This window comes from Streptomyces cavernae, assembly GCF_004023625.1.
GTDB lineage: Bacteria > Actinomycetota > Actinomycetes > Streptomycetales > Streptomycetaceae > Streptomyces > Streptomyces cavernae.
In genome coordinates, this window is sequence record NZ_RPDJ01000033.1 from 57672 (window position 1) to 115342 (window position 57671).

The following is a 57671-nucleotide window of genomic DNA, read 5'->3' on the forward strand; positions in this document are numbered from 1 at the left end:
CTGGACAGACGTAGTTCGGCCGGTGGCAGGGCGTGGTTGATTGCGTTGGTGGCCAGTTCCGAGATGACCAGGAGGGCATCGTCGACCGCGTCCGGGCACAGGCCCCATTGGATGAGCAGGGCGCGTGAGCGGTGGCGCAGTGTGCGGACGGCCTCGGGTATGTGAGAGATCGCAATAACGTGCTCCGAGCCGGGTGGGACGACGCCGGGATGGGGTCTTTCCTGGGCCGGGGTGGTCACGGCGGCTTCGTGGCTTGAGAACATCGCGGGCTCCTGGGCGGTGTCGGAAAGAAAGGTCCTCGCTTCCCCTTCCTTTCGGGCTGCCAGGACTGGTCCGCGCCAGGGCAGTCGGGATGGGATGAGGGGTTTTCAAGGGCTGACCGGGACGGCTGACCGGTCCTAGGGAGTGGCGGCCTGTGCCACTATCCGGCATGAAGTGCCGGATAGTGGCACGAGTATGGTTCGCCGTAGCATGCAGGCTTGTCAATAGGCGGGTCGTACGCACTCCGGGGAGGCCAGTCCGACCAGGAGTGGGAGTTCAGTCGACAGGGACGATGTGTGGCGCCCCGGGCGGCGCCGCGGCAGGCGCGCCTTGGACCCCGGTCCGCAACGGCTGGTGCGCGGACGTCCAGGCCCGCCCCCGCATCCGCGGGCAGCTGACGGCGCCAGGTTTCGGCCCGGTTGTGGCCGGCGGTTTCAGATCGGGTATGTGCCGTCCTTCGCAGTGGATGGCCGAGCCTGCGGCCCTCGGCTCAGGCGGCCTCGACCGGCCGGCGGCAGCCTGCAGTGGCGAACTTCACGAAAGGCGGGCGAACTCCGATGCGTAGGCTGGACGCCGTCGTCGTGGGCGCAGGTCTGGGGATGTGGAGCCGTATCCGGCCTGACGGTACGTCAGGAAAGTTGGCTCGGTCAGTATCAGTCCTGCAAGAGCCTGCGAACGCTGCCCGAACATGCGAGTCGTTGTAAGGTGTGGAAACAGCACTTGACCTGCAAAAACGCAGGCAGGGAGCCTAGTCCCGGGAGTATCTCGATGTTCCGTACCATGTTCAAGTCCAAGATCCACCGCGCCACCGTCACCCAGGCCGACCTCCACTACGTGGGGTCGGTCACGATCGACACGGAGCTGCTGGAGGCGGCCGATCTGCTGCCCGGTGAGCTGGTCCACATCGTCGACATCACCAACGGGGCCCGGCTGGAGACCTACGTCATCGAGGGCGAACGTGGCTCCGGGGTGATCGGGATCAACGGCGCCGCCGCCCACCTCGTCCATCCCGGGGACTTGGTGATCATCATCAGCTACGCTCAGGTCTCCGACGCCGAGGCCCGGACGCTGCGGCCGCGGGTCGTCCACGTCGACGCGGGCAACAGGATCGTGGCCCTCGGCTCGGACGCGGCCGAGCCCGTGCCCGGCTCGGACCAGGAACGCAGTCCGCTGGCCGTCTGATCCGCCCCACCCTCAGCCGAGGAGCCCCATGACCCACATCGTGATCCGTGACGACCGCACCTCCGGCCGTCTGGAGGCGCACGCCGAGGGCGTAGTCGCCGGCCGCATCGAGTACTTCGTCCTGGAGTCACCGGGGCGCGCGCTGGTACCCGTGCACACGATCGTGGAGCCGGAGTACGAGGGGCAGGGCATCGCCGGTTCCCTGGCGCGGGAGCTGTACGCGATGGCGGCGCGCGAGAGCATCGAGGTCGCGCCGCTGTGCCCGTACGTCGTGCAGTGGGCGGCCCGCCATCCGGAGGAGGCGCCGCCCGCCTCGCCCGAGCTGCTGAGCGCCGCGAAGGAGTGGGTGACGGCACACCCGGAGCGCTGGTGACGGTGCGTCCGTCGCCGCTGCCCACCTGACCCGCGCACTAGGGCCTGTGTCGGAAGTGGCGTCGTTCGCTCGAAGGGCGGGCCGGGCGGCGTCATGAGGGTCCCCCTGCTCATGGGGGTCCCCCCCCGCTCGAGCGCAGCCGAGAGTGGGGAAGAAGTCGAGAGCTTGGGGGAGCGAGCTCTGGGGGTGGGCCGAGTGGGGGTGCCCCCTGTTCGGAGAGCTTGGGGGAGCGTGCCGGGCGGAGGTCCTCGTACTGGATGTACTTGGGCTTTCGCCCGGTGGCCGAGTGGGGGTGCCCCCTGTTCGGCGAGCTTGGGGGAGCGTGCCGGGCGTCGGCCGGCAGACGCCACTTCCGACACAGGCCGTAGGCCTGTCCCCGGCCGGTCCCGGCCGGGTGAGTGGACGACACCGCCCCGGGTACGCGTGGCACAAGTCCAGAGCCGACCGACGTATCGACTGGCTGGAGGACGCCATGACGGACCCTTACCCAGATCCCGTGTCTCCGGCGCCGGCGCCCGGGCCCAACCCGGATCCCGTGTCGCCCGCGCCCACTCCGGGGCCCAGCCCCGACCCGGTGCCGCCCGCGCCGACACCCGTCCCGGAACCCGTCCCCCCGGCACCGACACCCGGTCCGCCGCCCGGGCCCGGCCCCGACCGGCCGACGCCCACGCCGGATCCGGTGCCCAACCCGGACCCCCGGCCGGTGCCCGAGCCGCCCCCGTCACCGATCCCGAAGCCGCCCGGCCCCGAACCGGTACCGGACCCAGAGCCCGGACCGCCGCGGACGTCCCGTCCCTAGCGGAGCACGGAGGACGGCCCCGGAGACCTTCCCCAGCGGGGGAGAACGGAGGCCCATCCCTGGCGGGAGCACGGACGCCCGTCCCCGGCGGAGCACGGGGGCCTATCCCTGGCGGGAGCACGGACGCCCATTCCCGACGGAGCACGGACACCCGTCCCCGGCGGCGGCGCCAAGTCCTCAGCGGAGGAGTGGAACACGACGAGAGCGGCCGGTCACGGAGAGCCTCCGTGACCGGCCGCCGCACGCGCCCTCGGGGGTTCGCCCCGGGTCAGGCGGAGACCTCCGACCGGTCCCCGCCCCACAGCGTGTGGAACGAGCCCTCCCGGTCGGTCCGCCGGTAGGTGTGCGCTCCGAAGTAGTCGCGCTGGCCCTGGGTGAGCGCGGCCGGCAGGCGCTCCGCGCGCAGGGCGTCGTAGTACGCCAGCGCCGCCGCGAAGCCCGGGGTCGGCACACCCTGGCGGACCGCGGCGATCAGCACCTCGCGCCAGTCGTCCTGCGCCGCCGCGATCTCCTGCGCGAAGGTGTCGTCGGACAGCAGGCTCGGCAGATCGCGTCGCGCGTCGTACGCGGCGCGGATCCGGTCCAGGAACGCCGCACGGATGATGCAGCCGCCGCGCCACAGCGAGGAGACCGCACCCAGGTCGATGTCCCAGCCGTACTCCGCGCTGCCCGCCGCGATCTCGTGGAAGCCCTGGGTGTACGACACGATCTTCGACGCGTACAGCGCCTGCTCCACCCGGTCCGCGAAGGCCGCCGCCTCCGCCTCGCCCAGCGGCGCCGCCTTGGGCCCGGCCAGCCCCCGCGAGGCGTCCCGGAGATCGATGTGGCCCGACAGCGAGCGCGCGAACACCGCCTCCGCGATCCCGGACACCGGCACGCCCAGGTCCAGCGCGATCTGCACCGTCCAGCGACCGGTGCCCTTCTGCTCGGCCCGGTCCTGCACGATGTCCACGAAGGGGCGACCGGTCGCCGCGTCCACGTGGGAGAGGACCTCGGCCGTGATCTCGATGAGGTAGGAGTCGAGCCGGCCCGTGTTCCAGGTACGGAAGATCTCCGCGATCTGGGCGGGGGAGTAGCCGGCGACATCGCGCAGCAACTGGTACGCCTCACCGATCAGCTGCATGTCCGCGTACTCGATGCCGTTGTGCACCATCTTCACGAAGTGCCCGGCGCCATCCGGCCCCACATGGGACACGCAGGGCGTGCCGTCCGCGGCCTTCGCGGCGATCTTCTCCAGCATCGGACCCAGCGATTCGTACGACTCCGGCGACCCGCCCGGCATGATGCTCGGCCCGTGCAGCGCGCCCTCCTCGCCACCGGAGATGCCCGCGCCGACGAAGTGGATGCCCTGCTCACGCAGCTCGCGCTCGCGGCGCCGGGTGTCGGCGAAATGTGCGTTGCCCCCGTCGATGATCATGTCGCCGCGTTCGAGGAGGGGGGCGAACTCCTGGATCACCGCGTCGGTGGGGTCGCCCGCCTTCACCATGATGACCAGCCGCCGCGGCCGCTCCAGGGCTTCGACGAACTCCTTCGCCGTCTCGGCCGGGACGAAGTCGCCCTCGTGTCCGAACTCCTCGACCAGCGTCCGGGTCCGTTCCACCGTCCGGTTGTGCAGAGCCACCGGGTAGCCGTTGCGCGCGAAGTTGCGGGCGAGGTTGCGCCCCATGACCGCGAGACCCGTGACACCGATCTGCGCTGAACTGCTCATGCGTATCGCTCCTGTAGCTCCGGTCGTGCCCGTTTCGTCGGTCGTGCCCGTCAGTATCGTGCGGGCGCGCCCCGGACCCCGTGAATCGGCGCCCGCTTAACCTGACTTGCCGATGTTGTGTACGGAGGAGGAGTCGCTGTGCCTCATTTCGACCTGCCCCTGCCCGAACTGCGCGCCTACCGCTCCGCGTCCACCGAACCGGACGACTTCGACGCCTTCTGGGAGAAGACGCTCGCCGAGGTCCGTGAGCACGACCTCGACCCACACTACGTCGCCCACGACCTGCCGCTCGTGGGCGTGGACGTGTTCGACGTGTCCTACGCCGGCTTCGGCGGTCACCCGGTCAAGGGCTGGCTCGTCCTGCCCGCGGGCGCGAGCGGACCGCTGCCCGCGGTGGTCGAGTACATCGGCTACGGCGGCGGCCGGGGCCTGCCCCACATGCACCTGCTGTGGGCCAACGCCGGGTTCGCGCACTTCGTGATGGACACCCGGGGCCAGGGCAGCGGCGGCTGGGCCCAGGGCGACACCCCCGACCCGTTGGGCAGCGGTCCCGCGTACCCCGGCTACATGACCCGTGGCATAGAGGACCCGCACGCCTACTACTACCGGCGCGTGTACACCGACGCCGTACGCGCTGTCGAGGCGGTCCGTGCCCACCCGTCGGTCGACGGCACCCGGGTCGCCGCGCTCGGCGGCAGCCAGGGCGGCGGCATCACGATCGCGGTCGGCGGACTCGTACCGGATCTGGCGGCGATCGCGCCCGATGTGCCGTTCCTGTGCGACTTCCCGCGCGCCGCCACGATCACCGACCGCCACCCGTACCGGGAGATCGCCCTCTATCTGAAGGCCCGGCGCACCGGCGAGGACGAGGTGTTCCGGACGCTGTCGTACTTCGACGGGGTGCACTTCGCTGCGCGCGGCCGGGCGCCCGCACTGTTTTCGGCCGCTCTCGAGGACATGACCTGTCCGCCGTCCACCGTCTTCGCCGCCTTCAATTCCTATGCGGGTCGGGACAAAACCATCGAGGTCTACTCGTTCAACGACCACGAGGGCGGCGGCCCGTACCAACAGGCGGCGCAACTCAAGTGGTTTACCGGTCACTTGGGGTGACGGGCGGCTGAATCGCCCCCTTGTCATGGCCGGTTCGCCGCGCATACTTTTGGCGCTCCGTACCATGTCAAGGGGGCTTCCTCATGGCCGAACGGGGTCGGCATCGCCGGTATCAGCCCAGCAGGATCAACCGAGCTTCGCTGACCGTGACCGCGGGGAGCGCCGGCATGGCGATCCCTCTCATCGGCACCGGTGTGGCCGAGGCCGCCGACGTCGACACGTGGGACAAGGTCGCGGCTTGCGAGTCCAGCAACGACTGGAACATCAACACCGGCAACGGTTACTACGGCGGGCTGCAGTTCTCCCAGTCCACCTGGGAGGCGTACGGCGGCACGCGTTACGCCCCGCGCGCCGACCTGGCCACCAAGGACCAGCAGATCGAGATCGCGGAGAAGGTCCTCGACGGGCAGGGGCCGGGCGCCTGGCCGGTGTGCTCGGTCCGCGCGGGCCTCACCCGGGGCGGCGACACCCCTGACATCAACCCGAAGGGCGACGGCCCCGAGCGGGACACCTCCACCAAGGCCCCCAAGCGCACGGTCCGCGACGTCAAACCACAGACGACACCGCAGTCGCAGGCGGGCACCGCCCGGATGTACACCGTCGTGCAGGGCGACACGCTCTCCACGATCGCCGACTCCCGTGCTGTCGAAGGCGGTTGGCAGCGGCTCTACCAGGCCAACCGCAAGACGGTCGGCGGCGACCCGGACCTGATCGTGCCCGGTCAGCGGCTGAGCCTCGCGTCCACCGGGGCGCCGTCGGGCGGCGGCAAGGCCACGGCCACCCCGGTCTCCACCGCCGGGAAGACGGACACCGGGAAGAAGACCGGGGCGCGGACCGACACCGCGGAGAAGAAGACCGAGCGGAAGACAGAGAAGACCGAGCGGAAGACAGAGAAGACCGAGCGGAAGACCGAGAAGAGGACCGAGGACAAGGCCAGGACCGGGGCCCGGTCGCTGACTGCCCCGGTGAGCGCCGCCATCGGCACCCAGTACCGCGCGGCCGGTTCCTCCTGGTCGAAGGGCTACCACACGGGCGTCGACTTCCCCGTACCCACCGGCACATCGGTGAAGTCGGTCGGGGCGGGTGAGGTGGTGAGCGCCGGCTGGGGCGGCTCGTTCGGCTACGAGGTCGTGATCCGGCATGCCGACGGGCGGTACACCCAGTACGCGCACCTCTCGGCGATCTCCGTGAAGTCCGGTCAGCGCGTCATGGGCGGCCAGCGCATCGGCCGGTCCGGCTCCACGGGCAACAGTTCGGGCCCGCATCTGCACTTCGAGGTACGGACGGGGCCCGGGTTCGGTTCCGACGTGGATCCGGTGGCATATCTGCGGTCTGGCGGCGCCGGGATCTGACGGAACTCGGGGCGACGCTCGTCAGGTGCCTGAGTGCCTGAGTGCCTGAGTGCCTGAGTGGCTGAGGTGCCAGGGGAGGCAGAGGTGCCGACGAGCGTCAGGACCTGATACGGGTCCGTCCGGCGCGTTTCGCCGCCCGGGCCGGCGGCACGTACGGCCCCGCGTAGAACGGGCCGAAGGGCGGCACGTACACCTCCTCCCGGAGGAGGTAGGCCTCCTCCCGGGCCCGAGCCGCGGCCGGGGCCGGTGCGAAGACGGTGGCGGTCAGCTCCTCGGGGACGCGGTCCGGTACCGGTACGTCCACGACCTCGGCGAGGATGTCCTCGCCCCCCGCGCGCTGCACCGGAACGGAAGCCGGGACCCGAACCGGGGCCGGGGCCGGAGCCGGACCGGAGACCTGGCCGGCCACGCGCTCCTCCCCGCTGATCCGCTCCGTGGTCAGCAGGATCAGGCCGCCCGCGGCGACGATCCCGCAGCCCAGTGCGAGCAGGGTGCCCGTGGTGCCGTAGCGGAAGGTCTCGCCGAACATCGTTATGCCGACGGCCGCCGCCACCACCGGGTTCACCACCGTCAGCGTGGCGAGCGGGGCGGCGAGGCCCGCGCCGCGGTAGGACGCCTGGGACAGCAGCATCCCCGCGGTCGCCAGCACGCCTATGACCGCCAGGCTCGGCAGGTCGGCGAGCGAGACCCCGCCCGCCCAGTCCACGGCGACCGTCTTGGTGAACACCGAGGACATGCCGAACGCTATGCCGGAGGCCACCGCGAGCAGCACACTGCGCACCGCCGGGTGCCGGTGGGCCGCCCGGGCCGCCACCATCAGCGCGACCACCGCGCCACCCGTGACCACGGCCAGGGCGACCCGCTGGGCGGAGTCCAGCGACTGCGAGTCCGCCATGCCGACCAGGGACAGCAGTCCGGCCAGGCCCACCGTCGCCATGATCGCCCCGCGCCATGCGGTGGCTCCGGCCCGGCGGCCCACGAACAGCGCCGCCATGGGCAGCGCGACCACGATGGTCAGCGCGCCCAGGGGTTGCACGAGGCTCAGCGGACCGTAGGCGAGCGCCACCACGTGCAGCAGCCCGCCCAGTCCGTTGAGCCCCACTGCGGCCCACCAGCCGGCCCGGCGCATGGGCGCGTACTGCTGGTCCGGGGAGTTCTCGGCGACGCGTTCCTGCACGATCGCCCCGCCCGCGTAAGCGACGGCGGAGACGAGGGACAGCAGCACCGACAGAGCGAGTGCGCTCATCGGTCCCTCCTCTCTGTGCGGTGGGCGTGCCCCGGAGCGAACTCCGTCCGGCGGGGCGAACGATCGGCATCCATGGTCTCCACGATGCCTCGTGAGCGGGCTCACGTCGTCGTACCTGAGCACGCATTGAGTCGTACTGCCGATGGAGTACGTACCTACTCCGGTCCTCCCCAGGTCTGGTGCCGCCCGGCAGGGCCCCCATGAGGGAAACCCCTAGGGGCCTTGGTACTACTGCTCTTCGTGGACATCGACCGCGACCTCACGGGTCTCCGCGCGCTCGGCGGCTTCTTCGTACTACGCACGGGTGGCCCGCCGCATTCCCGACTGCCGACGCTCGCCCAGGCGTACTCAGGGACCCATACGGCACAGAGTGTCGGGTTTTATGGCGATTCGATAACTTTTCGGATTCGCAAGGTCGCGGAGAACCTGCGGACCCCGGAACCGCGCGTCGCGGCCTCCGTGACCCAGCAGGCGCTGGCGGCGCGGCTCTGGTCGGTCGCGCTGGGCGCCGCCGCGCTGTACGGCGAGCTGCCCGATCTGGATCCCCGGCTGCTGCACTGGGATCCGGACGCCTCCGCTCCCGACGATCTGTGGTTGTCGGAGCTGCGGATGCTTCCGGTGACCGCCGTCGACGACGTCATGGCAGTCGTGGTGACCGGCCATCTCGTTCCGCTGATCGACACCCTGTCTGCCCGTCACCGGGTCTCCGACCGGCTGCTGTGGGGCAACGCCGGCTCGGCTCTCGCCGGAACGGTGCGGCAGATCGACCGCTGGGCCCGGGCCCACCACCGCCCGCAGGCCGCGGCACGGGTCCGCGCGCTCGCCGACGGCCTGCTCGGCCGCCCCGGCCTCGCCGGCAGCCTCGATCCGGCCACCCTGCGCCGCCGGAGCTGCTGCCTGTACTACCGGGTGCCCGGCGGCGGTCTGTGCGGGGACTGCTGCTTCGACCGGAGACCGGGACTCGCCCCCCGCAGTTGACCAATCCGTAAAGCGGTGGTCTTCCGCCAGAGCCTCATCTGGGTGACCATGAAGGGGCCGGCGAAAACCACGGGGAGGTTCTGCGTGAGAGTGGGCCTGTTGACCCGGGAGTACCCGCCGGACGTGTACGGCGGGGCCGGGGTCCATGTCGAGTTTCTGGCAAGGGAATTGAGGTCCCTCGCGGACCTCGACGTGCACTGCTGGGGCGAGGGCCGGGCCGACGGAGTGGTCCGCCACCGCCCATGGTCCTCCCTGGACGGCGCCAACGACGCGCTGCGCACCTTCTCCGTGGACCTCGCGATGGCCGCCGGCCTCGAGGACCGCGAGCTGGTCCATTCGCACACCTGGTACGCCAACCTCGCCGGCCACCTCGGCAAGCTGCTGCACGGCATCCCGCATGTGATGACCGCCCACTCGCTGGAACCGCTGCGCCCCTGGAAGGCCGAGCAGCTCGGCGGCGGCTACGCGCTCTCCAGCTGGGCCGAGCGCACCGCGATCGAAGCCGCCGACGCCGTGATCGCGGTCTCCGGGGCCATGCGCGAGGACATCCTCGGCTGCTACCCGGCGCTGGACCCGGCGAAGGTCCGGGTGGTCCACAACGGCATCGACACCACCCTCTACCAGCCGGACCACGGCACGGAGGTGCTCGGCCGCCTCGGTATCGACACCGGCCGCCCGTACCTGCTGTTCGTTGGCCGTATCACGCGTCAGAAGGGCGTACCCCATCTGCTGCGCGCGGTCCGCGACATCGACCCGGCCGTCCAGGTGGTGCTGGCCGCCGGTGCCCCGGACACTCCGGAGATCGACCGCGAGTTCCGCGACCTCGTCGACGAGCTCGGCCGCAGGCGCGACGGAGTCCACTGGATCCCGAAGATGCTCCCGCGTCCCGACGTCATCCAGCTGCTCACGCACGCCGCCGTGTTCGTCTGCCCCTCGGTGTACGAGCCGCTGGGCATCGTGAACCTGGAGGCGATGGCCTGCGGCACGCCCGTCGTGGCCTCACGGGTCGGCGGCATCCCCGAGGTCGTCGAGGACGGCGTCACGGGTGTCCTGGTCCCGCTGGACGGGGCGGACGGAGCGAACGGCGACGGTGCGGCGTTCGAGGCGGGACTCGCCCGCGCCCTGGACTCCGTGATCGGGGACCCCGAGGCCGGCCGCCGCATGGGCGAGGCGGGGCGGGAGCGGGCGGTGCGGGAGTTCGGCTGGGACGCGGTGGCCCGGCGCACGGTTCACCTGTATGAGGAAGTCCTCAAACAGGCGCAGGGTGGGTAGCAAGGGCGTTAGAAGCACGAGGCGTAGCCCGACCGGGCGTAGAGGGGCGGCGGCATGCGACGCGGTGGACCTTCGGTATTGGGGATCGTACTGGCCGGCGGAGAGGGCAAGCGGCTGATGCCGCTGACCGCCGACCGTGCGAAACCAGCCGTGACGTTTGGCGGAACGTATCGCCTAGTCGACTTCGTACTCTCCAACCTGGTCAACGGCGACATCCTGCGCATCTGCGTCCTGACCCAGTACAAGTCGCACTCGCTGGACCGGCACATCACCACGACCTGGCGGATGTCCAGCCTCCTCGGCAACTACATCACCCCCGTCCCGGCCCAGCAGCGCCTGGGCCCACGCTGGTACCTGGGCAGCGCCGACGCGATCCTGCAGTCGCTCAACCTGATCTACGACGAGCGGCCGGAATACGTGGCCGTCTTCGGCGCCGACCACGTCTACCGCATGGACCCGCGGCAGATGCTCGCCCAGCACATCGAGAGCGGTGCGGGGGTGACCGTCGCCGGTATCCGGGTGCCGCGGGCGGAGTCCTCGTCCTTCGGCGTGATCAGCCCCGGCTCGGACGGGCAGACGGTGCAGAGCTTCCTGGAGAAGCCCGCCGATCCACCGGGGCTGCCGGACGACCCCGAGACCGTCTACGCCTCGATGGGCAACTACATCTTCACCACCAAAGCGCTGGTGGAAGCGCTCCAGAGGGACGCCGAGGACGTGCACTCCGTGCACGACATGGGCGGCTCCATCCTGCCGCAGCTCACCGAGCGCGGCGAGGCGCACCTGTACGACTTCAGCGCCAACCACGTGCCCGGGGAGACCGTCCGCGACCAGGGCTACTGGCGTGACGTGGGGACCCTGGACGCCTATTACGAGGCCCATATGGACCTCATCGCCGAACGGCCCGCCTTCAACCTCTACAACCGCAGCTGGCCCATCTACACCCACTCGGGCCAGCTGTCGCCCGCCCGCTTCAACGCCGGCGGCATGGCCAGCGAGTCCATCATCAGCGCGGGCTGCCTCATCCGCGGGCAGGTCACCCGCTCGGTCCTCTCACCCGGCGTGGTCGTCGACCCCGGCGCGGTGGTCCAGGGCTCGGTGCTGCACGACAACGTGCACATCGGGCGGGGCGCGGTGGTGCGCGGAGCGGTGATCGACAAGAACGTCGAGGTTCCGCCGGGTGCGACGATCGGCGTCAACCCGGAACGCGACGCGGACCTGTACACGGTCTCCAAGGGCGGGGTGATCGCCCTGGGCAAGGGACAGATCGTGTCCTGACCGGACGTGGGACCCGCGATGACCGACGAGCGCGACCGCGGCTCGTCGGTCATTCTGTGCATGACCTTGAAAGGGGTCTGCACGTCATGAGATGCACGTTGCGTGTGAGCTCGGTGAGCCGGCCCCTGCGCGCGGTGAGGGCGACGACGGCCGTTGTCCTGCTCTCGGCCGGTCTGGCGGGGCCGTCCGCCGGGGCCGCCGAGCCGGCCGTCCGTGGACTCACCGACCTGGTCAACCCGTTCATCGGCAGCCAGAACGAGGGCAACACCTTTCCCGGAGCCGCCCTGCCCTTCGGCATGGTGCAGCTGTCCCCGGACACCGGCCACAACACCGGCTACGACCACGCCGACACCCACATCCGCGGCTTCTCCCTGGTCCACCTCTCCGGCGTCGGCTGCCGCCTAGGCGGTGATCTGCCCGTCCTGCCCACCACCGGCGAGATCACCCGGACGGACTATGCGAAGTACGCGGCCGCATTCAGCCACGACACCGAGAAGGCGAGTCCCGGCTATTACAAGGTCGGCCTGAAGACCGGTATCGACGCCGAGCTGACCGCCACCGCGCGCACCGGCGTGCAGCGCTACACCTTCCCGGCCACCGACCGGGCCAACGTCATGATCAACGCGGGGCAGGCGCTGCACAGGACGGTCTCCACCTCGGTCGAGATCCTCGACGACCGGACCGTGCGCACCAGGATCACCGGCAGCGGCTTCTGCAAGGCCACGAAGCCGTATACGGTTCACACGCTGACCCGGTTCGACCGCCCGTTCACCGCGTACGGCACCTGGAAGGGCGACAGGGTCACCGAGGGCTCCAGGACCTCGACGGCGGGCAAGGCGCGCAACGGCGCCTACGTCCGCTTCGACACCACCGAGGACCGCACGGTCGAGGCCACCACGGCGCTGTCGTACGTGGACGCGCAGGGCGCACGGGTCAACCTTCGCGCGGAGGGAGGCCGCTCCTTCGACCATGTACGCACCAAGGCCCGCAAAGCCTGGACGGACCGCCTCGAGGACGTCCGGGTGCGGGGCGGCGACACCACCCTCCGGCGCACCTTCTACTCCTCGCTCTACCGGTCGTTCCTCGCCCCGAACATCGGCAGCGACGCCGACGGCCGGTACACCGGCTGGGACCAGCGGATCCACCGGACCGCCGAGGACGGGGGGTTCACGTACTACCAGAACTGGTCGCTGTGGGACAGCTACCGCACCCAGGCCCAGCTCCTCGCCCTGCTCGCCCCGCGGGAGTCCCGGGACATGGCGATCTCCGTCATCAAGATCGACGAGCAGGGCGGCTGGCTGCCCAAATGGGCCTACGCCACGGTCGAGACCAACATCATGACCGGCGACCCGGTGACCCCGTTCCTCACCAACGCCTACCAGCAGGGCCTGCTCGGGGGATGGGAGGAGCGGGCCTACCGGGCGCTGCGGAAGAACGCCGACGGCGTACCCCCCGCCGACTGGCCGGGGGTGGGGCGCGAGGCCAACAAGGAGTACATCGCGGGCGGTTTCGCGCCCTACCTCAAGGGCCGGCCGAAGGCGAAGCCCGGCGACTCGGACTACGCGTTCGGCGCTTCGGCGACCCTGGAGTACGCGCTGGCCGACGCCATGCTCGCCCGGATGGCCCACGACCTGGGGCATACCGCGGACGCCGAGCGCTACGCCGGACGGGCGCAGAACTACCGTGCGGTGTTCGACCCCTCGACGGGCTTCTTCCGCGCCCGGGACGGCGCCGGAGCCTTCACCGGACCCGTCGACCCGGCGCACGGCTGGGGCTTCCACGAGGGCACGTCCTGGCAGTACCAGTGGCTGGTGCCGCAGGACCTGGCCGGCCTGATCGATCTGCTCGGCGGCAGGCAGGCCGCCAACGACCGGCTCGACACCTTCTTCGCCTACGACCGGCTGGTCCTGGACCCGGCCCGGACCGCGCGCGAGGTGTGGGTCAACGGCCCGTACGCCTACTACGGCAAGGACAAGTACAACCCGCAGAACGAGCCCGACCTCATCGCCCCCTACACCTACCTGTCGACCGGGCAGCCGTGGAAGACCACCGACGTCGTGCACGCCGCGCTGACCCTCTTCACCGACACGCCGACCGGGATGACCGGCAACGACGACCTGGGCACGATGTCCGCCTGGCACGTGCTGTCCTCGATCGGGATCTTCCCGGTGCAGCCGGGCACCGACACCTGGGGCCTGTCGACACCGGTCTTCGAACGCGTCGACATCCGGCTCGACGGGCGCCACTACCCGAAGGGCCGGCTCACCATCACGGCTCCCGGCACCTCCGCGACCAGCCGCTACATCCAGGCGGCGCGGCTGGACGGCGTCGAGTACGCGAGTACGTACGTCACGACCGACCAACTGCGGGGCGTCCGTTCGGTCGACTTCGTCACCGGGACCGAGCCGTCCGAATGGGGCACCGGCCCGTCCGCCGCCCCACCCGGACTGGTGAGCCCGCTCGGGGACCGTTGACCCGGCTCCACGGGTCCCGCCCTTGGCCTGAAGGGCGGGACTTAATGTGCTGTTAACTGCGTGTAGCTTGATCGCGCTTGACCGTAATCACGTGGACGGGATTGACTGCATTTCTCCCCATCGTCGACGCGAGGACAGACTTTTGACTGACGATCTGCTCGCGCCACTGGACCTGGCGTTCTGGAACATCGAGTCCGCCGCACATCCCATGCACCTCGGTGCCCTCGGGGTGTTCACGGCCAACTCGCCCGCCGCGGGCCTGCACGCGGCCGATCTGCTCGCCGCCCGCGCGGCCGGCGTGCCCGGGCTGCGGATGCGGATCCGTGACGTTTGGCAGCCGCTGGCCTTCGGCGGTGCGGCGCGCGAACCCGTCCCCGATTTCGAGCCGTTCGACCACGTACGGCTGCACGCGCCCGTCACCGACTTCCACGCCGCTGCCGGAACGTTGATGCAGCGCCCCCTGGAGCGCGGCCGACCGCCCTGGGAGGCGCATGTCCTGCCCGGTGACGACGGAGTGTCGTTCGCCGTGCTCTTCAAGTTCCACCACGCCCTCGCCGACGGGCTGAGGGCGCTGACGCTCGCGGCGGCCGTCATGGACCCGATGGACCTCCCGCAGCGCCGCCCGCGCCCCGCCGAGGAGCTTGCCCGCCCACTCCTGCCCGATGTGCGCAAGCTGCCCGACCTGCTCCGCGACACGCTGTCCGACGTGGGCCGGGCCCTGGACATCGGCGCCTCCGTCGCGCGTGCCACCCTCGGTGTGCGCTCCTCGGCCGCGCTGACCTCCGAGCCCAGCGGCACCCGGCGCATCGCGGGCGTGATCCTCGACCTCGACGATGTCCACCGGATCCGCAAGAAGGTCGGCGGTACCGTCAACGACGTGCTGATCGCCGTCGTCGCGGGTGCGCTGCGCAGCTGGCTCGACGAGCGCGGAGACGGCAGCGAGGGCGTCGCACCCCGGGCGCTGATCCCGGTCTCCAAGCGCCGCCCACGCACCGCGCATCCGCAGGGCAACCGGCTCTCCGGCTATCTGATGCGGCTTCCCGTGGACGACCCCGACCCGCTCGGCCGACTGGACACGGTCCGTACCGCCATGGACCGCAACAAGGACGCCGGACCCAACCGGGGCGCGGGTGCGGTGGCCCTGCTCGCCGACCACGTACCCGCCCTCGGGCACCGGATCGGCGGGCCGCTGGTCAGCCAGGCGGCCCGGCTCTGGTTCGACATCCTGGTCACCAGCGTGCCGCTGCCCAGCCTCGGTCTGAAGCTCGGCGGCTGCCCGCTCGCGGAGGTGTACCCGCTCGCTCCGCTGGCGCGCGGGCAGTCCCTGGCGGTCGCGGTCTCCACGTACCGCGGCTCGGTCCACTACGGCCTGATCGCCGACGCCGAGGCCGTACCGGACCTGGACCGCTTCGCGCACGCCGTGTCGGCGGAGGTGGAGATACTGCTGGAGGCGCGCGGGGTGTGATCCCGGGGCGCAGGGTTCTGGGCAGCGCCGGGTTCAGGCTCCGCCGGGCTCGGGGCTCCGGGGTTCGGACCGCGCCGGGCCGGGCTGCCCCGGTTCAGGGTCCGCCGGGCTCGGGGGCGGCGCCGGGATCGGGCTGCTGCGGACTCGGGCGGGATGCGCTCCTGTGGCGTGGGCCAGGCGGCCCGGGCGCCCGGTTTCCGTCCGGGACCGGTGCTTCGGCTCCCTGCCCCGGGGCCTGCCCCGGCCCCGTTGCGGCCCGCGGCCACCACGCCCGTCGCGGGCCCACGGCCACCCCCGTGGGTTCCGTCGGTTTGGTGCCGTCCGCGGCACTCCGTAAGATTCCGCCTTCGAAAGCGAGCGCGGATCGAGCGCGGCGCGGGATCTGAGGAACGGCACACGGCGATGACGATGACAAAGGACGGTCGGGCGGCTCTTGCCGGGGACACGGTGGGGGAGGACCGGGCGCCCATCGCCGAGGGCGCGCCGCAGGTCTCGTACGGACCCGGTATCGACCCGGAGCGGCTCGCGGTCTGTCTCAGCGTGCTCGAGGAACTCGACAAGCTTGAGGTCGACCACCCAGACGCCGTCGCCGTGCGACGCGCCACCGCGGGCATCTACCGCACGGTCAAGCAGCGCCGCCGCCAGGAGCGCCGCGCCGCCAAGACCGCGCACGACAAGGCGGTCACCGAGTCCACCGCCACGGGTTCCGCCCAGCGCATCGACGACGAGACCGAGGGGATCCTGCCCTCGTCCGTCACCGAGTCCGGGCAGCTCGCGGGGATACTCCAGCGGCCGCGCTCCTGCTACGTCTGCAAGACGCGGTACGTCGAGGTCGACTACTTCTACCACCAGCTCTGCCCCGAGTGCGCGGCCGAGAACCGGGCCCGACGCGACGCCCGGGCCGACCTCACCGGCAAGCGGGCACTGCTCACCGGCGGACGCGCCAAGATCGGCATGTACATCGCGCTGAGGCTGCTGCGGGACGGCGCGCACACCACGATCACCACGCGCTTCCCGAATGACGCGATCCGCCGCTTCAAGGCCCAGCCCGACAGCGATGAGTGGATCGGCCGGCTGAAGATCGTCGGCATCGACCTGCGTGATCCCGCGCAGGTGGTGGCGCTCGCCGACTCGGTCGCCGCCGAGGGCCCGCTGGACATCCTGATCAACAACGCGGCCCAGACGGTGCGGCGCTCCCCGGGGGCCTACGGCGAGCTGGTCGCCGCGGAGTCCGCCCCGCTTCCCGCGGGGGAGCTGCCCGCCGCGGAGGTCATCGGCACCTTCGGATCCGGCGCGGTGGCGGCCCTCCCGGTCGCCGGCGGCGGGGCGCTGACCGCGCAGGACGTCACCGACCTGGCGCTGGTCTCCGGCTCGGCGTCGCTGGAGCGGATCGCCGCCGGCACGGCGATCGACGCGGGCGGGCTGGTACCCGACCTGCACGACACCAACAGCTGGATCCAGTCGGTGGACGAGGTCACGCCGGTCGAGCTGCTGGAGGTGCAGCTGTGCAACTCCACGGCGCCGTTCATCCTCATCAGCCGGCTGCGCGCGGCCATGGCGGCCGCACAGGCCCGGCGGACGTACATCGTGAACGTCTCCGCGATGGAGGGCGTCTTCAGCCGCGGCTACAAGGGTGCCGGGCATCCGCACACCAACATGGCGAAGGCCGCGCTGAACATGCTGACGCGGACCAGCGCGCAGGAGATGTTCGAGAAGGACGGCATCCTGATGACCGCCGTCGACACCGGGTGGATCACCGATGAGCGGCCGCACCCCGACAAGGTCCGCCTCGCCGAGGCCGGGTTCCACGCGCCGCTCGACCTGGTCGACGGGGCGGCCCGGGTGTACGACCCGATCGTCCGCGGCGAGCAGGGCGAGGACCTGTACGGGGTGTTCCTGAAGGACTATGCGCCCGGTAAGTGGTAGCCGCCGCACGCTCGGCCGGGGCTTCGCGGCCGGTACCGGGCAGATGGAGGGGGAAGAGCGGGACCATGCCCTCGCAGGCGTGAGCCGGGCGGCAGGTCCCGCGTCCCTACCCGGGCGCTTCCGGGGTGTGTGACCGCAGGACGTCATGCACCGCGTACGCCGGAGCAGTCCGCGCCGTGCGCACCCGCGTGCCGCCGTCCACCAGCAGGTCGGCCCCGGTGATCCAGTCCGCCGCGTCCGACGTCAGCCACAGCACCGCTCGCGCGACGTCCTCGGGGTCGCCCAGACGGCCCAGCGGGAGGCTCGCGGCGAGTTCCTCCTCCGCGTGCTCCCAGACGAAGCGGGCCATGTCGGTGCGGACCAGTCCTGGGGAGACGGAGTTGACGCGGACCGTCGGGGCCAGTTCGCCGGCCAGTTGCCGGGTGAGGTGCAGGAGGGCGGCCTTGGTCGTGCCGTACGCTCCCACGTTCGGGCCCACATGAGCCGCGCCCTCCGTGCACACGTTGACCACCGACCCGCCGTGTTCCCCCATCCACGCCCGCCAGGCGTACTGCACCAGCCGCAGGGGAGCCTCCACGTTCACCGTGAACGCCGCACGCCAGGCGTCCGGATCGGCCTCCATCAGCGGTCCGTACGGCTGGTTCGTCGCGGCGTTGTTGACGACGATGTCGACTCGGCCGAAGCTGCGCATCGTGAGGTCGGTGAGGTTTTTGAGGTGGGTGGGGTCGGCGACCGTGCCCGCGAGCCCCACTCCGCCCAGTTCTTCGGCCGCGCGCCGCACCGCGTCCGCGTCGCGGGCGGTCACACAGACCCGTGCGCCCGCCCGCGTGAGCGCCCGCGCGACGGCGAGACCGATCCCGCGCGAGGCACCCGTCACGATCGCTGCCCTGCCCCGAAGCCCGTACGCCGGCGTCATCCGCGTACCGTCTCATGACGGTCCGTCAGTCAACAGCCCCCAGGCGGGAGTTCTGGGCGGCCACCAGTTCCAGCAGGGTGCGCCAGTCCTCCATCACCCCGGCGTCCAGGGCGGCGGCGCGGCCCGCCTCGGACGCCTGGCGCAGGGTGAGGACGTCGTCGGCGAGAGGGTCGCCCTGCCAGCCGCCCGCGTGCAGACGCACCAGACGGGAGACCCTTTCGCCCAGCAGCGGCCGCACTGCGGACGCGGCACGGTCGGCGTGTCCGGTGCGGTCGCCGGGGGCCAGGAGCAGGCCGATGTCGTGAACCAGGCCCGCGACCTGGAGCTCCTTGTCACTCGGATGGCCGCGTCGCAGCAGGGCTGCCGTCTGCAGGGCGTGGTCGTGAAGGTCGATCGTGTCGCCGGGGCGGTTCGGGCGGCCGGGGCGGACGGGGCTGTTCGGGCTGCCGGGGCTGCCCGGGTCTATGGGACTGTCGGAGCCGGCGGGGCCGCGGGGGCTGCCGGGGCGATCGGGGTCGCTCCGCGCCCCGCGGGCCGCGTGCAGCAGATCCATCAGCTCTTCGACACTGCGCAGTTCCATGCGTCAGTCCTCCCCGCGGGCGAGAAAAGCCGTTGCGCGCGCCAGCAGATCATGGCCGAATGAACACGAGGCGACCTGGAACAGTCTCTCTTGTTTCCAGCCCTATCGAGCGGACTCCCGCTCATTTGGTTAATCTGTAGCGACGGGCAAAGCTGATCGGGTTCCACCAGACCCACCGTCCGTCCCGGGACAAGCCGGTCACCACGGCCTGCTCTCAACGGAGTTACCGGCGCCACCGCGTCCGAACCGCCTTGACTCACACCCGCAGGGGCATGAGGCGTCCGGCAGTGGGCCGGCCCCGTCCCACGGGTTACCCGACACATAAGGAGTGCGCGGTGCCAGAGAAGACGAGTCGCGAGCAGCGCCCCAAGGAACATACGGAGCGCTCGGGCCGCCGGAGCGAGCAGGAACTCGGCAGTCTCGACGTGTGGGCCCGGTCCGCCCCGATCCGACTGGCGGGCTACGAGGACGACCTCGCCGAGCCGCACATCCTGCCCAGCGTCGACTAGCCCTCCGGTCCACGCCGGCGGTCATGATCGCCACGGCATGGGCGTGCCAGACTCGCGGCCATGCCGAACATCGTGATCAGAGAAGCCGAGGGGGAGGACTGGCCGGCGATCTGGCCCTTCTGGCGCCGGATCGTCGCCGCGCGGGAGACCTACACCTGGGACCCGGACACGCCCGAGAAGGCGGCCCGGGTCCTGTGGATGGGGCCCGGGAAACGCGTGTACGTCGCCGAGGACGGTGAGGCCGTGGTCGGCTCGGCCTGTCTGAGGCCCAACTACGGCGGCCCCGCGGCCGGTATCGCCAACGCCGGGTTCATGGTCGACCCGGACCAGGGCGGACGCGGCATCGGACGCGCCCTCGCCGAGCACGTCCTCACCGCGGCACGGGAGCAGGGCTACCGGGGCATGGTGTTCAACGCCGTCGTGGAGACCAACCCGGCCGTGGGACTGTGGACTTCGCTCGGCTTCACGATCCTCGGCACGGTGCCGGAGGCGTTCGAGCACCCACGGCACGGGCGGGTGGGCCTGCACATCATGTACCGGGCGCTGTGAACCCACACGGAGACCGCTCGGTCGCCGCACCCTTCGGTGGCCGCGCTCGGGCGCCGCGGTGCTCGGTGCGCGCCGCGTCTCGGTCGAGCACCGAACACCCAGCCGAGCGGCGACGCTCAGTCGAGCGGCGACACTCAGTCGAGCAGCGACTCAGTCGAGCGGTGCCGTTCGGCGCCACGGCCGCCCGGCCTCCAACTGGGCCGCCACCTCCAGGAGATCGAGCTCCGACCCGGGGCGGCCGACCAACTGGACGGCACACGGCGCGCCGCCCGGCAGCGTCCCGAACGGCACCGACATCGCCGGCCAGCCCGTCAGGTTCCACGGCGGCGTCATCGGCGAGTAGTTGGTGTTCACCAGCACGTTCCGCAGCCAGCCGCGTTCGTGCCAGGGCGCGGCGGCGGGGGAGCGCCGGGCCAGCGCCGGAGTGAGCAGGACGTCGTGCTCGGCGAAGAACGGCTCCATCCTGCGCCGCAGTTGCTCCCTGCGGACGCCCTTGCGGACCGAGCCCACCGTCCGCCGCCCGATCGTCGCGTGCACCCGAGTCCGCCGGCTCAGCCGCCGCAGGTCCAGGTCCTCGGCGTCCACCGCCGTGCCGGCCGTCCAGTGCGCGAGCGACGTGGTGCCGAGCCAGAAGGGGTACGGGGGGTCGGCGCGGCGAAGCCGGTTGCCCGCCTCGGTCAGCACCGCCGCCGCGTCCCGGGCCGCCACCGCGTAGGGGCGGCTGATGGTGACACCCGGAAACGGACTGCGCACGGAGACGGCGATCTTGCGCGCGGCCTTTCCGGTGGGCCGCACGGGCTCGATGCCCGCCAGGACCGAGAACATCAGCCGGGCGTCCTCGACCGTGGTGGCCAGTGGGCCATTTTCGGACATTCCGAACCAGTCGCCGTGGCCGATGCCCGCCGGTATCACGCCGTGGCCCGGCTTGAGGCCGATGAGGCCGCAGTTGGCGGCGGGGATGCGCAGCGAGCCCATTCCGTCGTTGCCCAGCGCGATCGGCACCAGCCCCGCCGCGACCGCCGCGGCACTGCCGCCGGAGGAGCCGCCCGCCGTGCGGGTGGTGTCCCACGGGTTGCGGGCGGTGCCGTGCACCCCCTCCGTGGTGCCGAAGACGCACAGTTCCGGCACGTTGGTCACCCCGACCACGACGGCACCCGCGGCCCGCAGCCGGGCCACCGTGACATGGTCGTCGTCGGCCGGGACGTCGGCGGTGGCCGCCGTGCCGTTTCGGGTGGCCTCGCCCCGTACGGCGAGGTTGTCCTTGACGGCGACCGGTACGCCCGCGAGCGGCAGTTCGGCCAGATCGTCCCGGGCGGCCAGCTCCTCGGCCTCGGCGAGCGCCTCCTTCGCGCGCACCCGGCGGAAGGCGCCCACCCGGGCGTCGAGCCGTTCGATGCGCGCCAGATGCTCGGCAACCACCTCGCGGGGCGTGGCGCGCTTCTCGCGCACGGCGGAGGTGATCTCGGTGGCGCTGCGGCCGACCCAGCTGGTCACGAAGGCTCCTCGTCCGAGTGATGTGTGGGAGCACTGTGCCTCGTTGTACGGGGTCACGTCGAGAGGCCGCGGTCTTGGACATTCGCGGTCCTCTTGTTGGACTTTCGGGCACATGGCTCCGGTGTTTCCGCAGCGCGCCGAGTGATCCGACCACCTGCGCAACTTTCATGTCTCATGGCCCCGTTGACAGTCATTGGCGCCGGCTCAATGATCAGCCATCCGATGACTTGGAGGTGCAGGGCCATGACCCTCACGACCCGGCTGGCCGTCGCGGTGGCGGGGCTCGCACTCATCGCGGGGGTGACACCGGCGCAGGCCGTCGTGGCGCAGCAGGACGCACCGACGGCGGCGGCCGCGCCGGTCACCGTGCCTGCCCTGGCGAACTGGACGGCCGAAACCGGAAGTTACTCCTTCGGCCGGGGCACCCGCATCGTGGCCGCCGACCGGGCCGCTCGGACCACCGCCGACACCCTCGCCGACGATCTGCGCTCGGCGGGCCACGGCACCGTCCCCGTGGTGAGCGGCGGCGCACGGACCGGCGACATCGTCATCGACGTCCGGCCGTCCCGGAAACCACTCGGCGCGGAGGGCTACGAACTGCGTGCGGGCAAGCGGCTGTCGGTGACCGGCGCCACCGCGACCGGAGCCTTCTACGGCACCCGCACCGTCCTCCAGCTCCTCGCGCGGGACGACCGTGTCCCGGCCGGACGGACCGTGGACGTCCCCGAGTACGAGGAACGCGGCGTCGGCGTCTGCGCCTGCTACATCAACATCTCCACGGACTGGCTGGAGAACCTGGTCCGTGAGATGGCGTACAACAAGCTCAACCGGCTGCTGCTGGAGCTGAAGGTCAAGAGCGAGTCCCACCCGGAAGCCAACACCTGGGGCTACTACACCAAGGACGAGATCCGCCGGCTCGTCGCCCTCGGCGCCAAGTACCACGTGGAGATCGTCCCGGAGATCAACTCGCCGGGCCATATGGATCCCTGGATCGAGAACCGGCCGGACCTCCAGCTGACGGACTCCGACGGCAACAAACAGCCGTCCCGGCTCGACATCACCCGCCCCGAGGCCTTCGCCTACTACACCAGCCTGATCGACGAATACGCGCAGGTCTTCACCTCCACCTCCTGGCACATGGGCGCCGACGAGTACATGCTCGGCTCCGACTTCGCGAAGTACCCGCAGGTTCTCGCCTACGCACGCCAGAAGTACGGTGCGAACGCCACCCCGCAGGACGCGTTCATCGACTTCGTCAACCGCGTCCACACCTACGCCGCGGCCAAGGGCAAGAAGCTGCGGATATGGAACGACGGCCTCACCGGAGCCAACACCGTCCCGGTCGCGGCGGGCACGACGGTCGAGCACTGGCTGAACGTCGCCGTGAAACCGAGCCGGCTCATCGCGCAGGGCTACCCGGTGATGAACGCGGCGTACGCCCTCTACCTCGTCCGCGGCGGCTTCCACAGCAACACCGAGTCGCTGTACGACCAGAGTTGGGACCCCCGCAGCTTCGAGGGCGAGAAGCTCACCTCCCGCGAGGGCATCACCGGGGCGAAGATCAGCCTCTGGCCGGACAACGGGCGAGGGGAGACGGAGAACGAGGTCGCCGTCGACACCGAGCCCGCGCTACGGCACATCGCCCAGGCCACCTGGGGAGCACCCCACCCGGACGCAACCTACGAGGACTTCCTCGCCCGCGGCCGGGCCGTCGGCAAGGCGCCCGGGGTGGTCGACCTCACGCGCGTACCGGTCGCCGACGGCACGTACACCCTGCGTTCGGGCGCCACCACGGCGGGCGACTTCACGGTGGCACGTACCCCGGACGGCTACGCGACCCTGAAGTCCCGGACGAGCGGCCGCTGTCTGGAGGTACGGGGCGGGAAGCTCACGCTGAACGTTCCGCTGCAGCCCGGCACCGCGGTGACCGAGGAGAGCTGCGACCCCGTGAACACTCTCCAACGCTGGGTACTCGACCCGGCTCCGGGCGGCTACCGGCTCGTGAACGCGATCACGCGGATGGCGGTCCACATCTCCGACGACGGTCGCCTCGTGCAGTACCCACCGGACCAGCGGACCCCCGCCGTATGGACACTGGCCGCCGTCTGAACAACGGGCCGCTCCGCGGCGCGCCCTGTTCAGCGGCAGCTGTACGCCGATTTCCCCGGGCCTGAAGAACCGCACGCCACGGCGGGCGAGGAACCGAAGTCAGCCGATCGGAACCGAAGCGGGCCGGTGGCCGCCGTAAGGAGGGTGCCTGCGCCGTCCGGGCCGCTCGTGTGCCTGCGCCGTCCGGGCCGCCCGTGTGGCTGCGGCGGCCCGGACGGCGCAGGCATGTCGGGCGGGCCGGCTCAGCCGTTGTACGGGGCCGTGACGTCCAGGACCCAGGTGACGCCGAAGCGGTCGGTGAGCATGCCGTACAGCGGCGCCCACTGCGCGGGCTCCAGCGGACGCACGATGGCCGAGCCCTCGGCGAGCCTGCCCCACAGGGCACTGATCTCCTCGGCGTCGTCACCGCGTACGGAGACGAAGAACGGGTTCTCGCCCTGGTTCCAGGGCAACTGCGAGGGCACGTCGTAGGCCATGACGTGGAAGCCGTTGTCGCCGGCCACCTCGCCCCACATCACCCAGTCCGCCTCGCTCTCGTTCTGCACGGCGCCCGCGTCCTTGTAGGTGACCGCGACAGTACGTCCGCCGAAGACGGACCGGTAGAAGTCCAGCGCCTCTCGTGCGGTGCCCCGGAAGTTCAGATGAGTGGTGGTCGTGACGGACATGACGGGCTCCTTGCCTCGATGTGACGAATACGCCGCCGACCGTCAAAGCCCGAGCGGCGGCTGCCGTGACCGGGGGCGATGCCTCCCGAACGGCTCGTAGGCAACCATGGCGGAGGTAGCGGACAGGGTGTGTCCTGTACTGCGGGGAAGATGGATCTCATGCACAAGACATCCGCCCGGTTGCTCGCGCTGCTCTCGCTGCTCCAAACGCACCGGGACTGGTCGGGCGACGATCTCGCCCAGCGTCTCGACATCACCTCGCGCACCGTGCGCCGTGACATCGACCGCCTGCGCGAACTCGGCTACCTGATCATGACCGTCAAAGGGCCGGCCGGCGGCTACCGCCTGGAGGCCGGCACTCACATGCCACCGATGCTGTTCGACGACGGCCAGGCCGTCGCCCTGGCCGTAGCGCTGCAGACCGCGGCCACCGGCACCACCACCGTCGCCGAGGACGCCACCCGCGCCCTGGCCACCCTCCGCCAGGTCATGCCACCCCGCCTGCGCCACCGCATCGACCTGCTGCGCATCACCGCCGTCCGACCACCCGCGGCCCGCGACACCCCTCAGGCCGACACCCAGGTCCTGGTGGACCTCAGCCGCGCCATCCACGCCCGCGAGGAACTGCGCTTCGACTACACCTCGGGCCGGGGCACCTCGGCCGACAACCCCCGCCGGGTACAACCCCACCACCTGGTCACCTGGCGTGATCGCTGGTACCTCGTGGCCTGGGACCTGGACCGGGAGGACTGGCGCACGTTCCGCGTCGACCGCATCCGGCCCCGCACACCCACCGGCCCGCGCTTCGCCCCGCGCGAACTCCCCGGCGGCAGCGTCTCCGCCTTCGTCACCAGCCGGTTCCGCGGCAACGAAGGCGCCACGACCGACTGGCCCTGCCAGGGCGAGGTGATCCTCCACCTCCCGGCCGCCCACGTCGCGCCCTTCGCCCAGGACGGAATCGTCGAGGAACTCGGCCCCCACCGCTGCCGGCTCACCCTCGGCTCCTGGTCATGGACCGGGCTCGCCGCCACCATCGGCCGCTTCGGCACCGACATCGAAGTCATCGGTCCGCCCCCACTGGCCACGGCGTTCGCAGAACTCGCCGCCCGCTACGCCCGCGCCGCGCGCGCCACAGGAGCGGAGACCGGCGCGACGCCGTGAGAACGGAAACCGCCGCGCCGCTCATGCCCAGCCCAAGCCCAGGCCCAAGCCCTCCGAACGTCGACACCCGCGACCGGCAAGGTCAAGCACGGCGACCCGCCGTGCCGGAGGCCTCAGCCACGTAGTTGGGTCCGCAGCCACTCCTCCACCTCTCCCACATGCGCCGCCGCGGCCGCCCGGGCCGCCTCCGGGTCGTGGGCCACCAGCGCGCGGTGGATCGCGGCGTGTTCGCGGCGGGTGCGGGCGAAGGCCCCCTCCTCCTGGTAGCCCCGCCACACCCGGGCCCGGAACGTACGGGACGACAGACCCTCCAGGATCGCCGCCATGGTCTCGTTCCCGGCCGCGGCGACGATCGCGCGGTGGAAGGCGAGGTCGTGGGAGAGGATCTCCTCCGGGTCGTCGGTCGCGTTCATGGCCGCCAGGTGTTTCTCCACCTCCGCGAGTTCGCCCTCGGTGATCCGGGCCGCGGCCAGCGCGGTCGCCGTGGACTCCAGGATGCGGCGCACCTCCAGCAGCTCCACGAGTTGCGGACCGCGCGAGAGATCCGCGACCACGCCGAAGGTCTCCAGCAGGTCCCCGGCCTCCAGCTGGGTCACATAGATGCCGGAGCCGTGTCTCGCCTCAAGCACCCCGAGCACCGTCAGCGCCCGGATCGCCTCCCGCATCGAGCTGCGCGAGATGCCCAGCCGGGCCGCGAGATCACGCTCCGTCGGCAGCCGTTCACCCGGCTCCAGCCGCCCCTCCGCGATCATCGCCTTGATCTGCTCGATGGCGCGCTCGGTCACCGTGCCCTTCGGCCCGGCGGCTTCCACGCCCCTGGGTCCGGCGCCCCTGACCGGGGCCCTGGCCTGTCCGGCCACCGTCTCGTCCACGCCGGTCCTCCGTTCGCAGCCTGAGTGCGCCCGCAGTCTAACCATGGAGTTGGTCCGACCACTACGACCGGAAACCGTGAAAATCTGACCCCGGGGGGTGTTGTGAACCCGAAGTGGTCTGATAAATATTCCAGCGATTCCACTGGCACCCCGGGCCGGAAGCGGGACCTCAGGCCGGGGGCGACTCGTCCCACTGGACGCAGGACGGGTACGTCCGCCAGTGCCACGCTCACCCCGCTGGATCTCGCTCGATGAGGAGCCGTCACATGGCCGGCAGAACACCGCGGAACAGGCGAACGACGTCGCGGGCGGTGCGTGCGGTGGCTGCCGCCGCATGCGCCACCCTCGTGCTCGCGGCATGCGGCAGTACCAAGGACTCCGTCGCCTCGGGAGGGGACGGCGGTGAGGGCAAGGTCGGGGTGATCCTGCCCCTGCTGACCTCACCGTTCTGGCAGTCGTACAACGACTACGTGCCCAAGATGGCGAAGGAGGAGAAGGTCGACGCCTTAAAGACCGTCAACTCCAACAGCGACCCGTCGCAGCAGATCACCGACATCAACAACGCGCTCAACCAGGGCGTCAAGGGCCTCGTCGTCGCTCCCCTGGACAGCGCGGCCATCGTCGCCGGGCTCGACCAGGCCGAGCGCAAGGGCGTACCGGTCGTGGCGGTGGACGTGGCGCCCGACAAGGGCAAGGTCGCGATGGTGGTCCGCGCCAACAACGTCGCCTACGGCGAGAAGGCCTGCGAGTACCTCGGCAAGCAGATCCCGTCCGGCAAGGTCGTGCAGATCATGGGCGACCTCGCCTCGGTCAACGGCCGCGACCGCTCCGAGGCGTTCCGCGCCTGCGTCAAGAAGAACTACCCCAAGCTGAAGGTGCTGGAGATCCCCGCCAAGTGGGAGTCCGACGCCGCCGCCTCCAAGCTGGACACGCTCCTCAACGCCAACCCCGACATCAAGGGCATCTACATGCAGGCCGGCGGCGTCTACCTCGCCCCGACCCTGCAGACCCTGAAGTCGAAGGGGATGCTGAAGAAGGCGGGCCAGGCCGGCCACATCTTCATCGTCTCCAACGACGGCATCCCGCAGGAGTACGACGCCATCCGCAAGGGCGAGATCGACGCCACCGTCTCCCAGCCCGCCGACGCCTACGCCAAGTACGGCATGTACTACATCAAGCAGGCCATGGCAGGAAAGACGTTCAAGCCCGGCCCGACCGATCACGACTCCACCATCGTCAAGCTGCCGAGCGGCATACTCGAGGACCAGCTGCCCGCGCCGCTGGTCACCAAGGACAACGTCGACGACCCCGAACTCTGGGGCAACACGGTCAAATGACAGCTGTCGTCACCCCCCTGGTAGAGGCCACGGGCATCGTCAAGCGCTACGGGCCCACCGTCGCCCTGCAGGACGGCCGGCTTTCCGTCCTGCCCGGCGAGTCCCACGCCCTCGTCGGCCGCAACGGCGCGGGCAAGTCCACCCTCGTCACCGTCCTCACCGGGCTCCAGGCGCCGGACGCGGGCACCGTCCGCTTCGACGGCGAGCCCGCGCCGCCGCTCACCGACCGCGCCGCCTGGCGCGCCAAGGTGGCCTGCGTCTATCAACGGCCCACCGTCGTACCGGAGTTGACGGTCGCGGAGAACCTGTTCCTGAACCGCCAGCCGGATGCCCGACGCGGCTTCTTCAGCTGGCGCCGGCTCCAGGCGGAGGCTACCGAGGTCCTGGAGACCTGGGACGTCCGCGTCGACCCCGGGGCCAGGACCGCCGACCTCAAGGTCGAGGACCGGCAGATGGTGGAGATTGCCCGGGCGCTCAGCCAGGGCGCCCGCTTCATCGTCCTCGACGAACCCACCGCACAGCTCGACAACCGCGAGATCGAACGCCTCTTCACCAAGATGCGCTCGCTGCAGGAGTCCGGGGTCACCTTCCTGTTCATCTCGCACCACCTCCAGGAGGTCTACGAGGTCTGCCAGACGGTGACCGTCCTGCGCGACGCCCGCTGGATCACCACCGCCCCGGTCGCCGAACTCCCGCGCGCCGCACTGGTGGAGGCGATGGCGGGGGAGGCGGTGGCCGAGCGGCAGGCCGCCGCCGCGGACGCCGTGGTCGAGCAGACCGACCCCGACGAGGCCGGCGCGCCGGTCGTCCTGGAGGCCAGGGGCCTGACCTCGGACACCTTCGAGGACGTCGACCTGACCGTGCGCCGCGGCGAGGTCGTCGGGCTCGCCGGGTCCAGCGGCAGCGGGAAGGTCGCGCTCGCCGAGTCCTTCGCCGGGCTGCACACCCCGGCCTCGGGCAGCGCCCGACTGGACGGCAGACCGCTGACGTTCGGTGATGTCCAGGCCGCCCTGAAGGCCGGTGTGGGCTGCGTCCCGCGCGACCGGCACGACCAGGGACTCGTCTTCGGCATGACCATCGGCGACAACGCCACCATGAGCGTCCTGGACCGGCTCGGCAAGAACGGGTTCATCGGCACCGCCCGCAAACGCGGCTTCGCCACCGAACTCATCGAGCGGCTGGACATCCACGCCGAAGGGCCCGACCAGCCGGTCTCCGACCTCTCCGGCGGCAACGCCCAGAAGGTGGTGATGGCTCGCGCCCTCGCTTCCGACCCACGCCTGCTCGTGCTCATCAACCCCACGGCCGGGGTCGATGTGAAGTCCAAGGAATCCCTGCTCTCACGCGTGGACAACGCCCGCGAGGACGGCACCGCCGTCCTGGTCGTCTCCGACGAACTCGACGACCTGCGCCGCTGCGACCGCGTCCTCGTCCTCTTCCACGGCCGTGTCGTCGCCGAACACCGGGCGGGCTGGCACGACCACGAGCTGATCGCCTCCATCGAAGGAGTGGACCATGGCTGACACGAAGGCCCCGTCGGCCTCTACCCCCACCCCCGCGAAGGAGTCCGACGGCGCGGCGGCCAAGACCGTGATCCTGCGCCGCGCCCGTGAACTCGCCCTGGTCCCCGCGCTGTTGGTGCTGCTGGTGCTGGGCGCGATCGTCAACGACTCGTTCCTCACCGAACGCAACATCATCTCCATCCTGGGCGCCTCCGCCGCACTCGCGATGGTGGTGCTGGCCGAGGCGCTGGTGCTGATCCTCGGCAAGATCGACCTGTCCCTGGAGTCGGTGGTCGGCATCGCCCCCGCCGTCGGTGCCCTGCTGGTGCTGCCCGCCGCACAGTCCGGCTGGGGCACCGAATGGTCCGCCGGACTCGCCATCCTCGCGATCCTCGTCGTGGGCGGGGTGATCGGCGCCTTCAACGGCGTCCTCGTGGTGAAGTTCAAGCTCAACGCCTTCATCGTCACCCTCGCCATGCTGATCGTGCTGCGCGGACTGCTGGTCGGCGCCACCAAGGGCAAGACCCTGTTCGGCATGCCGGAATCGTTCTTCTCCCTGGCCACCTCCACCTTCCTGCGTGTCCCGCTGTCGGTGTGGCTGGCCGCGGTCTGCTTCGGCGTCGCCGGGATCTTCCTCAAATACCACCGCATCGGCCGAGCGCTGTACGCCATCGGCGGCAACGCGGAAGCCGCGCGCGCGGCCGGCATCCGGGTGGAGAGGGTGGTGTTCGGGGTGTTCGTCATCGCGGGCGTCCTCGCCGCGGTCGGCGGGATCATGCAGACCGGTTACGTCGGGGCGATCAGCGCCAACCAGGGCAACAACATGATCTTCACGGTGATGGCGGCGGCGGTCATCGGCGGCATCGCCCTCGACGGCGGCCGGGGCACCATGTTCGGTGCGCTCACCGGTGTACTCCTTCTCGGTGTCGTGCAGAACCTGCTGACACTCGCCCAGGTGCCCTCCTTCTGGATCCAGGCCATCTACGGGGGAATCATCCTGGTCGCCCTGATGATCGCCCGGGTGACCACGGGCCGAGCCCAGGACTAGGCCCTGTCGTCCGGGGGCTTGATCCGTCGGAAGCCCCCGGACCCCGCCAGACGCTCACTCACGATGCAGAGCCCCGGATCGAAAGGCCTCCCGTGTCCCCAACCTCCGCCCGCATCACCGCGGTCGACACTTACGACATCCGCTTCCCCACCTCACGCGAGCTCGACGGGTCCGACGCGATGAACCCGGACCCCGACTACTCGGCGGCGTATGTCGTACTGCGCACGGACGACGCCGACGGCCCGGAGGGGCACGGATTCACCTTCACCATCGGGCGGGGCAACGATGTCCAGGTCGCCGCGATCGATGCACTGCGGGGGCATGTCACGGGCCGGGACGTCGAGGAACTGTGCGCCGACCCCGGCTCGCTGTTCCGGGACCTGATCGGGGACAGCCAGCTGCGCTGGCTCGGCCCCGAGAAGGGCGTGATGCACATGGCGATCGGCGCCGTAGTCAACGCCGTATGGGACCTGGCCGCCAAACGCGCGAACAAGCCCCTGTGGCAGCTGCTCGCCGACGCCACCCCCGAATGGCTGGTCTCGCAGGTCGACTTCCGCTACATCTCGGACGTCCTCAGCCCCGCGGACGCCCTCGACCTGCTGAGCCGGGGCCGGGAGGGCGCGGCCGACCGGGAGAGACTCCTGCGGGAGCGCGGGTTCCCCGGCTACACCACCTCACCCGGCTGGCTGGGCTACTCCGACGAGAAGCTCACCCGGCTGGCCCGGCAGGCCGTCGCCGACGGCTTCACCCAGATCAAGCTGAAGGTCGGCGCGGACATCGAGGACGACGTACGCCGCTGCCGGGTGGCCCGCTCCGTGGTCGGACTGGACATCCGGATCGCCATCGACGCCAACCAGCGCTGGAACGTCGACGAGGCGATCACCTGGGTGCGGGCACTCGCCGAGTTCGACCCGTACTGGATCGAGGAACCCACCAGCCCCGACGACATCCTCGGCCACGCCGCCATCCGCAAGGCCGTCGCCCCCGTCAAGGTCGCCACCGGCGAACATGTGCAGAACCGGATCGTCTTCAAACAGCTCCTCCAGGCGGGCGCCATCGACGTCCTGCAGATCGACGCGGCCCGCGTCGGCGGCGTCAACGAGAACCTGGCCATTCTGCTGCTCGCCGCCAGGTTCGGCGTACCGGTCTGCCCGCACGCGGGCGGCGTCGGACTGTGCGAACTCGTCCAGCACCTGTCGATGTTCGACTACGTGGCCCTCTCCGGCACCACCGAGAACCGGGTCATCGAATACGTCGACCATCTGCACGAGCACTTCCGCGACCCGGTGGTGATCCGCGAGGGTCACTACGCGGCGCCCACCGCGCCCGGTTTCTCCGCCACCATGAAACCGGAGTCCATCACCGAGTTCACCTTCCCCGGCGGCACGTTCTGGGCCGCCGACCTCGACCCTCAGAAGGGGGCAGCGGCATGACCGACGCGCAGGACTTCGAGGGGCTGAAGGCCCTGGTGACAGGGGGTGCCTCCGGTATCGGCCGGGCCACCGCCGAACTACTGGCCGCCCGCGGCGCGCACGTCGCCGTCCTCGACCTGGACCCGTCGTCGGTGGAGAAACCACTGCTCGGTTTCCAGGCCGACGTCACCGACGACGACTCCGTACGCGGGGCGGTGGCCGCCGCCGTCACGGAACTCGGCGGACTCGACGTCCTCGTCAACAACGCCGGCATCGGCGCCCAGGGCACGGTCGAGACCAACGACGACGCGGAGTGGCACCGGGTCCTGGACGTCAACGTCCTCGGTATGGTCCGCGCGGCACGCGCGGCGCTGCCCCATCTGCGGGAGTCCTCGCACGCGGCGATCGTGAACACCTGCTCCATCGCCGCCACCGCCGGACTGCCGCAGCGGGCCCTCTACTCCGCGTCGAAGGGCGCCGTCTACTCGCTCACCCTCGCCATGGCCGCCGATCACGTCCGCGAGGGCATCCGTGTCAACTGCGTCAACCCGGGAACGGTGGACACCCCGTGGGTGGGCCGCCTGCTGGACGCCGCCGCCGACCCGGCCGCCGAACGCGCTGCCCTCGAAGCCCGCCAGCCCACCGGCCGGCTGGTCTCAGCCGCCGAAGTGGCGGGCGCCATCGCCTACTTGGCGAGCCCTCTCTCCGGCGCCACCACCGGCACCGCACTCGCCGTCGACGGCGGGATGCAGGGGCTGCGGCTGCGCCCGGTGGGCCAGTGAAGTCGCTGGGGAACAGCGGAGTCGAGGTCAGTGAGCTGTCCCTCGGCGCCGCCGGGATCGGCAACCTCTACACCGAGGTGAGCGACGAGCAGGCGTCGGAGACGGTGGCCACCGCCCGCTCCTTGGGAATCCGCTACTTCGACACCGCGCCGCACTACGGCATCGGCCTCTCCGAACGCCGCCTCGGCGCCGTCCTGCGGGAGCAACCGCGTGTCACGTACACGGTCTCCACCAAGGTGGGCCGCCGCCTCGAACCCAGCGACGCGGGCGGCGACGACCTCGGACACGGTTTCGCCGTGCCCGCCACGCACCGCCGCGTCTGGGACTTCAGTGCCGACGGAGTACGCCGCAGCCTGGAGGCGAGCCTCGAGCGGCTCGGCCTCGACCGGGTGGACGTCGTCTACCTCCACGACCCCGACGACCACGCCGAAGAGGCCTTCCACGAGGCCTACCCGGCGCTGGAGAAGCTGCGCTCCGAAGGCGTGGTGGGCGCGATCGGCGCGGGCATGAACCAGACCGGGATGCTCACCCGTTTCGTCCGCGAGACCGATGTGGACGTGGTGCTGTGCGCGGGCCGCTACACACTCCTCGAACAGGGCGCCCTGGAGGACCTGTTGCCCGCCGCACAGGAACGCGGGAAGTCCGTCGTGATCGGCGGCGCCTTCAACTCCGGGCTACTCGCGGACCCGAAGCCCGGAGCCACGTACAACTACGCTGCCGCGCCACCCGAGTTGCTGAACCGGGCACTGGCCCTCAAGGCGGTGGCCGACCGCCACGGCACCACCCTGCGCGCCGCCGCCCTGGCCTTCTGCGCCGCCCATCCGGCCGTCGCGAGCGTCCTGGTCGGCGCCCGCTCGGCCGACGAAGTCCGCGACTGCGCCGAACAGTTCGCGGCACCCGTACCAGTGGCCCTGTGGCAGGAGCTGCGTGCCGAGGGCCTGCTGCCCGACAACGCGCCGGTGCCGGGAGAGGAACCGTCATGAGAGTCGCCCTGCACACCAAGGTCCGCGCCGACCGCATCGAGGAGTACGAGGCCGCCCACCGCGAGGTGCCCGAGGAGCTCACGGACGCCATCCGCGCCGCCGGCGCCACCTCCTGGACGATCTGGCGCAGCGGTACCGACCTCTTCCACGTGCTGGAGTGCGAGGACTACGCAAAGCTGCTCGCCGAACTGGAGAAGCTCCCGGTCAACGTCACCTGGCAGGCCAGGATGGCCGAACTCCTCGACGTGGTCCACGACTACTCCGACGAGGGCGCGGCCGCCGGCCTGCCCGTCGTCTGGGAGCTGCCGTGATCGTCGACTCCCACCACCACCTCTGGGACCTCACCGTACGCGACCAGGAGTGGATCAGCGGACCCGAACTGGCCCCCCTGCGCCGCAACTTCGAGCTTCCCGAGTTCACCGCCGAGGCCCGCGGCGCCGGAGTCTCGGCCAGCGTCCTGGTCCAGACGATCACGGTCGCCGAGGAGACGCCCGAGTTCCTCGCGATCGCGGAGGCCGGCGAAGTCGTCGCCGCGGTGGTGGGCTGGACGGACCTCACCCACCCGGCCGTCGGCGACGAACTGGCCCGGCTGCGGGAGCTGCCCGGCGGAAGCCGGCTCAAGGGCATCCGTCATCAGGTACAGGGCGAACCCGACCCGGAGTGGCTGCTGCGGCCGGACGTGCGCCGCGGCCTGAACGCGGTCGAGGCGGCGGGACTGGTCTACGACCTGGTGGTCGTGCCCCACCAACTCCCCGCCTGTGTCAAGGCGGCCGCCGAGCATCCCGGACTCACCTTCGTCCTGGACCACCTGGGCAAACCGCCGATCGCCTCGGGCGCACTCGAACCGTGGGCCTGCGCCGTGCGGGAGCTGGCCGAACTCCCCAACACCGTCTGCAAGATCTCCGGCATGGTCACCGAGGCCGAGCTCACCACCTGGACCGTCGAGGACCTCCGTCCGTACGCGGACACGGTCCTCGACGCCTTCGGCCCGTCCCGGCTGATGTTCGGCTCCGACTGGCCGGTGTGCACGCTGGCGGCGACGTACGCCCGGGTCCTGGGCGTTGCCGAGGAGCTGACCGCGGGGCTGAGTGCCGACGAGCGCGAAGAGGTCTTCGCCGGGACGGCGACCCGGGTCTACGGTCTGGGAGACCTCTGAGAGTCTGCGCTCGGCTCTCACGCCCGCTGAGCCGGGGCCTCCAGCCGCGTCGGCGGCAGGAACTCCCGCACCTGGGTCCGGTGCCAGCAGGCGCCCGTCTCCCGCAGTTCCCGCCAGGTCGTGTACCGGTAGCGGTACAGCCGGGCCCGTACGAACCGGGGCGGGCTGTCCGCCGGGAAGGGGGACCGGCGCAGCAGCCGCAAAGTGTCCCGGTCGTTCTCCAGCAGTCGTTCCATCAGCCCGCCGAACCATGAACCGGCGTAGGCCGGGGAGAGCGCCACGAACCACATCAGCCAGTCGAGCCTCAAGTGGTACGGGGCGAACTGGAGCGGCCAGCGCCGGGGATCGCCCGGCTTGCCCTTGAACTCGTACTCCCGCCAGTCGGCGTCCGCACGCGGCACCTCCTCCGCAGTGCCCTCGACGACCACCTCGTACCGGACCCGGCTCACGCTGCCGAACGCACCGTAGGTGTTCACCAGGTGCAGGGGGTCGAAGGAGCGGTTCATGACCTGTGCGCGGGAGATCAGGTTGCGGGCCGGGCGATAGCTGAGGACGAGCAGACCTGCGGCCACGGCGAGCACCACGATCTGGTACCAGAGGGGGGCGCCCGTGGGCCCACGGCTCTCCCCGTAGTCGACGACCGACAGCGCGATCACGATCGTGAGCCAGTTCAGCCAGGCGAAGTTGCCGGACAGCACGAGCCACAGCTGGGTGACGATCATCAGGGACGCGGCGGCCGTCGCGATCGGCTGCGGTGCGAAGAGGAAGACGGGGACGACGAGTTGGGTGAAGTGGTTGGCCGCCACCTCCGCCCGGTGGAAGGGCCGCGGCAGATGGTGGAAGAACCAGCTGAGGGGGCCCGGCATCGGCTGGGTCTCGTGGTGGTAGTCCAGACACGTCAGCCTGCGCCAGCATTCGTCACCGCGCATCTTGATCAGCCCCGCCCCGAACTCCAGCCGGAACAGCACCCAGCGCAGCAGGAACAGCACCACGATCGGCGGCGCCACCTCGTCGTTGCCGAGGAAGACCGCGAGGAACCCCACCTCCAGCAGCAGTGACTCCCAGCCGAACCCGTACCAGGTCTGGCCGACGTTGACGATCGAGAGGTACAGGACCCAGGGCACCAGCCACATCAACATCGCCCCCCACAGCGGCACATGGGAGTCGAGCCCCGCGACCAGGGCCAGCGACACCGCACATCCCGTCCAGGCGCAGACCGCGAAGAACCGGTCCGAGTAGTGGAACTGGAACAGGCTCGGGGCCCGCCGGAACGGCACGTGCCTGACGAACCGGGGGATCGGCAGCATCCCGCGCTCCCCGAGCAGCGCCCGGAACTGCAGGGCCGCCGACAGGAAGGCGAACAGGTACACGACGGCCAGTGCCCGCTGGAAGACCAGTCTGCCGATCCAGTACTCGGGAGCGGTGAACCACTGCACGGACACCCTCCTTCCTGGGGCTCGGTTCGCCCCCGGGGGCGCTTGCGCCGGTGCCGAGGAGCCCTTTCGGCTCGCTCGCCGTGCCATTGTGGCTGCGGGTACCCGCTCAGGCGCGCTGTGCGCTTCACCGGATGTGCCCGCTGGGGAGGGACGGGTTCGTACTTCTGCTCGCTTCGAGTACTCTCATCCGCACCCCGGAGGACCACTTCGGCGGATAAGCGTACGCTCAGTCGAACAGGACTCGAATAATCGGACAGTTACTGGCAAGGTGGCCCCATGGTTGATCGGGGAGCGAGCGCCCTGTCACTCCCGGACGACTGGCCCGCCCACCCGGATCCGATCCTGGCGCTCAATCTGATGGGCAGCTTCGACTGGGATCTCGACACCGGGGTGTTTCTGATGGACGCCCAGGCCCACGAGGTCTTCGACCTGCGCCCGGACGAATACGACGGCGACCCCAGGACGCTCACCTCACGTGTGCCCCCGGTCGAGGGCCGCCGTCTCGACACGTTCGTCGCCCAGGCACTGAAGGACGGCAGCGAGAACTACGGTGCCTACTTCCGCATCCGGCTGCGTGACGGGACCCTGCGCTGGACCCACACCCAGGGCTACATCCAGCGCGACGAAACCGGGCGGCCCCGCCGTGTCATCGGCATCGTCCGCGACGCCACCCAGGAGCTCAGCGACAACCGCGCCCGCCGGGAACAGGCCGACCAGGACGCCGACCGGGACCGGCAGACCAGCATCGTGCAGATGATCACGGCGGCGCTCGCCCACGCCCACACCGTCATCGACGTCATCGACGTCCTCAAGGACACCCAGGGCATCACCCACCTCGGCGCCGCCAGCCTGGTCATGGGCCTGGTGGAGGCCGGCCGCATCCGGCTGGTCGCCGAGGGACCCGCGGGCAGCTTCGTGCCCGGCACCCGGATCACCGGGATCGACGAGAACTACCCGATGAGCGAGGCAGTACGCACCCTCGCGCCGCGTTTCATCGAGTCGCCGGAGGACTTCGCCGCGTCGTACCCGCTGCTGTGGCCCCACATCACCGATCTGAAGATCACCTCGGCCGCGTACCTCCCACTGATCGTGCAGGCCCGCCCCATCGGCGCCATCGGCCTGCTCTACAGCGACCGGCGCGGCTTCACCGCCGACGAACGCAACGTCCTCGTGGCGCTCGGCAGCAGCATCGCGCAGAGCCTGCAGCGGGCGATGTTCTACGAGCAGGAGAAGGACCTGGCGCAGGGCCTGCAGCAGGCCATGCTGCCGCGCAGCATCCCCGACGTACCGGGCGCCGACATCGCGGTCCGCTACCGCGCCGCCTCGCCCGGCGGCTCACCGGGCCGGGACATCGGCGGCGACTGGTACGACGTGATCCCCCTGCCCGGCGGAAGAGTCGGCGCGGTGATCGGCGACGTCCAGGGACACGACACCCGGGCGGCGGCCGTCATGGGCCAGCTGCGGATCGTGCTGCGCGCGTACGCCGCCGAAGGGCACACCCCCGCCACGGTGATGGCACGCGCCTCGGTCTTCCTCCACGAACTCGACACCGCGCGCTTCGCGACCTGCCTGTACGCGGAGGTCGACCCGGCCACCGGAGTGGTCCAGCTGGTGCGGGCGGGGCACAACGACCCGATGCTGCGCGCCAAGGACGGCACCTGCCGTCGGGTGAGCGTCGAGGGCGGGCTGCCGCTCGGGCTGTCCGCCGAGTTCGGACACATCGAGTACCCGGTCACCACCGTCGAACTCGATACCGGCGACACACTGGTGATGTGCACCGACGGCCTCGTCGAGCGGCCCGGCGTCGACGTCGACGCCGGCCTGCGGTGGCTGGGAGCGCTGATCGAGTCGGGCCCCGAGGACGTGTGTGAGCTCGCCGACCGGCTCATCGACGCGGCCGAGGAACGGGGCGGGCAGGACGACGTGGCGCTGCTGCTCCTGCGCCGCCGGGCGAGTGCCGCGGCGGACGGCGGGCGCCTGAGACAGCATGTCGCCCAGGGCGACGCGGGCGCGCTCAGCGCCGCCCGCCACATGATCCGCACCGCGGTCCGCACCTGGGGCGTCCGCGACCGCACCGACGAGGTCGAACTCGTCGCCGACGAACTGATCACCAATGCCCTCCTGCACACCGAGGGCGCCGCCGTGATCACCCTGCGCGTCCTGACAGGCAGCGCGCGCCGTCTGCGCATCGAGGTCGAGGACACCTCCAGCGCCCTGCCCAGACGCCGGGAGGCGGGCGAGCAGGGGGTGTCTGGCCGGGGGCTGCTCCTGGTGGATCAGCTCACCGACATCTGGGGCGTGGAACCGCGCGGAGGCGGCAAGGTGGTCTGGTGCGAGTTCGAGGTGCCGGAGGGGGCCCGGGGCCGGGCTGAGCAGGGGGAGTGGTAGGGCTGGCTGAGCGGCTGCGGGTCGTGGGGCTCGTGTTGAGCATCGTGAGTCGTAGGGCTGGCTGAGCGGCTGGGGGACGCGGGGCTCGTGTTGAGATGCGGGAGCCTGGGGCTGGTCTGAGCAGCGGGAGTGCGTGGCCGGGCTGAGCAGCGGGAGACGCGGGCGGTTGCGGGTGGCACTCTGGACGCATGCCGGAACTGCCCGAGGTCGAGGCGCTGAAGGACTTCCTCACTGAGCACCTCGTCGGCCGCGAGATCGTACGGGTGCTGCCCGTCGCCATCAGCGTCCTCAAGACATACGACCCGCCCCTCACCGCCCTCGAGGGCAGTGAGGTGTCCGCGGTGCACCGGCACGGCAAGTTCCTGGACCTGACCGCCGGAGACCTCCACCTGGTGACGCATCTGGCCCGCGCGGGCTGGCTGCACTGGCGGGACCGGCTGCCCGACGGCGCGCCCCGCCCCGGCAAGGGCCCGCTGGCGCTGCGGGTCGCCCTGGAGACCGGGGAGGGCTTCGACCTCACCGAGGCGGGCACCCAGAAGCGGCTCGCGGTGTACGTCGTACACGACCCCTCCGACGTCCCTGGCATCGCCCGCCTCGGCCCCGACCCGCTCTCCGACGACTTCGACGCGGCGGCCCTCGCCCGGCTCCTGGCGGGCGAGCGACGGCAGCTCAAGGGCGCGCTGCGCGACCAGGCCCTGATCGCGGGGGTGGGCAACGCCTACAGTGACGAGATCCTGCACGCGGCGCGGATGTCGCCCTTCAAACTCGCCGCGTCCCTCACGGACGACGAGACCCGGCGCCTGTACGAGGCTTTGCGCGCAACACTCACCGAGGCCGTCGAACGCTCCCGGGGTGTGGCGGCGGGGCGGCTGAAGACGGAGAAGAAGAGCGGTCTGCGGGTCCACGGCCGCACCGGCGAGCCCTGCCCGGTGTGCGGCGACACCATCCGCGAGGTCTCCTTCAGCGACTCCTCGCTCCAGTACTGCCCGACCTGCCAGACGGGCGGCAAGCCGCTCGCGGACCGGAGGATGTCGCGCCTGCTGAAGTAGCGCCCGGCAGGCAACCCGGCAGGCAGCTCGGCTTCGGGCGCCCGGCAGGCAGCCCGGCAGGGGAGGGTCAGCGCACCAGTTCGGCGGCCAGCAGGTCCATCAGGAGTCCGTCGTGCCAGCTGCCGTCCGCGCCGCGCTCGTAGCTGCGCATGATGCCCACCGGCCGGAACCCGACCTTCGTGTAGCAGCGGATCGCCGCCGCGTTGCCGGCCGCCGGGTCGATGACCAGACGGTGGTAGCCGTGGTCGTCGACGAGGTGGCGGGCGAGAGTGCGCACGGTGTCGGCTCCCAGGCCGCGGCCGTGCACCGCCGGGTCCAGGAACACATCGATGCCGGCGTGCCGGTAGTCCGGGTCCTCCTCGGCGTACCACTGGGCCATGCCGATGATCCGGTCCTGGTACCGGACGGTCAGCGGATGGATGCCGGGGTCCTGAAGGTCGGCCACGATGTCCGCTTCGAGATCGTCCCCACCCCGCCACCAGGCACGTACTTCGGGAGTGGCGCGGATGGCGGCCAGTGCGGAGACGTCCTCGACGGTGGTGGGGAGGAGGACCACCAAGGCGCCGCGCAGCACTGTCATGACGCGAAACAGTACGCGGTGGTGCTGTCTCCGCAGGGGCCGGCAGGTGTCCGGGGGAGAACGCACCTGCCTGCCCCTGCGCATGACGCCCGCCCGGGAGAGGATGTGGACAAGGCGGGCACCACGGGACCTCGCGGTCCACTCACTCCAGCGAAACAGGGGGCCGAGGTGTCACCTCGGGCGCCACGGAAATGCGGGAGAGGGCTCAGCGTGACTTGAGCGTCACCAGTTTCTCGCCGTCCGCCGTGCGGACCTCGAAGCGGGCGATCTCGCTGGGGTGGGCCGCCGCGCCGCCCTGCATGGCGGTCGCTTCGCCGCTTCCCCCGGACCCGACCCAGGACATCACGGTCTGCTCGGAGCCGTCCTTGGTGACCGCGACGAGATGGCAGGCCCGGCGGCCGGTGGGGTCCTTGATGGTGAAGTCGACCTGGCTGCCCCAGGCACGGTTCAGCGTCGTCACCTTGGCGGAGACGCCCGACCGGGCGTCGCTCGCCTGGAGCCGCATCCCGTCGGTCCCGCCCCCGCTGAACACGGCGATGACGGGGCCGCCCGCGGCGAACACGACCGCCGCGGCCACCGCGACCAGCCAGCGCCTGCGCCCGGTGCGGCGCATCGCGGCCACATCGCGCAGGAGCTGGTCCAGCATCCCCGGGCGGGGCGCGGCGAACGGGTCGACCGAGTCCGGAGTCGAGTCCGCGTAGGCCTTCAGTACATGTGTGGTGGGACGGAGTTCATGGAACTGTGCCACGCACCGGGGGCAGTCCATGAGATGGTCTTCGAAGCGGAATGCGTCCGCCCGGTCCAACACGCCGAGCGCGTAGGCGCCGACATCGCGATGGCGTTCCAGGGGCGTCATGCCGAATCCTCATACCGGTGGTGGGGGTGGGTTTTTTCTTCTTGCCCACCCGTACGCACCAGACAGTCGAATCACTCAAGAACCGGCCGCAAAAGAACCAGCGGAAGATTACCAGTCGATAACGGGAATCGTCAGAAAAGGTGAATGGCCAGGTGGCCGAGGGGGAGTCCGAGCCGCCAGGCCGGCGTCCACACCTTCGGGCCGTCGTCCTCTCCGGGGATCGACCCGCCGCCCGGTACGGCGTCCAGATCCGGCGCCAGCAACTCCGTCTCCTCCAGCCACCGCCACGCGGCCTCCGCCAGCTGCAGATCCGGATCGGGGGTGCCCGATTCCCGCACGTCGGCGGCGAGCTTCGCCATCCGCTCGGCCACCCAGTCCTGCCACCTCTGGTCGTACGCGGTCAGCGACAGCCAGGTCTCCAGCTGGGTGACCACCCGGATTCCGGAGAGCTCACCGCTGGTGTCGGACAGGAAAATGGTCAGTGCCAGGGCGTCGCGCCCCGCGCGGAACTCGAAGGACGTCGGCGGCATCAGGTCGCCCGTCCGCAGCAGCTCGTCGGCGATGTACTCGGCGTACAACCACGCCATCGGGACGGTCAGTTCCCCTCCGCCTGCGCCGTCCGTGCTCTCTTGGCCTCTGTGCAGCATCCCTTCCTGCCTCCTCCGGTGCGTGCGCTTCGCCGGCCCCGGTGCCCCGGTTGGAACACGGATAGGGACTAGCCGACCCTCAACCGGGTTGCTCAGCAAGGCGCTTTACGAAGGATTTGCCGATCCTTCGGTTTCACCGCAGGTCGGACGCGTATCCCGGAAGAACCCGGCGCAGGGCGCGCAGCGCGTAGTACGCGCGAGACTTCACCGTACCGGGCGGAATTCCCAGGGCCTTGGCGGCTTCCGCCACACTCGCACCCCGGAAATACACCTGCACCAGTACTTCACGGTGTTCGGGAGTGAGTGTCTTCACAGCTTCCCGTACGTCGAGCATTGCGGCCGAACGTTCGGCGTGATCCGCACACACCCGGGCGTTCTCCAGGACCGCGTCGCCCACCTCGGCGGGCCGGGCCTGCCGCGCCCGGCGCGCGTCGATGGCCAGGCGCCGGCCGACGGTCAGCAGCCAGGGGCGCACGGAGTCGTAGTCGGCGCTCAGTGCCTCGGGGTGCTGCCAGGCACGTACGAAGGTCTCCTGCACGAGGTCCTCGGCGCGCTGCCGGTCGCCGTCGCTCAACCGCAGCATGAGGGCGAAGAGCGGGCGGCCGTGCTCGCGCTGGAGTGCGGCGAGCTCGTGCTCGCAGGTGGTGGCACCGCGGGTACGGGTGCGGGTGGGTGCGGCCGTCATGGCCGTATGGCAACGCGTCGTGCGGCGTCGGTACAGGGCAAGGACAGAGGTCTGCGACGGGCGGTTGCCAGGAGTCGACGAACGGTGCGACGAGCGGTCGGCGGCCGTTACCCGGAAGCCGCGGTTCTCCGAAGCTGCTGCTCCCGGAGGGTGCCGTTCCCGGGGAAGGCCGTTTCCGGAGGATGCGGTTTCCGGAGTGGCCGTTTCCGGAGGTGCGCGTTTCCGGAGGTGGCCGTTTTCCGAAGGCTGCCGTTTCCGGAAGGGGGCGTTTCCGGAGGCTGCCGCCGACGGAGTCCGCCTCAGGTGTTCGCCCTCGTCTTCAGGTGTTCACCCTCGTCATCGGATGCCGGACGGCCCGGCGTGCCTCGTGCTCAGGGCACCACCGTGACCGGCCAGCGCCCCGCCTTGACCAAGCGGATCGCGACCGATCCCACGATCCGGTGCCCGGCCTGTTCGGAGGCGCCCACCACCACCGCGTCCGCCTTCAGTTCGTCCGCGGCCTTCACCAGGCCGACGTACGGGTCACCGCGGAACGTATGGAACTCCCACCGCACCTGGAAGATGTCCTTGTCCTTCTCGGTGGCTTCCCGGATCTGCCGGATGAGATCCTCGGCGATCGCGTCGGTCGTCTCGGCCACCGGCGCGCCCAGCGCCGCGCCCGCCGCCATCACCGGCTGCACGTACACCAGCGCCAGCAGCGCGTGCTGGCGCCGGGCGAGTCCCGCGGCGTAGGCGGCGGCCCGCAACGAGGAGTCGGAGCCGTCCACCCCGACCACGATGACCTTGGGCCCGTCCGTACCCCGCTCGAACCGCTCGGCATGCCGTTCCGTCACGCCCCGAGGCTATCGGAGTACCGGACGGGACCCGAGCGGACCCCACTGCCCCCACCGCCCCCCGGAAACTCGGAGCTCTAAGGGGGCCTTGCACTATGAGCGTCCGATGAGGTCGCGTGGTCTGGTGCCGTGCATCGCAAGGCGCCGGAGAGCCCTGGATGGGGGTGCCCCCTGCTCGAGCGGAGCCGAGAGCTTGGGGGAGGAGCTACCTGGGCTTTTCGGCAACGCGGCGATGGGGGTGCCCCCTGCTCGAGCGCAGCCGAGAGCTTGGGGGAGCGGTGCCAGGCCGCGCGACCCGGGCGGGCATAGTGCAAGGACCCCTAAGTCGCACGGACGACCCACACTGCTCCCAACGGGTGGTCTCATACCCCCGCCCCGGTGTCATCGAGCTCGTCGGCCCAGGAATCGGGCGACTGATGACCTATGACCCAGGATCAGTTGACCCAGGATCAGCTCCTGTCGCGCCGTCGCGTGTTGCAGGTCGGCACCGCGGTGGTGGGCGCGGCCACCGTGGCCCAACTGTTCACGGACCGGCCCGGCGCCGCCCCCTCCGCCGCACCGGCCCGCCCCGCCCCCGGCCCCCGGGGCAGCGGACCGCTGAGGCCCTCCAGCTACCGGCTGCAACCCATCACGGGCTACGGGCCCCAGCGGGCCGAAAGAGGCCGGTCCGTCGTACGGAGCCGGCCGTTCCTGAGGCTGGACGGGCGCCACCGCAGCATGGTGCTCACCTTCGACGACGGTCCCGACCCGCGCTACACCCCGGACGTCCTGAGGATCCTGCGGCAGTACGGCGTACGCGCCATGTTCTTCGTGTGCGGCGGGATGGCGCAGGAGAACACCGAACTGCTGCGCGAGATGGCTTACGACGGTCACGTCGTCGGCAACCACACCTGGTCCCATCCCCTGCTGACCCGGCTCTCCCGTTCCCAGATCCGCTCGGAACTGGAACGCACCAGCGATGTTGTGCTGAGGGCGTCCGGTCAGTGGCCCGGATGGTTCCGCGCCCCCTACGGAGCCTGGAACCGCGACGCCTACGAGATCGGCGCCGAACTCGGAATGGAACCGCTCGCCTGGTCCGTGGACACCCTCGACTGGAGGTCTCCCGGCCCCCGCGCCATCGTCGACCGTGTCACGGGTGGGGCGGCGCCCGGTGCCATCGTCCTCGCGCACGACGCGGGCGGCGACCGCTCAGGGAGCGTCCAGGCGCTGCGTGACTATCTACCGCGACTGCTGCGCTCCGGTTACCGCCTGACCGTCCCGCGCCGTTCCTCGGCGTAGGGCGGTCCGTCGTGGGAGGGCTCAGCCGCGGGAGCCCTCAGCGGACCTCGACCAGGCGGGCGAAGACGACGACGTTTCCCGTGTAGCCGCCCTGCTTGGAGAAGGCACCTCCGCAGGTGATGACCCGTAGTTCGGGGACGCCGGTGTCACCGTAGACGCGGTTGCCCGGGAAGTTGTGCTTGTCGAACACCTCGATGCCGTAGACCTCGAACACCGGGGTCTTGCCGTCCCGGCGCGGCACCTCGACACGGCTTCCCTTCTTCAACGCGCCGAGCCCGTAGAAGACGGCGGGTCCCTGCTGGTTGTCGACATGACCGACGACGACCGCCGTGCCCTTCTCGCCGGGCGTCACCGCGCCCGTGAACCAGCCGGCCAGATTCGGGTCCTCCGGTGGCGGGGCGTCCACCCAGCCCTCCAGGTCGAGACCCACGGGCATGGCGGGCGCGTCGACGTTGATGGCCGGGATTCTCACGCGGTCGACCTCGGAGTACGGCAACGGGTCCGGGGTGTCCGTGCCGGGTGCCCGGGCGGCGGTACGGCTGTCCGCGGCGGCCTGTGCGGCGGGCTGCGGCGGGCCTTCGCCGAACTCCCCCGAACCGTTGCGGATCAGCGCGAGGCCGGTCAGCAGAACGAGCGCCGTCACGCCCCAGGGCGCACGCCTCCGCCTCGGCTCTTCCGCTGCTGGCTGGGACCACAGCAATCGCAGGTCCCCACTGACATGGCTGTCACCCCATCCGTCGCGCATATCCGAACGCTAAGCGCAGGACTTGCGCTCGGCGACGAGGGTGAGCGCGAACGGGTGGCCCGTCCGGCGGTGCCGTGCGCCATCCGAGTTCGCCGTGACCAGGAAATTTCTGATGGTCCGTGACCTGCATCAATATCCGATTGTGTGCTTTTTTCCGGGCGTGTCTGCTCACCGGGACGGACCATTCCCGACATGCGGCGTGGCGCGCGGCATCTGAGGGTCTGTGCAGGAGGTGCTTACTCGCCGATCCACCGGGGACGGTTCCCGGGGCGCCTTCCGCGGAGGTTGACATGCGTAGATCACGTGCCCTGGCGGCCGGAGCCGCCGTCGCGGCGGTCGCCGTCGGGCTCGCCGCTCCGACCGCCACGGCCTGGGACAATCCGAGCAACATCACCGCCACGCCCAGTGTTGTCGCACCCGGCGGCCGGATGACCGTCACGGTGGACGGCAGTTCCTGCCAGCGACCGGGCAGCACGGTCGAGTCCCCGGTCTTCCCGCGGACCCGTCTGACCTCCCTCGGTGGCAACACGGCCCGCGCGACCGTCACCGTCGACCACAACGCGCATGCGGGCTCGTACGGCATCACGGCCCGGTGCGGCGACGGCAAGACGCTCACCCGGTCCGACGCCTTCAGTGTGGTCGGCGGTGTGCGCGGGGGCATCGGCGGCAGCAGCACGTCCGGTGCCACGGCCACCGACATCGCCATCGGCGGCGGCCTCGTGACCCTCGCTGTCATCGGCGGTGGAGTCTTCTGGATGCGCCGGCGCTCGGAAAGCAGGGCCTGAGCCCCCTCCGGCCGCCGAACGCGACCGGGGCCCGGTGCTCCGGTGCGGCTGCGGTCCAGTGCGGCCGGGTCTCGTCGGTCCGCTCTCGTCCGGTCCGGGTCCGCCCGATGCGGCCGGTTCTCACCGCTCCGGTCTCGTCCGCTCTCGTCCGGTCCGGGCTAATCCGGTCTATCTGGTTCGATCCGGTGCGGTCTGGTGTGATCTGCTCCGGTCCTGGTCCGCTCGGTGCGGCCGTTCGGGGGCCTGCTCCTCGGCCGCTGCCCGCCGGGCCCTGCTCCGCGGACCCACAGCGGTCCGCGGAGCAGGGCCCGGCCATGGTCACGACCCCTTGGCTCCGGGGAACAGCGTCAGGAACGGCTCCGCCGACGCCGCGATGCCGCGGCTGTAGGGCGCGTCGAAGTCCCAGATGAGGAAGAGCAGGAACGCGATCAGCGCTGAGAAGAGGCCGGCGAGGACCAGCTCGCGTGCCGTGCGGCGGATCTGCAGGGCGAAGACCATCCCGATGGTGACCAGCGCTCCGGTGATCAGTCCGAACCACACGACGCCCGGCATGGTCGCCTCGGCGGAGTCGGCGCGCGCGTTGCGTGCCGCGTCGGCCGCGGCGAGCTGGTCGAGGATCGGCTGGTAGGCCTGCGCCTCGAAGTCCGTCCTCGGCTGGTAGTCGGTCACCTCCGCCCGCACCTCGCCCAGCAGTTCGGCCCCGCGGTCGGTCAGCCCGCCCTGGTCCGCCATCACCCGCCATTCCTCGCCGACGACATGACCCACGTAGGCGCCCACGTCCGCGCGGATCCGGTCGCGGACCTCGGCCGGATAGACCCGGACCCGCTCCGAGATCTCGTGCAGCGCCTGCGCCTCCGCCTGTACGTGGTTCTGGGCGGCGCCACGGGCCTCCCATACGCCGGCGATGGCGAGCCCGAGCACGATGGCGTACACCACGCCGATCATCATCGTCATGTACTCGATCACGTCCGGAGTCTCGGACGGATCGTCGTCCTCACCGACAGCGCGATGCCGTACGAGGGTGACGGCGAGCACGACGAGACAGGCGGCCGCCATCGCGAGGGCGAGAACAAGCCATTCCGACAAGAGTTCCTCCAGAGGGTCAGCGCGGACGCAGCGCGGCGACGGCGAGCACCGCGGGCGCGGTGACGAGCAGGGTGAGTGAGACCAGCGAAGGGCCGCTGCGCGGCGGTGCCTTGCGCGGCGCCGGGCGGTACGGCGGATAACTCGCCGTGGCCGGCGAGGCAGTCGGGCGCACCGTCGGCTCGGGTTTCGGCGCCGGCTTCGGGGCGGGCGGCGGAGGCACGGGCCGCGGTTGCTCGGGGGCGGGCCGCGGCGGCGCCGGAGCGGGTGGCGGCGGCGGTGGCGGCGCCGGTTTCGGTGGCGGTGTGGGCTTCGGCGGTGGAGTGGGTTTCGGCTGGGGTTCGGTGGGGCTCGGCGGCGGCTTCGGCTCGGGCGGCGGGGGGCTCGGCGGCGGTTCCGGACTGGGGCAGGGCGGCGGGGGCGGCGGGGGAGTCGGCGTGGGAGTGCACCAGGTGCTGCTCCCGGCGACCGCCACCGCGTGCACACCCGGGCCGACGGAGGCATAGGCGCACGAGTCGGCCGACGCCTGGCCGACGGGTGCGCCGACGGCCAGCCACACCGGCGTCAGCAGCGCCAACACCCGCATGACGAGGGCGAATCGGGTCCGTTGAGGTCCATGCACGACGAAGATCATGGTCCGCGCCGGGCCCGCTCACGCCGGGCTCATGGGGGATTGCCCCGAACGGGTGAGACGGGCGCTCCCGGCGCTTGACGGTGCGGAGCCCCGCGTTCCTTATCTCGCGCACATACGTGCGGGTGGATGCTCGGAAGTGGTGCCACAGGTTTCCCAAAGAATTTTTTGAGCTCGTTGAACACTCTGGCCACTTCCGCTCGTACCTAGGGCCATGAAACGGCGCGCTGAGGCGCGCTACCAACGCCCTAGCAACACCCAAGCGGATAGCGGGAGTTAACAATGCAGCGTCAATCAGGGGGCTTCCCCCGTGCATGGCGGAGCGCCTCACTCGTAGCGTCGGCTGCGGCCGTGCTGACGCTGACAACGGCTTGCGGATCGGACAATGCGAACACCGGAAGCCAGAACGTGGGCGCGGCCGGTGCGGCCGCCGCGGGGGGTTACGCGACTCCGTCCACCCCCGCCACCGCGCCCGCCGGTGCCGGGGCCGGTAATGGTTATGGGCAGGCGTCGCAGAGCAACGCCAAGGCGGGTGGCCAGCTGGCGATTTCCGAGAATGCCGAACTCGGCCAGATTCTCACCGACAGCACCGGAAAGACGCTCTACCGTTTCGACAACGACACCGCCGAGCCGCCGAAGTCCAACTGTGACGGTGACTGCGCCACCGCATGGCCGCCGGTTCTGGCCGACGGCACCACGGCCCCCGCGGGTGTGGACAAGTCCCTGGTCGGTTCCGTCACCCGCTCCGACGGCACCAAGCAGCTGACCATCGACGGCTGGCCGGCCTACTACTTCGCCAAGGACACCAAGCCCGGCGACACCAACGGCCAGGGCGTGAAGGGTACTTGGTACGCGCTGTCGCCCGAGGGCAAGAAGGCGACCGGGGGTGCCGGCGGGGGTGCGGCCGAGCCCGCTGATCTGCCTGGTCTGTCCACCCGTAAGGACCCCGAGCTGGGCGAGATCGTCATCGACAAGAACGGTAAGACGGTCTACCGCTTCTTGAAGGACTCGCAGTGGCCGATGGCGACCAAGTGCACTGGTGCCTGCCTGGAGAAGTGGCCCGTCGTCGCCCCCGTCGACGAGAAGGACACCAAGGGAATCGATCTGCAGGGGTCCACGCCCAACCAGGGCTACGTGGTCTTCAATCGTCCGGACGGCATCAAGCAGCAGAGCATCGACTGCGTGCCGATCTACACCTTCGCCCAGGACAAGAAGCCCGGCGACACCAACGGCCAGGGCGTGGGCGGCACCTGGTACGCCATCCGCCCCGACGGCAGTGCGGTCGGCGCGCCGAAGTAGGGATCACCACCCGGACAGCAGTACAGCGCGCGAACCACAGGTCCACCCCCTCTGCCGCACGGAGGGGGTGGACCGCTTTGTCGTCCCCAGGTGTCCCCGTTTCCCGCGCGTCCCCGTTTCGCGCGTTCTCGTTCCCCGTGCGTCCCCGTCCCCGCGGTGTCCCCGTCCCCGCGGTGTCCCCGTCCCCAGTGAGTGCCCGTCCCCCGCGGTGTCCCCGTCCCCGAGGCGGCCCCGGGGCGTCCGTGGGGGTCCGTGGGGCGTCCGTGGAGGCCGGTCCTTCGGTGCTCGACGGCCCGTCCCGACTCGGCTCCTCCGAGGGCCGGTCGGGACACTGCGTGACCATGGGCGGTCCCTTGCTGTGCTTACGGGCGATTTCTGGGGCGCTCTCCGTGCGCACCTGTCCCACCGTCAACTTGTCATGTGCCAAAGGCATTCAACGAAAAACGGATGGTCAATTTCCGTTTCCTCTCGCCCCTTTGGCGGACGATCAGTAGCCTCAGCTCGAACACCGGATCGCCTACGTCTTGGAGGGCAGGATGGAGCGTCCCGCCTGGGCTCCACACGGCATCGACATCACGATGCCGAGCGTGTCCCGTATCTACGACTTCTACCTGGGCGGTTCGTACAACTTCGAGGTCGACCGGGAGGCGGCCCGCAAGGCCATGGAGTTCATGCCGGGACTCCCCAAGATCATGCAGGCGAATCGTGCCTTCATGCGCCGAGCGGTGCGCTTCGCCCTCGGCCGGGGCGTCACCCAGTTCATCGACATAGGCTCCGGCATCCCCACCTTCGGCAACGTCCACGACGTCGCCCAGAGCGGGGCGTCCGGCGCCCGCGTGGTGTACGTGGACCACGACCCGGTGGCCGTGGCACACAGCCAGGCCGTACTGGCGGGCAACGAGAACGCGGACGTGGTCGCCGCCGACCTGCGGGCGCCCCGGGAAATCCTGAACAGCCCTCAGGTCCAGCAACTCATCGACCTGAACCGGCCGGTCGCCCTCCTCCTGGTTGCCATACTTCACTTCGTGGAGGACGCGGACGACCCGTACGGTGCGGTGGCCGAGCTGCGGGACGCCCTGGCGCCCGGCAGCCTGCTCGTCGTCACCCACGCGTCCTACGAGGGGATTCCGGTCCCCGCCGAGCAGGCCGAAGGAGCGGTCGACGTCTACCGGAACACTCGCAGCCCACTGATCATGCGCACGCGCGAACAGATCGCGCGGTTCTTCGAGGGGTACGACATGGTGGAACCCGGCCTCGTGCCGATGCCGCACTGGCGGCCGGAGACGGCTCCGGAAGACGAGGATCCGTATGCCTTCTCCGGTTTCGCGGGCGTGGGGCGTACGGCGTGACCGCGGAGCCGGACGGACCGGAGGACAGACTGCGCAGGTTCGCGACCATCTGGAGCCGGGCGGTGTTCCCGGTGACCTCGACGTCGCTGACCAGGCCCGAGTTCGAGCAGCAACTGCTCCCGCTGGCCAGGCGGTTGAGCGACGCGCTGCACGCGAGGACCCATGACGCCGCCGAGGGGCAGGCGGTCGGCGCCGCGCTCGTCGCGACCCACTGCACCGACCCCGAGGCGCTCAGCCGCACGCTCGACTGCGTCGACGCCTATCTGGTGCTCTACTGCGGCGGGGACGGCCCCCAGGAGGCACTGCGCACCCGCTCGGCGCGGCTCCAGCACGCCATGGCCGCCGGGTTCGCCCAGGCGCTGCGTGAACGGACCCTGACCGAGCAGGAGTCCATCTCGCGGGCCGCGCTGAACGCCCGCAGCGCCGTCGCCGACGCCCTGCACGCCAGCGAGGCACGGTTCCGGGCGGTGTTCGAGGGCGCGGCCATCGGCATCTGCATGGCCGACCTCGAAGGCAACATACTGCAGGTGAACCGAGCCATGCTCCGTATGTTCGGTGGCTCCGAGCAGCACGTGCGGGGCAAGAAGGTCGTCGAGTGGACCCACCCCGAGGACGCGCCGCACGTATGGCGGCTGTACGAGGAACTGGTCCGCGGCGACCGCGAGCACTTCCACGTGGAGAAGGCGTTCTCCCGGCCCGACGGCACCGCACTGTGGACCAACCTGTCGGTCTCGCTGCTGCGGGACGCCGACGGCCAACCGCAGTACCAGCTCGCGCTCATGGAGGACACCACCGAGCGCCGACTGCTCAATCTGCGGCTGCGCTACGAGGCGACGCACGACGCGCTCACCGGTCTGCCCAACCGGACGCTGTTCTTCGAGCGGCTGGAGAAGGCGCTGTCGGCGGGCGAGGGCAGCCGCTTCGGGCTGTGCTACCTCGACCTCGACGGCTTCAAGACCATCAACGACAGCCTCGGACACTCGGCCGGCGACCGGCTGCTCGTCGAGGTCGCCGACCGGCTCCAGGCCTGCACCACCGCGCCCGGCGAGATGGTGGCCCGGCTCGGCGGTGACGAGTTCGTGGCGCTGACCACGGGACCGGACACGCAGACCGAGGTCGACGAACTCGCCGGACGCATCATGAGCGCCCTCGCCGCCCCGATCCGGATCGACGGCCGGGAACTGACCGTGCGCGGCAGCATCGGCGTCGTGGAGGGCCCGGTGGGCGAGCGGAGCCCCGCCGAGGTGCTTCGCAGCGCCGACATCACGATGTACCGGGCCAAGTCCGCGGGCGGCAACCGCTTCGAGCTCGCCGACCCCGAGGCCGACGCCCGCGCCATCACCCGGCACGGGCTCACCACCGCGCTGCCCACGGCGCTCGACCGGGGTGAGTTCTTCATCGAGTACCAGCCGCTGGTGCACCTCGGTGACGGCAGCGTTCGCGGTGCGGAGGCGCTCGTGCGCTGGCTGCACCCGCAGCACGGTGTGCTCAGCCCCGACCGGTTCATCCCGCTGGCCGAGCACACCGGGCTGATCGTGCCGCTCGGCCGCTGGGTCCTGGAACAGTCCGTGCGCCAGGCCGTTGCCTGGCAGGAGCGGCACGGCGGCGAGGAAGCGGCCGGTCCCCCGCGCATCAACGTCAACCTCTCGCCCTGCCAGCTCGCCCACCCCGGGCTGGTCTCCGACACGGTCGAGATCCTGGAACGCGCGGGACTGGAACCTCAGGTGCTCTGCCTGGAAGTCACCGAGTCCGCTTTGATCGGCGCGGACGACGAAGTACTCAAACCACTGCGGCGCCTGGCCGACATGGGCGTGGACATCGCGCTCGACGACTTCGGCACGGGCTACTCGAACCTGGCGAACCTGCGCCGGTTGCCGGTGAGCATCGTCAAACTGGACCGTTCCTTCACCCGTGGGATGCAGCAGTATCCGGCCGACCCCGTCGACCTGAAGATCGTCGAAGGGATCGTGTCCCTCGCCCACAGCCTCGACCTGACGGTCACGGTGGAGGGCGTGGAGACGGGCGCTCAGGCGGAGCAGCTGCGGGTCCTGGGCTGCGACACGGCCCAGGGCTGGTACTACGCCCGTCCCGGCCCGCCGGAGCGCTTGCACGAGCTGGCGTTGGTCGACGCGACGGGATGACCGGGGCCGGGGGGTGGGTCTCCTCGCCCCCGCCGCCCCTACCCTTCCCATCCCAGGGGCTGCCGCCCCTGCAACCCCGCTCCTGGGGCCGGCGCCCCGGCCCGGCTTGTGAGGGCTGTTGCCTGTGTGCGGCCCGGCTTGTGGGGCTGCCGCCCCTGCGACCCCGCTTTTGGGGCTGCCGCCCCAGCCCGGTTCCTCGGGCTGCCGCCCCGTCGACCCACTCCTGGGGATGGTGCCCCGGCCGCGGCTTGTGGGGCTGCTGCCCTGCGGACCGGCTTGTGGAGCTGGCGCCCCGGCCCCGGCTTGTGGAGCTGCTGCCCTTGCGACCCCGGCTCGTGGGGCTGGCGCCCCGGCCCGGCTCCCGGGGCTGCCGCCCCGTCGACCCACTCCTGGGGCTGCCGCCCCAGCCCTCTCCCATGGCTGTCGCCCCAGCCCCGCCCCGATATCGGCCGCCGCATGCCTCAACCGCCGGCCAGGCTGGATATCGTCGGCCGGGGCGCCGAGGCAGGTGCGCCCCTTCAGGGGCGCGGGGAACTGCGCGACCAGCCGCTCGCAGCCCGCGCCTGGTCCGCGGGCCCCGCCCCGGCAGGGCATCGGCCAATGATGGTGCGGTAGGCACATCCAATCCGGGGGGCGTCCCGGGATTGGCGGGGGACAGGGCGCGCAGCCCCCTGCGGCGGTGAGCGCAGCACACCTCACCGCTCCAACAGCATCCGCTGGAGTTCCCTGGCGGCCCGTGGCGGAGCCACATCGCTGCGGTGGGCCAGCGCGATCGTCCGGTGCAGGCCGGGGCTGGCGAGAGGGGTGACCCGGAGGCCGCGTCCCGACCGGGTCGCCACCATCCGCGGCACCACCGCCACCCCCAGCCCCGCCCGGACGAAACCGAGCACCGCGTCCATCTCCCCGCCCTCCACCGCGAAGGCCGGCTCGAACCCCGCGGAGCGGCACGCGGCCACGGTCAGTTCCCGCAGGTCGTAGCCGTGCCGGAACATCACGAGACGCTCGCCCTCCAGATCGGCGACGCGGACCGTACGCCGGCCCCCTCCCGGTCTCGGCTCATCCGGTGAGGACACCACCACCAGGTCCTCCCGCAGCACCTCCAGCGTGGTCAGCGCGGGCGACGGGGTGGGCAGCGGCAGGACCACCAGGGCGAGGTCGAGCGCCCCGCGGGCGAGTTCCCGTACGAGATCGTGCGAACCGCCCTCCTCGATCATCAGCCGGATACCGGGGTAGCGGTCGTGGAAGGCGCGCAGCACGTCCGGCAGCAGGCCCGTGCACAGACTCGGTGTCGCGCCGAGCCGGACCCGTCCGCTGCGCAGCTGGGCCAGCTCCTGCACCTCCTGCCGGGCGGTGTCCGCGTCCGCGAGGATCCGGCGGGCCAGCGGCAGCAGAGCCTCACCGGCGTCCGTGAGGGTGATGTTCCCCCGTGCCCGCCTGAACAGTTCCGCCCCCAACTCCCGCTCCAGCGCCTTGATCTGCTGCGACAGCGACGGTTGCGCGACATGCATCAGATCGGCGGCCCGGGTGAAATGCCGGGTCTCGGCTACCGCCACGAAGTACTGAAGCTGGTGGAACTGCACATTCCCACCATAGGACATGGCTATGGAATCGAGCCGTGCCATGTCTTGGACCGATCGGTGAGTCCGGATCTACCGTCTGGACCCATGGCTCTGGCAACGCGGACGGACCGAAAACCGTCCATGGCACGCACCGTGTGGGACTCGTCCGTCGGCAAGAAGACAGTGATGGCCGTCAGCGGTCTGGTCATGCTGGCGTACCTGGTCGTCCATATGCTGGGCAACCTCAAGATCTTTTTCGGGGCGGGGGAGTTCGACCACTACGCCCACTGGCTGCGCACCATCGGTGAACCCTTCATGCACTACGAGTGGACGCTCTGGGTCGTCCGCGTCGTGCTCGTGGCCGCCGTCGTGGCGCACGCCGTGTCCGCGTACCAGCTCAGCCGCCGCGACATCAAGGCGCGCCCCAGCAAGTACGTCCACAAGAAGCCGCGGACGAGCTACGCCACGCGCACCATGCGCTGGGGCGGGATCATCCTCGGCCTGTTCATCGTCTGGCACATCCTGGACCTGACCACCGGCACCGTGCACCCCGGCGGTTTCCAGTCCGGCCACCCGTACCAGAACGTGATCGACACCTTCTCCACCTGGTACGGCAACGCCGTCTACATCGTCGCGATGCTCGCGCTCGGCCTGCACGTCCGGCACGGGTTCTGGAGCGCCGCGCAGACACTCGGCGTCGGAAGCCGCACCCGCGACCGCGCCCTCAAGGCCACCGCCAACCTGCTCGCGCTGGTGCTGACGGTGGGCTTCATCTCCGTACCCGTCGGCGTCATGACCGGAGTGGTGAGCTGACATGACTGCTACCGCCGCATACCCCGAGCACCCCGAATACGCGAACTACACGACCGGGGAACCCGTCGTCGACGGCAAGGCGCCCAAGGGCCCGATCAGCGAGCGCTGGGACACCCGCCGTTTCGAGGCCAAGCTGGTCAACCCCGCCAACCGCCGCAAGCACACGGTGATCGTCGTCGGCACCGGGCTCGCGGGCGGCTCCGCCGGCGCCACGCTCGCCGAACAGGGCTACCACGTCGTGCAGTTCTGCTACCAGGACTCCCCGCGCCGCGCCCACTCGATCGCGGCGCAGGGCGGCATCAACGCCGCCAAGAACTACCGCAACGACGGCGACTCCATCCACCGGCTGTTCTACGACACCGTCAAGGGCGGCGACTTCCGCGCGCGGGAGTCGAACGTCCACCGGCTCGCGCAGATCTCGGTCGAGATCATCGACCAGTGCGTGGCACAGGGCGTGCCCTTCGCCCGCGAGTACGGCGGTCTGCTCGACACCCGCTCCTTCGGCGGCGTCCAGGTCTCCCGCACCTTCTACGCCCGCGGCCAGACGGGCCAGCAACTGCTGCTCGGCGCCTACCAGGCGCTGTCGCGGCAGATCGCGGCCGGCAACATCGAGATGCATCCGCGCACCGAGATGCTCGACCTGATCGTCATCGACGGCCGGGCGCGCGGCATCGTCGCCCGGGACCTGATCACCGGCGGGATCAGCACCTACTTCGCGGACGCGGTCGTCCTCGCGTCCGGCGGCTACGGCAACGTCTTCTACCTGTCGACGAACGCCATGAACTCCAACGCCACGGCGATCTGGCGGGCGCACCGGCGCGGCGCGTACTTCGCCAACCCCTGCTTCACCCAGATCCACCCCACCTGCATCCCGCGCACCGGCGACCACCAGTCCAAGCTCACCCTGATGAGTGAGTCGCTGCGCAACGACGGACGCATCTGGGTGCCGAAGGCGAAGGGCGACAACCGTCCGCCGAACCAGATCCCCGAGGACGAGCGCGACTACTACCTGGAACGCATCTACCCCTCCTTCGGCAACCTGGTGCCCCGCGACATCGCCTCCCGCGCCGCGAAGAACGTCTGCGACGAGGGCAGGGGAGTGGGACCGGGCGGGCAGGGCGTCTACCTCGACTTCGCCGACGCCATCAAGCGCATGGGCCGGGGAGCCGTCGAGGCCAAGTACGGCAACCTCTTCGACATGTACCAGAGGATCACGGACGAGGACCCGTACGAGGTGCCGATGCGCATCTACCCCGCCGTGCACTACACGATGGGCGGCCTCTGGGTCGACTACGACCTGCAGACCACCATCCCGGGCCTGTTCGCGATCGGCGAGGCCAACTTCTCCGACCACGGCGCCAACCGCCTCGGCGCGTCCGCGCTGATGCAGGGCCTCGCCGACGGCTACTTCGTCCTGCCGTCCACCATCAACGACTACCTCGCCCGCAACCCCCACCACGACGAGATCACCGACCAGCACCCCGTCGTCCAGGAGGTGCTGGCCGACACCGAGGACCGGCTCAACCTGCTCCTCGCCGTCGACGGCGACCGCACGCCGGACTCCTTCCACCGCGAACTCGGTGAACTCATGTGGGAGTTCTGCGGCATGGCCCGCACCGACGCCGGACTGCGCAAGGCGCTCGAGCGCATCCCGCAGATCCGTGAGGAGTTCTGGCGCCGGATCAAGGTCCCCGGCACCGGTGAGGAGTTCAACCAGTCGCTGGAGAAGGCCAACCGCATCGTCGACTACCTGGAGCTCGCCGAGCTGATGTGCCTCGACGCGCTGCACCGCGCCGAGTCCTGCGGCGGCCACTTCCGCGAGGAGTCACAGACCCCGGACGGCGAGGCGGAACGCAAGGACGACGAGTTTTCGTACGCCGCCGCCTGGGAGTTCACCGACACCGGCGCCGCTCCCGTCCTCCACAAGGAAGACCTGGTCTTCGAGTACGTCCACCCCACGCAACGGAGTTACGCGTGAAACTCACCCTGCGCGTCTGGCGGCAGAAGAACGCCGACGCCGAAGGCGCCATGTCCACGTACGAGGTGGACGGCATCTCGAAGGACATGTCGTTCCTGGAGATGCTCGACACCCTCAACGAGGAACTCATCCTCAAGGGCGAGGACCCGGTCGCCTTCGACCACGACTGCCGCGAGGGCATCTGCGGCGCCTGCTCGCTCGTCATCAACGGCGACGCGCACGGCCCCGAACGCACCACCACCTGCCAGCTGCACATGCGGTCCTTCCAGGACGGCGACACGATCGACGTCGAGCCGTGGCGGGCCTCCGCCTTCCCGGTCGTGAAGGACCTGGTCGTGGACCGGTCGGCCTTCGACCGGATCATCCAGGCCGGCGGATACATCACCGCGCCCACCGGCGCCGCGCCCGAGGCCCACGCCACACCCGTGCCGAGGCCGGACGCCGACTTCGCCTTCGAACACGCGGAGTGCATCGGGTGCGGGGCGTGTGTGGCCGCCTGCCCGAACGGCGCGGCCATGCTGTTCACCTCCGCGAAGATCAACCACCTCAACGTGCTGCCGCAGGGGGCTCCCGAGCGGGAGAGCCGGGTGCTGGACATGGTGGCGCAGATGGACGAGGAGGGATTCGGCGGGTGCACCCTCACCGGTGAGTGCGCGACCGCCTGCCCCAAGGGGATCCCGTTGATGTCCATCACCGGCATGAACAAGGAGTGGTTGCGGGCCACCCGAAAGGCGGGCAAGAAGTAAGCCGTACGCCCAACAGACGTTCGCCGTGAAGGTGCGGACGGGCGGGGCCGGGTGTGGTGCTCAACCCCGGCCCCGCCAAGCCTTTCCCCGGCATCGCACCCTGGCATTCAACAACCCCACACCCGCCCTCTCTGCGCAGGTCACGCGCCGGTCAGCCGGCATCGGCACAACAGGAGCGACGGGCCGTACGTCACCGGCCCGCACCTCGCACCGCCGAAACCGGCCCGCGACCAGGAGAGAGCCATGACCGGCGTTTCCACACTCGACACCCCACCGCTGTCCGCGACACCCACC

Annotated in this window: 51 protein-coding genes (2 of these 51 cut by a window edge); 34 read left to right on the forward strand and 17 right to left on the reverse strand. The window is 70.8% G+C overall.

Going from position 1 to position 57671, the window contains the following annotated elements; genetic code table 11:
- Nucleotides 1–263: the 5' portion of an ATP-binding protein gene (locus EF387_RS35270; protein ID WP_128380673.1), read on the reverse strand. 232 nt of this gene lie to the left of the window's left edge; the window shows 263 of its 495 coding nt (coding positions 1–263); the start codon lies at nucleotides 261–263; its stop codon lies beyond the left edge, outside the window.
- Between the two features lie 766 nt (nucleotides 264–1029).
- Here EF387_RS35270 and panD point away from each other — a divergent pair.
- Nucleotides 1030–1443 (forward strand): aspartate 1-decarboxylase, encoded by a 414-nt coding sequence (panD, locus tag EF387_RS35275; protein WP_128380674.1) that lies wholly within the window; start codon nucleotides 1030–1032, stop codon nucleotides 1441–1443.
- 28 nt (nucleotides 1444–1471) lie between these two features.
- Nucleotides 1472–1816, forward strand: coding sequence for a GNAT family N-acetyltransferase (locus EF387_RS35280; protein ID WP_128380675.1), 345 nt, complete (start codon nucleotides 1472–1474; stop codon nucleotides 1814–1816).
- 1067 nt (nucleotides 1817–2883) lie between these two features.
- On the opposite strand, the gene gndA is transcribed toward EF387_RS35280, so the two are convergent.
- Nucleotides 2884–4323 (reverse strand): NADP-dependent phosphogluconate dehydrogenase, encoded by a 1440-nt coding sequence (gene gndA, locus EF387_RS35285; protein WP_128380676.1) that lies wholly within the window; start codon nucleotides 4321–4323, stop codon nucleotides 2884–2886.
- 138 nt (nucleotides 4324–4461) lie between these two features.
- Here gndA and EF387_RS35290 point away from each other — a divergent pair, with 138 nt between their 5' ends.
- Nucleotides 4462–5433 (forward strand): acetylxylan esterase, encoded by a 972-nt coding sequence (locus EF387_RS35290; protein ID WP_128380677.1) that lies wholly within the window; start codon nucleotides 4462–4464, stop codon nucleotides 5431–5433.
- Nucleotides 5434–5516: 83 nt separating this feature from the next.
- Nucleotides 5517–6785 carry a transglycosylase family protein gene (locus tag EF387_RS35295; protein ID WP_128380678.1) on the forward strand — a complete coding sequence of 423 codons (1269 nt, stop codon included), beginning with the start codon at nucleotides 5517–5519 and terminating at the stop codon, nucleotides 6783–6785.
- 97 nt (nucleotides 6786–6882) lie between these two features.
- Here the strand turns inward: EF387_RS35295 and EF387_RS35300 are convergent, their stop codons facing one another.
- Complete coding sequence (locus EF387_RS35300) at nucleotides 6883–8031, reverse strand: DMT family transporter (protein ID WP_128380679.1); 1149 nt, start codon at nucleotides 8029–8031, stop codon at nucleotides 6883–6885.
- Nucleotides 8032–8271: 240 nt separating this feature from the next.
- Between EF387_RS35300 and EF387_RS35305 the strand changes: the two genes are divergently transcribed.
- The 6 genes from EF387_RS35305 to EF387_RS35330 all read left to right on the forward strand — a co-directional run bounded on the left by EF387_RS35305 (nucleotide 8272) and on the right by EF387_RS35330 (nucleotide 17421).
- Nucleotides 8272–9009, forward strand: coding sequence for a (2Fe-2S)-binding protein (locus EF387_RS35305; protein ID WP_128380680.1), 738 nt, complete (start codon nucleotides 8272–8274; stop codon nucleotides 9007–9009).
- A gap of 84 nt (nucleotides 9010–9093) precedes the next feature.
- A complete protein-coding gene (gene glgA, locus EF387_RS35310) occupies nucleotides 9094–10281 on the forward strand; it encodes a glycogen synthase (RefSeq protein WP_128380681.1) in 1188 nt (395 codons plus the stop codon).
- A gap of 54 nt (nucleotides 10282–10335) precedes the next feature.
- A complete protein-coding gene (glgC, locus tag EF387_RS35315) occupies nucleotides 10336–11556 on the forward strand; it encodes a glucose-1-phosphate adenylyltransferase (protein ID WP_128380682.1) in 1221 nt (406 codons plus the stop codon).
- An 86-nt stretch (nucleotides 11557–11642) separates the two neighbouring features.
- A complete protein-coding gene (locus EF387_RS35320; protein ID WP_128380683.1) occupies nucleotides 11643–14030 on the forward strand; it encodes a GH92 family glycosyl hydrolase in 2388 nt (795 codons plus the stop codon).
- A gap of 142 nt (nucleotides 14031–14172) precedes the next feature.
- The gene (locus EF387_RS35325) at nucleotides 14173–15495 is read left to right on the forward strand and encodes a wax ester/triacylglycerol synthase family O-acyltransferase (protein WP_128380684.1); all 1323 of its coding nucleotides are present in this window, start codon (nucleotides 14173–14175) and stop codon (nucleotides 15493–15495) included.
- Nucleotides 15496–15897: 402 nt separating this feature from the next.
- Nucleotides 15898–17421, forward strand: coding sequence for an SDR family NAD(P)-dependent oxidoreductase (locus EF387_RS35330; protein ID WP_238431878.1), 1524 nt, complete (start codon nucleotides 15898–15900; stop codon nucleotides 17419–17421).
- 106 nt (nucleotides 17422–17527) lie between these two features.
- Here the strand turns inward: EF387_RS35330 and EF387_RS35335 are convergent, their stop codons facing one another.
- Nucleotides 17528–18337, reverse strand: coding sequence for an SDR family oxidoreductase (locus EF387_RS35335; protein WP_128380685.1), 810 nt, complete (start codon nucleotides 18335–18337; stop codon nucleotides 17528–17530).
- Nucleotides 18338–18362: 25 nt separating this feature from the next.
- Nucleotides 18363–18917 carry an HD domain-containing protein gene (locus EF387_RS35340; RefSeq protein WP_128380686.1) on the reverse strand — a complete coding sequence of 185 codons (555 nt, stop codon included), beginning with the start codon at nucleotides 18915–18917 and terminating at the stop codon, nucleotides 18363–18365.
- 335 nt (nucleotides 18918–19252) lie between these two features.
- On the opposite strand from EF387_RS35340, the gene EF387_RS47640 reads away from it, so the two are divergent.
- Both EF387_RS47640 and EF387_RS35345 read left to right on the forward strand, forming a co-directional pair.
- Nucleotides 19253–19426: a hypothetical protein gene (locus tag EF387_RS47640; protein ID WP_202918467.1), complete on the forward strand. Its 174-nt coding sequence runs from the start codon at nucleotides 19253–19255 to the stop codon at nucleotides 19424–19426.
- Between the two features lie 69 nt (nucleotides 19427–19495).
- Nucleotides 19496–19975: a GNAT family N-acetyltransferase gene (locus EF387_RS35345; RefSeq protein ID WP_128380755.1), complete on the forward strand. Its 480-nt coding sequence runs from the start codon at nucleotides 19496–19498 to the stop codon at nucleotides 19973–19975.
- A 150-nt stretch (nucleotides 19976–20125) separates the two neighbouring features.
- Here EF387_RS35345 and EF387_RS35350 read toward each other — a convergent pair whose 3' ends face one another.
- Complete coding sequence (locus EF387_RS35350; protein ID WP_128380687.1) at nucleotides 20126–21469, reverse strand: amidase; 1344 nt, start codon at nucleotides 21467–21469, stop codon at nucleotides 20126–20128.
- Between the two features lie 243 nt (nucleotides 21470–21712).
- Here EF387_RS35350 and EF387_RS35355 point away from each other — a divergent pair, with 243 nt between their 5' ends.
- The gene (locus tag EF387_RS35355) at nucleotides 21713–23578 is read left to right on the forward strand and encodes a family 20 glycosylhydrolase (protein ID WP_128380688.1); all 1866 of its coding nucleotides are present in this window, start codon (nucleotides 21713–21715) and stop codon (nucleotides 23576–23578) included.
- Nucleotides 23579–23820: 242 nt separating this feature from the next.
- Here the strand turns inward: EF387_RS35355 and EF387_RS35360 are convergent, their stop codons facing one another.
- Entirely contained in the window at nucleotides 23821–24243 is a 423-nt protein-coding gene (locus EF387_RS35360; RefSeq protein ID WP_128380689.1) for a VOC family protein, read from the reverse strand.
- A gap of 159 nt (nucleotides 24244–24402) precedes the next feature.
- Between EF387_RS35360 and EF387_RS35365 the strand changes: the two genes are divergently transcribed.
- Nucleotides 24403–25404, forward strand: coding sequence for a helix-turn-helix transcriptional regulator (locus tag EF387_RS35365; protein ID WP_128380690.1), 1002 nt, complete (start codon nucleotides 24403–24405; stop codon nucleotides 25402–25404).
- 113 nt (nucleotides 25405–25517) lie between these two features.
- Here the strand turns inward: EF387_RS35365 and EF387_RS35370 are convergent, their stop codons facing one another.
- Nucleotides 25518–26216: a FadR/GntR family transcriptional regulator gene (locus tag EF387_RS35370; RefSeq protein ID WP_128380756.1), complete on the reverse strand. Its 699-nt coding sequence runs from the start codon at nucleotides 26214–26216 to the stop codon at nucleotides 25518–25520.
- Nucleotides 26217–26542: 326 nt separating this feature from the next.
- Between EF387_RS35370 and EF387_RS35375 the strand changes: the two genes are divergently transcribed.
- From EF387_RS35375 to EF387_RS35410, 8 genes are all read left to right on the forward strand, one after another.
- Nucleotides 26543–27613, forward strand: coding sequence for a sugar ABC transporter substrate-binding protein (locus tag EF387_RS35375; RefSeq protein WP_128380691.1), 1071 nt, complete (start codon nucleotides 26543–26545; stop codon nucleotides 27611–27613).
- On the forward strand, nucleotides 27610–29136 hold the full coding sequence (locus tag EF387_RS35380) for a sugar ABC transporter ATP-binding protein (RefSeq protein ID WP_128380692.1): 1527 nt from the start codon (nucleotides 27610–27612) through the stop codon (nucleotides 29134–29136). Before EF387_RS35375 ends, EF387_RS35380 begins: the two co-directional genes overlap by 4 nt.
- Nucleotides 29129–30163 carry an ABC transporter permease gene (locus EF387_RS35385; protein ID WP_128380693.1) on the forward strand — a complete coding sequence of 345 codons (1035 nt, stop codon included), beginning with the start codon at nucleotides 29129–29131 and terminating at the stop codon, nucleotides 30161–30163. Before EF387_RS35380 ends, EF387_RS35385 begins: the two co-directional genes overlap by 8 nt.
- 92 nt (nucleotides 30164–30255) lie before the next feature.
- Nucleotides 30256–31596 carry an L-fuconate dehydratase gene (locus EF387_RS35390; RefSeq protein WP_128380694.1) on the forward strand — a complete coding sequence of 447 codons (1341 nt, stop codon included), beginning with the start codon at nucleotides 30256–30258 and terminating at the stop codon, nucleotides 31594–31596.
- Nucleotides 31593–32357: an SDR family NAD(P)-dependent oxidoreductase gene (locus EF387_RS35395; RefSeq protein WP_128380695.1), complete on the forward strand. Its 765-nt coding sequence runs from the start codon at nucleotides 31593–31595 to the stop codon at nucleotides 32355–32357. The genes EF387_RS35390 and EF387_RS35395 overlap by 4 nt, the downstream gene beginning before the upstream one ends.
- Nucleotides 32354–33340 carry an aldo/keto reductase gene (locus EF387_RS35400; RefSeq protein WP_128380696.1) on the forward strand — a complete coding sequence of 329 codons (987 nt, stop codon included), beginning with the start codon at nucleotides 32354–32356 and terminating at the stop codon, nucleotides 33338–33340. Before EF387_RS35395 ends, EF387_RS35400 begins: the two co-directional genes overlap by 4 nt.
- Nucleotides 33337–33651: an L-rhamnose mutarotase gene (locus EF387_RS35405; RefSeq protein ID WP_128380697.1), complete on the forward strand. Its 315-nt coding sequence runs from the start codon at nucleotides 33337–33339 to the stop codon at nucleotides 33649–33651. The genes EF387_RS35400 and EF387_RS35405 overlap by 4 nt, the downstream gene beginning before the upstream one ends.
- A complete protein-coding gene (locus EF387_RS35410; RefSeq protein ID WP_128380698.1) occupies nucleotides 33648–34496 on the forward strand; it encodes an amidohydrolase family protein in 849 nt (282 codons plus the stop codon). The genes EF387_RS35405 and EF387_RS35410 overlap by 4 nt, the downstream gene beginning before the upstream one ends.
- A gap of 17 nt (nucleotides 34497–34513) precedes the next feature.
- On the opposite strand, the gene EF387_RS35415 is transcribed toward EF387_RS35410, so the two are convergent.
- Nucleotides 34514–35932, reverse strand: coding sequence for a lipase maturation factor family protein (locus EF387_RS35415; RefSeq protein ID WP_128380699.1), 1419 nt, complete (start codon nucleotides 35930–35932; stop codon nucleotides 34514–34516).
- A gap of 276 nt (nucleotides 35933–36208) precedes the next feature.
- Here EF387_RS35415 and EF387_RS35420 point away from each other — a divergent pair, with 276 nt between their 5' ends.
- Both EF387_RS35420 and EF387_RS35425 read left to right on the forward strand, forming a co-directional pair.
- On the forward strand, nucleotides 36209–38320 hold the full coding sequence (locus EF387_RS35420; protein ID WP_128380700.1) for a SpoIIE family protein phosphatase: 2112 nt from the start codon (nucleotides 36209–36211) through the stop codon (nucleotides 38318–38320).
- A 188-nt stretch (nucleotides 38321–38508) separates the two neighbouring features.
- A complete protein-coding gene (locus EF387_RS35425) occupies nucleotides 38509–39369 on the forward strand; it encodes an Fpg/Nei family DNA glycosylase (protein WP_128380701.1) in 861 nt (286 codons plus the stop codon).
- A gap of 67 nt (nucleotides 39370–39436) precedes the next feature.
- Here the strand turns inward: EF387_RS35425 and EF387_RS35430 are convergent, their stop codons facing one another.
- The 5 genes from EF387_RS35430 to EF387_RS35450 form a co-directional block, all read right to left on the reverse strand.
- Nucleotides 39437–39949, reverse strand: coding sequence for a GNAT family N-acetyltransferase (locus tag EF387_RS35430; RefSeq protein ID WP_128380702.1), 513 nt, complete (start codon nucleotides 39947–39949; stop codon nucleotides 39437–39439).
- 205 nt (nucleotides 39950–40154) lie between these two features.
- Complete coding sequence (locus tag EF387_RS35435) at nucleotides 40155–40805, reverse strand: anti-sigma factor family protein (RefSeq protein ID WP_128380703.1); 651 nt, start codon at nucleotides 40803–40805, stop codon at nucleotides 40155–40157.
- A gap of 131 nt (nucleotides 40806–40936) precedes the next feature.
- Nucleotides 40937–41452 carry a hypothetical protein gene (locus EF387_RS35440; protein ID WP_128380704.1) on the reverse strand — a complete coding sequence of 172 codons (516 nt, stop codon included), beginning with the start codon at nucleotides 41450–41452 and terminating at the stop codon, nucleotides 40937–40939.
- A gap of 133 nt (nucleotides 41453–41585) precedes the next feature.
- On the reverse strand, nucleotides 41586–42137 hold the full coding sequence (locus tag EF387_RS35445; protein WP_128380705.1) for a sigma-70 family RNA polymerase sigma factor: 552 nt from the start codon (nucleotides 42135–42137) through the stop codon (nucleotides 41586–41588).
- A gap of 371 nt (nucleotides 42138–42508) precedes the next feature.
- Nucleotides 42509–42970, reverse strand: coding sequence for a universal stress protein (locus tag EF387_RS35450; protein ID WP_128380706.1), 462 nt, complete (start codon nucleotides 42968–42970; stop codon nucleotides 42509–42511).
- A gap of 423 nt (nucleotides 42971–43393) precedes the next feature.
- On the opposite strand from EF387_RS35450, the gene EF387_RS35455 reads away from it, so the two are divergent.
- Nucleotides 43394–44248, forward strand: a complete 855-nt coding sequence (locus EF387_RS35455; protein WP_202918468.1) for a polysaccharide deacetylase family protein — start codon at nucleotides 43394–43396, stop codon at nucleotides 44246–44248.
- Between the two features lie 37 nt (nucleotides 44249–44285).
- Here the strand turns inward: EF387_RS35455 and EF387_RS35460 are convergent, their stop codons facing one another.
- Nucleotides 44286–44993, reverse strand: a complete 708-nt coding sequence (locus tag EF387_RS35460) for a class F sortase (RefSeq protein WP_162467263.1) — start codon at nucleotides 44991–44993, stop codon at nucleotides 44286–44288.
- A 290-nt stretch (nucleotides 44994–45283) separates the two neighbouring features.
- On the opposite strand from EF387_RS35460, the gene EF387_RS35465 reads away from it, so the two are divergent.
- A complete protein-coding gene (locus tag EF387_RS35465) occupies nucleotides 45284–45778 on the forward strand; it encodes a hypothetical protein (protein ID WP_128380707.1) in 495 nt (164 codons plus the stop codon).
- A gap of 318 nt (nucleotides 45779–46096) precedes the next feature.
- Here the strand turns inward: EF387_RS35465 and EF387_RS35470 are convergent, their stop codons facing one another.
- A complete protein-coding gene (locus EF387_RS35470; protein WP_128380708.1) occupies nucleotides 46097–46864 on the reverse strand; it encodes a bestrophin-like domain in 768 nt (255 codons plus the stop codon).
- Between the two features lie 146 nt (nucleotides 46865–47010).
- Here EF387_RS35470 and EF387_RS35475 point away from each other — a divergent pair, with 146 nt between their 5' ends.
- The 4 genes from EF387_RS35475 (at nucleotide 47011) to EF387_RS35490 (ending at nucleotide 52281) form a co-directional block, all read left to right on the forward strand.
- Nucleotides 47011–47367, forward strand: coding sequence for a hypothetical protein (locus EF387_RS35475; protein WP_128380709.1), 357 nt, complete (start codon nucleotides 47011–47013; stop codon nucleotides 47365–47367).
- A gap of 407 nt (nucleotides 47368–47774) precedes the next feature.
- Nucleotides 47775–48791 carry an SCO0930 family lipoprotein gene (locus tag EF387_RS35480; protein ID WP_128380710.1) on the forward strand — a complete coding sequence of 339 codons (1017 nt, stop codon included), beginning with the start codon at nucleotides 47775–47777 and terminating at the stop codon, nucleotides 48789–48791.
- 536 nt (nucleotides 48792–49327) lie between these two features.
- Complete coding sequence (locus EF387_RS35485; RefSeq protein ID WP_128380711.1) at nucleotides 49328–50140, forward strand: SAM-dependent methyltransferase; 813 nt, start codon at nucleotides 49328–49330, stop codon at nucleotides 50138–50140.
- On the forward strand, nucleotides 50137–52281 hold the full coding sequence (locus tag EF387_RS35490; protein WP_128380712.1) for a putative bifunctional diguanylate cyclase/phosphodiesterase: 2145 nt from the start codon (nucleotides 50137–50139) through the stop codon (nucleotides 52279–52281). The genes EF387_RS35485 and EF387_RS35490 overlap by 4 nt, the downstream gene beginning before the upstream one ends.
- 695 nt (nucleotides 52282–52976) lie before the next feature.
- Here EF387_RS35490 and EF387_RS35495 read toward each other — a convergent pair.
- A complete protein-coding gene (locus EF387_RS35495) occupies nucleotides 52977–53861 on the reverse strand; it encodes a LysR family transcriptional regulator (protein WP_128380713.1) in 885 nt (294 codons plus the stop codon).
- A gap of 120 nt (nucleotides 53862–53981) precedes the next feature.
- On the opposite strand from EF387_RS35495, the gene EF387_RS35500 reads away from it, so the two are divergent.
- The 4 genes from EF387_RS35500 to EF387_RS35515 form a co-directional block, all read left to right on the forward strand.
- Nucleotides 53982–54653: a succinate dehydrogenase gene (locus tag EF387_RS35500; RefSeq protein ID WP_128380759.1), complete on the forward strand. Its 672-nt coding sequence runs from the start codon at nucleotides 53982–53984 to the stop codon at nucleotides 54651–54653.
- Between the two features lies 1 nt (nucleotide 54654).
- Nucleotides 54655–56631, forward strand: coding sequence for a fumarate reductase/succinate dehydrogenase flavoprotein subunit (locus tag EF387_RS35505; protein WP_128380714.1), 1977 nt, complete (start codon nucleotides 54655–54657; stop codon nucleotides 56629–56631).
- Nucleotides 56628–57377 carry a succinate dehydrogenase/fumarate reductase iron-sulfur subunit gene (locus EF387_RS35510; protein ID WP_128380715.1) on the forward strand — a complete coding sequence of 250 codons (750 nt, stop codon included), beginning with the start codon at nucleotides 56628–56630 and terminating at the stop codon, nucleotides 57375–57377. The genes EF387_RS35505 and EF387_RS35510 overlap by 4 nt, the downstream gene beginning before the upstream one ends.
- A gap of 243 nt (nucleotides 57378–57620) precedes the next feature.
- Nucleotides 57621–57671: the 5' end (the start) of a GNAT family N-acetyltransferase gene (locus EF387_RS35515; protein WP_128380716.1), read on the forward strand. 720 nt of this gene lie beyond the right edge of the window; 51 of the gene's 771 nt are visible here — the first part of the coding sequence; it begins with the start codon at nucleotides 57621–57623; the stop codon falls past the right edge of the window.

What these genes read in the sequence shown, in the direction of transcription:
- EF387_RS35435 (WP_128380703.1), bottom strand. Translation starts at nt 40,805, where the DNA reads ATGACGCCCCTGGAACGCCATCGCGATGTCGGCGCCTACGCGCTCGGC.
- glgC (WP_128380682.1), top strand. Translation starts at nt 10,336, where the DNA reads ATGCGACGCGGTGGACCTTCGGTATTGGGGATCGTACTGGCCGGCGGA.
- EF387_RS35320 (WP_128380683.1), top strand. Translation starts at nt 11,643, where the DNA reads ATGAGATGCACGTTGCGTGTGAGCTCGGTGAGCCGGCCCCTGCGCGCG.
- EF387_RS35280 (WP_128380675.1), top strand. Translation starts at nt 1,472, where the DNA reads ATGACCCACATCGTGATCCGTGACGACCGCACCTCCGGCCGTCTGGAG.
- EF387_RS35440 (WP_128380704.1), bottom strand. Translation starts at nt 41,452, where the DNA reads ATGCTGCACAGAGGCCAAGAGAGCACGGACGGCGCAGGCGGAGGGGAA.
- EF387_RS35480 (WP_128380710.1), top strand. Translation starts at nt 47,775, where the DNA reads ATGCAGCGTCAATCAGGGGGCTTCCCCCGTGCATGGCGGAGCGCCTCA.
- EF387_RS35460 (WP_162467263.1), bottom strand. Translation starts at nt 44,993, where the DNA reads ATGCGCGACGGATGGGGTGACAGCCATGTCAGTGGGGACCTGCGATTG.
- EF387_RS35455 (WP_202918468.1), top strand. Translation starts at nt 43,394, where the DNA reads ATGACCCAGGATCAGTTGACCCAGGATCAGCTCCTGTCGCGCCGTCGC.
- EF387_RS35485 (WP_128380711.1), top strand. Translation starts at nt 49,328, where the DNA reads ATGGAGCGTCCCGCCTGGGCTCCACACGGCATCGACATCACGATGCCG.
- EF387_RS35335 (WP_128380685.1), bottom strand. Translation starts at nt 18,337, where the DNA reads ATGACGCCGGCGTACGGGCTTCGGGGCAGGGCAGCGATCGTGACGGGT.
- EF387_RS35295 (WP_128380678.1), top strand. Translation starts at nt 5,517, where the DNA reads ATGGCCGAACGGGGTCGGCATCGCCGGTATCAGCCCAGCAGGATCAAC.
- EF387_RS35405 (WP_128380697.1), top strand. Translation starts at nt 33,337, where the DNA reads ATGAGAGTCGCCCTGCACACCAAGGTCCGCGCCGACCGCATCGAGGAG.
- EF387_RS35330 (WP_238431878.1), top strand. Translation starts at nt 15,898, where the DNA reads ATGACGATGACAAAGGACGGTCGGGCGGCTCTTGCCGGGGACACGGTG.
- EF387_RS35465 (WP_128380707.1), top strand. Translation starts at nt 45,284, where the DNA reads ATGCGTAGATCACGTGCCCTGGCGGCCGGAGCCGCCGTCGCGGCGGTC.
- EF387_RS35340 (WP_128380686.1), bottom strand. Translation starts at nt 18,917, where the DNA reads ATGGAACTGCGCAGTGTCGAAGAGCTGATGGATCTGCTGCACGCGGCC.
- EF387_RS35375 (WP_128380691.1), top strand. Translation starts at nt 26,543, where the DNA reads ATGGCCGGCAGAACACCGCGGAACAGGCGAACGACGTCGCGGGCGGTG.
- EF387_RS35365 (WP_128380690.1), top strand. Translation starts at nt 24,403, where the DNA reads ATGCACAAGACATCCGCCCGGTTGCTCGCGCTGCTCTCGCTGCTCCAA.
- EF387_RS35300 (WP_128380679.1), bottom strand. Translation starts at nt 8,031, where the DNA reads ATGAGCGCACTCGCTCTGTCGGTGCTGCTGTCCCTCGTCTCCGCCGTC.
- panD (WP_128380674.1), top strand. Translation starts at nt 1,030, where the DNA reads ATGTTCCGTACCATGTTCAAGTCCAAGATCCACCGCGCCACCGTCACC.
- EF387_RS35425 (WP_128380701.1), top strand. Translation starts at nt 38,509, where the DNA reads ATGCCGGAACTGCCCGAGGTCGAGGCGCTGAAGGACTTCCTCACTGAG.
- EF387_RS35385 (WP_128380693.1), top strand. Translation starts at nt 29,129, where the DNA reads ATGGCTGACACGAAGGCCCCGTCGGCCTCTACCCCCACCCCCGCGAAG.
- EF387_RS35445 (WP_128380705.1), bottom strand. Translation starts at nt 42,137, where the DNA reads ATGACGGCCGCACCCACCCGCACCCGTACCCGCGGTGCCACCACCTGC.
- EF387_RS35395 (WP_128380695.1), top strand. Translation starts at nt 31,593, where the DNA reads ATGACCGACGCGCAGGACTTCGAGGGGCTGAAGGCCCTGGTGACAGGG.
- EF387_RS35430 (WP_128380702.1), bottom strand. Translation starts at nt 39,949, where the DNA reads ATGACAGTGCTGCGCGGCGCCTTGGTGGTCCTCCTCCCCACCACCGTC.
- EF387_RS35380 (WP_128380692.1), top strand. Translation starts at nt 27,610, where the DNA reads ATGACAGCTGTCGTCACCCCCCTGGTAGAGGCCACGGGCATCGTCAAG.
- EF387_RS35505 (WP_128380714.1), top strand. Translation starts at nt 54,655, where the DNA reads ATGACTGCTACCGCCGCATACCCCGAGCACCCCGAATACGCGAACTAC.
- EF387_RS35500 (WP_128380759.1), top strand. Translation starts at nt 53,982, where the DNA reads ATGGCACGCACCGTGTGGGACTCGTCCGTCGGCAAGAAGACAGTGATG.
- EF387_RS35420 (WP_128380700.1), top strand. Translation starts at nt 36,209, where the DNA reads ATGGTTGATCGGGGAGCGAGCGCCCTGTCACTCCCGGACGACTGGCCC.
- EF387_RS35355 (WP_128380688.1), top strand. Translation starts at nt 21,713, where the DNA reads ATGACCCTCACGACCCGGCTGGCCGTCGCGGTGGCGGGGCTCGCACTC.
- EF387_RS35360 (WP_128380689.1), bottom strand. Translation starts at nt 24,243, where the DNA reads ATGTCCGTCACGACCACCACTCATCTGAACTTCCGGGGCACCGCACGA.
- gndA (WP_128380676.1), bottom strand. Translation starts at nt 4,323, where the DNA reads ATGAGCAGTTCAGCGCAGATCGGTGTCACGGGTCTCGCGGTCATGGGG.